Annotated in this window: 40 protein-coding genes; 25 read left to right on the top strand and 15 right to left on the bottom strand. The window is 57.8% G+C overall.

Annotated features, from left to right (window positions below; all coding sequences use genetic code 11):
* Positions 1 to 310: 310 nt before the first annotated feature.
* The 6 genes from gyrA to rpsA all read left to right on the top strand — a co-directional run bounded on the left by gyrA (position 311) and on the right by rpsA (position 10,391).
* Positions 311 to 3,076: a DNA gyrase subunit A gene (gene gyrA / locus E8E78_RS20825; RefSeq protein ID WP_059395298.1), complete on the top strand. Its 2,766-nt coding sequence runs from the start codon at positions 311 to 313 to the stop codon at positions 3,074 to 3,076.
* A 247-nt stretch (positions 3,077 to 3,323) separates the two neighbouring features.
* Positions 3,324 to 4,409 carry a 3-phosphoserine/phosphohydroxythreonine transaminase gene (serC, locus tag E8E78_RS20820; protein ID WP_041168115.1) on the top strand — a complete coding sequence of 362 codons (1,086 nt, stop codon included), beginning with the start codon at positions 3,324 to 3,326 and terminating at the stop codon, positions 4,407 to 4,409.
* Complete coding sequence (gene pheA / locus E8E78_RS20815; protein WP_016501012.1) at positions 4,409 to 5,503, top strand: prephenate dehydratase; 1,095 nt, start codon at positions 4,409 to 4,411, stop codon at positions 5,501 to 5,503. Before serC ends, pheA begins: the two co-directional genes overlap by 1 nt.
* A 151-nt stretch (positions 5,504 to 5,654) precedes the next feature.
* Positions 5,655 to 7,907, top strand: coding sequence for a bifunctional prephenate dehydrogenase/3-phosphoshikimate 1-carboxyvinyltransferase (locus E8E78_RS20810; RefSeq protein ID WP_016501011.1), 2,253 nt, complete (start codon positions 5,655 to 5,657; stop codon positions 7,905 to 7,907).
* Entirely contained in the window at positions 7,904 to 8,590 is a 687-nt protein-coding gene (cmk, locus tag E8E78_RS20805; protein ID WP_016501010.1) for a (d)CMP kinase, read from the top strand. The genes E8E78_RS20810 and cmk overlap by 4 nt, the downstream gene beginning before the upstream one ends.
* A 124-nt stretch (positions 8,591 to 8,714) precedes the next feature.
* On the top strand, positions 8,715 to 10,391 hold the full coding sequence (gene rpsA / locus E8E78_RS20800; RefSeq protein WP_003252673.1) for a 30S ribosomal protein S1: 1,677 nt from the start codon (positions 8,715 to 8,717) through the stop codon (positions 10,389 to 10,391).
* Between the two features lie 58 nt (positions 10,392 to 10,449).
* On the opposite strand, the gene E8E78_RS20795 is transcribed toward rpsA, so the two are convergent.
* Positions 10,450 to 10,905: a transposase gene (locus E8E78_RS20795; RefSeq protein ID WP_280314968.1), complete on the bottom strand. Its 456-nt coding sequence runs from the start codon at positions 10,903 to 10,905 to the stop codon at positions 10,450 to 10,452.
* A 392-nt stretch (positions 10,906 to 11,297) separates the two neighbouring features.
* Here E8E78_RS20795 and ihfB point away from each other — a divergent pair, with 392 nt between their 5' ends.
* The 8 genes from ihfB to E8E78_RS20755 all read left to right on the top strand — a co-directional run bounded on the left by ihfB (position 11,298) and on the right by E8E78_RS20755 (position 23,491).
* The gene (ihfB, locus tag E8E78_RS20790) at positions 11,298 to 11,594 is read left to right on the top strand and encodes an integration host factor subunit beta (RefSeq protein WP_003252675.1); all 297 of its coding nucleotides are present in this window, start codon (positions 11,298 to 11,300) and stop codon (positions 11,592 to 11,594) included.
* A gap of 19 nt (positions 11,595 to 11,613) precedes the next feature.
* The gene (locus E8E78_RS20785) at positions 11,614 to 11,877 is read left to right on the top strand and encodes a lipopolysaccharide assembly protein LapA domain-containing protein (protein ID WP_059395294.1); all 264 of its coding nucleotides are present in this window, start codon (positions 11,614 to 11,616) and stop codon (positions 11,875 to 11,877) included.
* Positions 11,878 to 11,979: 102 nt separating this feature from the next.
* A complete protein-coding gene (locus E8E78_RS20780; RefSeq protein WP_280314966.1) occupies positions 11,980 to 13,413 on the top strand; it encodes an MBL fold metallo-hydrolase in 1,434 nt (477 codons plus the stop codon).
* Between the two features lie 327 nt (positions 13,414 to 13,740).
* Positions 13,741 to 15,183 (top strand): mannose-1-phosphate guanylyltransferase/mannose-6-phosphate isomerase, encoded by a 1,443-nt coding sequence (locus E8E78_RS20775; protein ID WP_197897897.1) that lies wholly within the window; start codon positions 13,741 to 13,743, stop codon positions 15,181 to 15,183.
* 130 nt (positions 15,184 to 15,313) lie between these two features.
* A complete protein-coding gene (locus tag E8E78_RS20770; RefSeq protein ID WP_280315025.1) occupies positions 15,314 to 16,675 on the top strand; it encodes a phosphomannomutase in 1,362 nt (453 codons plus the stop codon).
* A gap of 2 nt (positions 16,676 to 16,677) precedes the next feature.
* On the top strand, positions 16,678 to 17,472 hold the full coding sequence (locus tag E8E78_RS20765; RefSeq protein WP_197897898.1) for an ABC transporter permease: 795 nt from the start codon (positions 16,678 to 16,680) through the stop codon (positions 17,470 to 17,472).
* Positions 17,469 to 18,686, top strand: coding sequence for an ABC transporter ATP-binding protein (locus tag E8E78_RS20760; RefSeq protein WP_280314961.1), 1,218 nt, complete (start codon positions 17,469 to 17,471; stop codon positions 18,684 to 18,686). The genes E8E78_RS20765 and E8E78_RS20760 overlap by 4 nt, the downstream gene beginning before the upstream one ends.
* Positions 18,683 to 23,491, top strand: a complete 4,809-nt coding sequence (locus tag E8E78_RS20755) for a glycosyltransferase (protein ID WP_280314959.1) — start codon at positions 18,683 to 18,685, stop codon at positions 23,489 to 23,491. Before E8E78_RS20760 ends, E8E78_RS20755 begins: the two co-directional genes overlap by 4 nt.
* A gap of 304 nt (positions 23,492 to 23,795) precedes the next feature.
* On the opposite strand, the gene rfbC is transcribed toward E8E78_RS20755, so the two are convergent.
* The 13 genes from rfbC to E8E78_RS20690 form a co-directional block, all read right to left on the bottom strand.
* Positions 23,796 to 24,344 (bottom strand): dTDP-4-dehydrorhamnose 3,5-epimerase, encoded by a 549-nt coding sequence (gene rfbC, locus E8E78_RS20750; protein ID WP_280314958.1) that lies wholly within the window; start codon positions 24,342 to 24,344, stop codon positions 23,796 to 23,798.
* A complete protein-coding gene (gene rfbA, locus E8E78_RS20745; protein WP_280314957.1) occupies positions 24,344 to 25,225 on the bottom strand; it encodes a glucose-1-phosphate thymidylyltransferase RfbA in 882 nt (293 codons plus the stop codon). The genes rfbC and rfbA overlap by 1 nt, the downstream gene beginning before the upstream one ends.
* An 11-nt stretch (positions 25,226 to 25,236) precedes the next feature.
* On the bottom strand, positions 25,237 to 26,139 hold the full coding sequence (gene rfbD, locus E8E78_RS20740; protein ID WP_280314956.1) for a dTDP-4-dehydrorhamnose reductase: 903 nt from the start codon (positions 26,137 to 26,139) through the stop codon (positions 25,237 to 25,239).
* Positions 26,136 to 27,236: a dTDP-glucose 4,6-dehydratase gene (gene rfbB, locus E8E78_RS20735; protein WP_280314955.1), complete on the bottom strand. Its 1,101-nt coding sequence runs from the start codon at positions 27,234 to 27,236 to the stop codon at positions 26,136 to 26,138. Before rfbB ends, rfbD begins: the two co-directional genes overlap by 4 nt.
* 29 nt (positions 27,237 to 27,265) lie before the next feature.
* Positions 27,266 to 28,453, bottom strand: a complete 1,188-nt coding sequence (locus tag E8E78_RS20730; protein ID WP_280314954.1) for a hypothetical protein — start codon at positions 28,451 to 28,453, stop codon at positions 27,266 to 27,268.
* 123 nt (positions 28,454 to 28,576) lie between these two features.
* A complete protein-coding gene (locus tag E8E78_RS20725) occupies positions 28,577 to 29,713 on the bottom strand; it encodes a polysaccharide pyruvyl transferase family protein (RefSeq protein WP_280314952.1) in 1,137 nt (378 codons plus the stop codon).
* Positions 29,714 to 29,823: 110 nt separating this feature from the next.
* A complete protein-coding gene (locus E8E78_RS20720; RefSeq protein WP_280314949.1) occupies positions 29,824 to 31,110 on the bottom strand; it encodes a glycosyltransferase family 4 protein in 1,287 nt (428 codons plus the stop codon).
* Positions 31,111 to 31,115: 5 nt separating this feature from the next.
* Positions 31,116 to 32,900 (bottom strand): glycosyltransferase, encoded by a 1,785-nt coding sequence (locus E8E78_RS20715; protein ID WP_280314946.1) that lies wholly within the window; start codon positions 32,898 to 32,900, stop codon positions 31,116 to 31,118.
* Between the two features lie 23 nt (positions 32,901 to 32,923).
* A complete protein-coding gene (gene galE / locus E8E78_RS20710; protein ID WP_280314944.1) occupies positions 32,924 to 33,967 on the bottom strand; it encodes a UDP-glucose 4-epimerase GalE in 1,044 nt (347 codons plus the stop codon).
* A 45-nt stretch (positions 33,968 to 34,012) separates the two neighbouring features.
* Complete coding sequence (locus E8E78_RS20705) at positions 34,013 to 36,421, bottom strand: glycosyltransferase (RefSeq protein ID WP_280314942.1); 2,409 nt, start codon at positions 36,419 to 36,421, stop codon at positions 34,013 to 34,015.
* Complete coding sequence (locus E8E78_RS20700; protein WP_280314941.1) at positions 36,421 to 38,970, bottom strand: glycosyltransferase family 2 protein; 2,550 nt, start codon at positions 38,968 to 38,970, stop codon at positions 36,421 to 36,423. The genes E8E78_RS20705 and E8E78_RS20700 overlap by 1 nt, the downstream gene beginning before the upstream one ends.
* 144 nt (positions 38,971 to 39,114) lie before the next feature.
* The gene (locus tag E8E78_RS20695; RefSeq protein WP_280314939.1) at positions 39,115 to 40,554 is read right to left on the bottom strand and encodes a DUF4214 domain-containing protein; all 1,440 of its coding nucleotides are present in this window, start codon (positions 40,552 to 40,554) and stop codon (positions 39,115 to 39,117) included.
* Between the two features lie 17 nt (positions 40,555 to 40,571).
* Complete coding sequence (locus E8E78_RS20690; protein WP_197897912.1) at positions 40,572 to 41,453, bottom strand: hypothetical protein; 882 nt, start codon at positions 41,451 to 41,453, stop codon at positions 40,572 to 40,574.
* Between the two features lie 533 nt (positions 41,454 to 41,986).
* Here E8E78_RS20690 and E8E78_RS20685 point away from each other — a divergent pair.
* From E8E78_RS20685 to E8E78_RS20640, 10 genes are all read left to right on the top strand, one after another.
* Entirely contained in the window at positions 41,987 to 43,783 is a 1,797-nt protein-coding gene (locus tag E8E78_RS20685; protein ID WP_280315021.1) for a type I secretion system permease/ATPase, read from the top strand.
* Positions 43,784 to 43,795: 12 nt separating this feature from the next.
* A complete protein-coding gene (locus E8E78_RS20680) occupies positions 43,796 to 45,121 on the top strand; it encodes an HlyD family type I secretion periplasmic adaptor subunit (RefSeq protein WP_280314938.1) in 1,326 nt (441 codons plus the stop codon).
* Positions 45,118 to 46,533 carry a TolC family outer membrane protein gene (locus E8E78_RS20675; RefSeq protein ID WP_197864750.1) on the top strand — a complete coding sequence of 472 codons (1,416 nt, stop codon included), beginning with the start codon at positions 45,118 to 45,120 and terminating at the stop codon, positions 46,531 to 46,533. Before E8E78_RS20680 ends, E8E78_RS20675 begins: the two co-directional genes overlap by 4 nt.
* 439 nt (positions 46,534 to 46,972) lie before the next feature.
* Positions 46,973 to 48,004, top strand: coding sequence for a GDP-mannose 4,6-dehydratase (gene gmd, locus E8E78_RS20670; protein ID WP_232893698.1), 1,032 nt, complete (start codon positions 46,973 to 46,975; stop codon positions 48,002 to 48,004).
* Positions 48,004 to 48,900, top strand: a complete 897-nt coding sequence (locus E8E78_RS20665) for a GDP-mannose 4,6-dehydratase (RefSeq protein WP_280314934.1) — start codon at positions 48,004 to 48,006, stop codon at positions 48,898 to 48,900. Before gmd ends, E8E78_RS20665 begins: the two co-directional genes overlap by 1 nt.
* Positions 48,897 to 50,039 (top strand): glycosyltransferase family 1 protein, encoded by a 1,143-nt coding sequence (locus tag E8E78_RS20660; RefSeq protein ID WP_059395266.1) that lies wholly within the window; start codon positions 48,897 to 48,899, stop codon positions 50,037 to 50,039. The genes E8E78_RS20665 and E8E78_RS20660 overlap by 4 nt, the downstream gene beginning before the upstream one ends.
* On the top strand, positions 50,036 to 51,145 hold the full coding sequence (locus E8E78_RS20655; protein WP_280314933.1) for a glycosyltransferase family 4 protein: 1,110 nt from the start codon (positions 50,036 to 50,038) through the stop codon (positions 51,143 to 51,145). The genes E8E78_RS20660 and E8E78_RS20655 overlap by 4 nt, the downstream gene beginning before the upstream one ends.
* Before the next feature lie 78 nt (positions 51,146 to 51,223).
* Positions 51,224 to 52,195 (top strand): SDR family oxidoreductase, encoded by a 972-nt coding sequence (locus E8E78_RS20650; RefSeq protein ID WP_197864747.1) that lies wholly within the window; start codon positions 51,224 to 51,226, stop codon positions 52,193 to 52,195.
* A complete protein-coding gene (locus tag E8E78_RS20645; RefSeq protein WP_197863282.1) occupies positions 52,192 to 53,196 on the top strand; it encodes a glycosyltransferase family 4 protein in 1,005 nt (334 codons plus the stop codon). The genes E8E78_RS20650 and E8E78_RS20645 overlap by 4 nt, the downstream gene beginning before the upstream one ends.
* A 105-nt stretch (positions 53,197 to 53,301) precedes the next feature.
* Entirely contained in the window at positions 53,302 to 55,320 is a 2,019-nt protein-coding gene (locus E8E78_RS20640) for a nucleoside-diphosphate sugar epimerase/dehydratase (RefSeq protein ID WP_059395262.1), read from the top strand.
* Positions 55,321 to 55,422: 102 nt separating this feature from the next.
* Here the strand turns inward: E8E78_RS20640 and E8E78_RS20635 are convergent, their stop codons facing one another.
* Complete coding sequence (locus E8E78_RS20635; protein ID WP_059395261.1) at positions 55,423 to 56,262, bottom strand: lipopolysaccharide kinase InaA family protein; 840 nt, start codon at positions 56,260 to 56,262, stop codon at positions 55,423 to 55,425.
* Between the two features lie 291 nt (positions 56,263 to 56,553).
* Between E8E78_RS20635 and pgi the strand changes: the two genes are divergently transcribed.
* A partial coding sequence (pgi, locus tag E8E78_RS20630; protein ID WP_280314929.1) for a glucose-6-phosphate isomerase occupies positions 56,554 to 57,671 on the top strand: 1,118 nt, incomplete at its 3' end.

Here is a 57,671-nt window from a genome sequence, read left to right as displayed (position 1 = left end):
CGCAAAGCGGCCCCGGGATGTCGGCGAAGAAGCAAAAATTGCCGGGGCTGCTGCGCAGCCCTTTCGCGACACAAGGCCGCTCCCACAATGACCGTGTACTGCCGTTCAGATCTCCCCACCGCCCCCGCCTTTGTGATAACATCCGGCAGTTTCCAAGACCGCCCATCACGGCGGCCTTCATTGCGCAGATCCATGGCACAACTCATTGATTTGTCGTAAGTCGTCGCACGCTTGTACGCTGCGGCGGCGAGCTTCGTTCGGCCCTTGATGGAGCTGCGAAGTTTCACCAGAAAAAGGAATCAGGCTTCTCATGGGCGAACTGGCCAAAGAAATCCTCCCGGTCAATATCGAAGACGAACTGAGACAGTCTTACCTCGACTACGCGATGAGCGTGATTGTCGGGCGAGCGCTGCCCGATGCGCGTGACGGCTTGAAGCCCGTGCATCGTCGCGTTCTCTATGCGATGAGCGAACTGGGCAACGACTGGAACAAGCCGTACAAGAAATCCGCCCGTGTGGTCGGTGACGTGATCGGTAAGTACCACCCGCACGGCGACACTGCGGTCTACGACACCATCGTGCGTATGGCCCAGCCGTTCTCGCTGCGCTACCTGCTGGTCGACGGCCAGGGCAACTTCGGTTCGGTGGACGGCGACAACGCCGCAGCCATGCGATACACCGAAGTGCGCATGACCAAGCTGGCGCACGAGCTGCTGGCCGACCTGCACAAGGAAACCGTCGACTGGGTGCCCAACTACGACGGCACCGAGCAGATCCCGGCAGTCATGCCGACCCGTATTCCCAACCTGCTGGTCAACGGTTCCAGCGGTATCGCCGTGGGCATGGCGACCAACATTCCGCCACACAACCTCGGTGAAGTCATCGACGGCTGCCTGGCGCTGATCGACAATCCAGAAGTCACCATCGATGAACTGATGCAGTTCATCCCTGGGCCAGACTTCCCGACTGCCGGCATCATCAACGGTCGCCAAGGCATCATCGAGGCCTATCGTACCGGTCGTGGCCGCATCTACATGCGCGCCCGCTCCGAAATCGAAGACATCGACAAGGTGGGCGGCCGTCAGCAGATCGTCGTCACCGAGCTGCCGTACCAGCTGAACAAAGCGCGCTTGATCGAAAAGATCGCCGAGCTGGTCAAAGAGAAGAAGATCGAAGGCATCACCGAGCTGCGCGACGAGTCCGACAAGGACGGCATGCGCATCGTCATCGAGCTGCGTCGCGGCGAGGTGCCGGAGGTGGTGCTTAACAACCTCTACCAGCAAACCCAGCTGCAGAGCGTGTTTGGCATCAACGTGGTCGCCCTGATCGACGGTCGTCCGCGCTTGCTCAACCTCAAGGACCTGCTCGAAGCGTTCGTCCGTCACCGCCGTGAAGTGGTGACCCGCCGCACCGTATTCGAGTTGCGCAAGGCCCGTGAGCGTGGCCACATCCTTGAAGGCCAGGCGGTTGCGCTGTCCAACATCGACCCGGTCATCGCCCTGATCAAGGCTTCGCCGACCCCGTCCGAGGCCAAGGAAGCCCTGGTTTCCACGCCGTGGGAATCCAGTGCCGTGCAGGTCATGGTCGAGCGCGCCGGCGCCGATTCCTGCCGCCCTGAAGACCTGCCTGAGCAGTACGGCCTGCATGAGGGCAAGTACTTCTTGTCGCCGGAGCAGGCCCAGGCCATTCTCGACCTGCGCCTGCACCGCCTGACCGGCCTGGAGCACGAGAAGCTGCTGGCCGAGTACCAGGAAATCCTCGAGCAGATCGGCGAGCTGATCCGCATCCTCAGCAGCGCCGAGCGCCTGATGGAAGTGATCCGCGAAGAGCTGGAAGCCATCCGTGCCGAGTACGGCGATGTGCGCCGTACCGAAATCCTGAATGCCAGCCACGACCTCAACTACGGCGACATGATCCCGGAAGAAGAGCGCGTGGTTACCATCTCCCACGGTGGTTATGCCAAGACCCAGCCGTTGTCCGCTTACCAGGCCCAGCGCCGTGGCGGCAAAGGGAAGTCGGCAACCGGCGTGAAGGACGAGGACTACATCGAGCACCTGTTGGTTGCCAACAGCCATGCCACCCTGTTGCTGTTCTCCAGCAAGGGCAAGGTGTACTGGAAGAAGACCTACGAAATCCCCGAAGCGTCCCGCGCTGCCCGTGGTCGCCCGCTGGTCAACCTGCTGCCGCTGGAGGAGGGGGAGCGCATCACCGCCATGCTGCAGATCGACCTCGAAGCGCTGCAGCAGAACGCCGACCTCGACGAAGAACTGGAAGACGCTGATGACACCGTGCTCGAGGGTGAGCTGGTAGAGGCCGAGGAAGTCGACGAAGAAGACGGCGACACCGCAGAATGGGTGGCAGAGCCGACTGGCGCATACATCTTCATGGCCACCGCCTCCGGTACCGTCAAGAAGACCCCGCTGGTGCAATTCGCCCGTCCGCGCTCCAACGGCCTGATCGCCTTGAAGCTGAAAGAAGGCGACACCCTGATTGCGGCGGCCATCACCGACGGCGCCAAAGAAGTCATGATGTTCTCCGACGCCGGCAAGGTCATCCGCTTTGCCGAAAGCGTCGTGCGTGAAATGGGCCGTACGGCCCGCGGTGTGCGCGGCATGAAACTGGGCAAAGGCCAGCAGATCATTTCGATGCTGATCCCGGAGTCCGGCGCGCAGATCCTCACTGCCTCCGAGCGTGGCTTCGGCAAGCGCACCCCGTTGTCCAAGTTCCCGCGTCGCGGCCGTGGTGGCCAGGGCGTGATCGCCATGGGGACCAAGGGGCGCAACGGTCTGCTGGTCGGTGCTATCCAGGTGCAGGAAGGCGAGGAGATCATGCTGATTTCCGACCAGGGCACGCTGGTGCGTACCCGGGTTGGCGAGGTGTCCAGCCTGAGCCGTAACACCCAGGGTGTTACGCTGATCAAGCTGGCGGCTGACGAAACGCTGGTGGGCCTGGAGCGTATCCAGGAGCCGTCCGAGGACGAACTCGATGATGTGATCGAGACGGACGAGGAGGGCGTCGAGGCTGAAGCGCCAGACAATGAAGACGCTGCGGGTGCCGAAGAGGCCCCGCAGGAGTAAGCAAGCGTAAACCCGAACGGGGCGACCAAGGTCGCCCCGTTTGACTGATTACAGCAGGCAACACCTGGCCCTGTAGGAGCAGCCTTGTGCTGCGAATGGGGCGCGAAGCGGCCCCTGGGTTTCAGTGATGGCACATGAATAGCCGGGGCCGCTTTGCGCCCCATTCGCAGCACAAGGCTGCTCCTACAAAGAGCAGCGAGCAGCATGTAATAACGAATTTGTTCTATTTGGCAGAGCGAGAGTGGATGTGAGCAAACGAGCCTTTAACTTCTGCGCAGGCCCTGCCGCGCTTCCTGATGCTGTCTTGCAGCGCGCCCAGGCCGAGATGCTGGACTGGCGCGGCAAGGGCTTGTCGGTGATGGAAATGAGCCATCGCAGCGACGACTACGTGGCCATCGCCGAAAAGGCCGAGCAGGACCTGCGTGACCTGCTGTCCGTCCCCTCCAACTACAAGGTGCTGTTCCTGCAGGGCGGCGCCAGCCAGCAGTTCGCCGAGATTCCGCTGAACCTGCTGCCGGAAAGCGGCACTGCCGACTACATCGAAACCGGTATCTGGTCGAAAAAGGCCATCGAGGAAGCGCGCCGCTTCGGCAACATCAACGTCGCCGCCAGTGCCAAGCCCTACGACTACCTGAATATCCCGGGCCAGAACGACTGGAACCTGACCAAGAACGCTGCCTACGTGCACTATGCGTCCAACGAGACCATCGGTGGCCTGCAGTTTGACTGGGTGCCGCAGACTGGCGATGTGCCGCTGGTGGTCGACATGTCCTCCGACATTCTCTCGCGCCCCATCGACGTGTCGCAGTTCGGCCTGATCTACGCCGGCGCGCAGAAAAACATCGGCCCAAGCGGCCTGGTGGTGGTCATCGTGCGCGAAGATCTGCTGGGCCATGCCCGCAGCAGCTGCCCGACCATGCTCGACTACAAGGTTTCGGCTGACAACGGCTCGATGTACAACACCCCGGCCACTTACTCCTGGTACCTGTCGGGCCTGGTCTTCGAGTGGCTGAAAGAGCAGGGTGGCGTCGACGCCATGGAGCAGCGCAACCGCGCCAAGAAAGAGCGCCTGTACGGCTTCATCGACAAGAGCGATTTCTACACCAACCCGATCAGCGTCAACGCCCGTTCGTGGATGAACGTGCCGTTCCGCCTGGCTGACGAGCGCCTGGACAAGGCCTTCCTCGCCGGCGCCGATGCCCGCGGCCTGCTCAACCTCAAGGGCCACCGTTCGGTGGGCGGCATGCGCGCTTCCATCTACAACGCCCTGGGCCTTGAGGCTGTAGAAGCCTTGGTGGGCTACATGGCCGAATTCGAGAAGGAGCACGGCTGATGTCCGAACAGGAACTCAAGGCGCTGCGTGTACGCATCGACAGCCTCGACGAGAAGATTCTCGAGCTGATCAGCGACCGTGCCCGTTGCGCTGAAGAAGTCGCCCGGGTCAAGACCGCCTCGCTGAAAGAAGGCGAGAAGCCGGTGTTCTACCGCCCTGAGCGCGAAGCTGCTGTGCTCAAGCGCGTCATGGAACGCAACAAGGGCCCGCTGGGCAACGAAGAAATGGCGCGGTTGTTCCGCGAAATCATGTCGTCGTGCCTGGCCCTTGAAGAGCCGCTGAAAATCGCCTACCTCGGCCCTGAGGGTACCTTTACCCAGGCTGCCGCCATGAAGCACTTCGGCCACGCGGTGATCAGCCGGCCGATGGCGGCAATCGATGAAGTGTTCCGCGAAGTGGCGGCCGGTGCCGTCAACTTTGGCGTGGTGCCGGTGGAAAACTCCACCGAAGGCGCTGTCAGTCACACCCTGGATAGCTTCCTTGAGCACGACATGGTCATTTGCGGCGAAGTCGAGCTGCGAATCCACCATCACCTGCTGGTAGGTGAGAGCACCAAGACCGACAGCATCACGCGCATCTACTCCCACGCCCAGTCGCTGGCCCAGTGCCGCAAGTGGCTGGACGCGCACTACCCGAACGTGGAGCGCGTGGCGGTTTCGAGCAATGCCGAGGCGGCCAAGCGAGTCAAGGGCGAGTGGAACTCGGCGGCGATTGCCGGCGACATGGCGGCCAACCTGTATGGTTTGACCCGCCTGGCAGAAAAGATCGAAGACCGCCCGGACAACTCCACGCGCTTCCTGATGATCGGCAGCCAGGAAGTGCCGCCGACCGGCGACGACAAGACCTCGATCATTGTCTCGATGAGCAACAAGCCAGGTGCCTTGCACGAGTTGCTGGTGCCGTTCCACCAGAACGGCATCGACCTGACCCGCATCGAGACCCGCCCGTCGCGCAGTGGCAAGTGGACCTACGTGTTCTTCATCGACTTCGTTGGCCACCACCGCGACCCGCTGATCAAGGCGGTGCTCGAGCAGATCAGCCAGGAGGCTGTGGCGCTGAAGGTGCTGGGCTCTTATCCGAAGGCGGTGCTTTGATTCAAGGCCCTTGGGGCTGCAAAGCAGCCCTTCGCGGCACAAGGCCGCTCCTACAGGGTCCTTGTAGGAGCGGCCTTGTGCCGCGAAGGGTCGCGAAGCGGCCCCGTAGGGTCCAGCAGGCTGTCCCGATTTCAGAACAGGGTTCGCACCAGTGGTAAAAGCAGCAAAAACCAAACCTGAGCCGATCATCAACCGCCTGGTCGTGGTCGGCCTCGGCCTGATCGGTGGCTCGTTCGCCAAGGGCCTGCGTGAAAGCGGCCTGTGCCGCGAAGTGGTCGGTGTCGACCTGGACGCCCCTTCGCGCAAGCAAGCCGTGGCCCTGGGCGTGGTCGACCGCTGCGAAGAAGACCTTGCCGCAGCCTGTGTCGGTGCCGATGTCATCCAGTTGGCCGTGCCGATCCTGGCCATGGAAAAAGTCCTGGCCCTGCTGGCCCGGCTCGATCTGGGCGATGCGATCATTACCGATGTCGGCAGTGCCAAGGGCAACGTCGTCCGTGAGGCGCGCTCTGTTTTTGTCAACGAGAGCGGTCAGCGCCTGCCGCGCTTCGTCCCCGGCCACCCGATCGCGGGTTCCGAGCAGAGCGGGGTAGAGGCCTCCAACGCCACCCTGTTCCGTCGGCACAAGGTGATCCTCACGCCGCTGGCCGAAACCGACCCGGCCGCGCTGGCCCTGGTCGACCGCCTTTGGCGTGCGCTGGGTGCCGATGTGGAGCACATGTCGGTCGAGCGTCATGACGAGGTGCTGGCAGCCACCAGCCACTTGCCGCACCTGCTGGCCTTTGGCTTGGTCGATTCGCTGGCCAAGCGCAATGAAAACCTCGAGATCTTCCGGTACGCTGCGGGAGGCTTCCGCGATTTCACAAGAATCGCCGGCAGCGACCCGACCATGTGGCACGACATCTTCCTCGCCAACCGCGACGCTGTCCTGCGCACACTCGATACATATCGCAGCGATCTCGACGCCTTGCGCGACGCGATTGCAGAAGGGGACGGGCACCAGTTGCTGGGTGTATTCACCCGTGCGCGTGTTGCCCGCGAGCATTTCAGTAAAATCCTGGCCCGCCGGGCCTATGTGGACGCTATGAACGCCAACGATCTGATTTTCCTGGCCCAACCGGGTGGCCGCCTGAACGGGCGGATCCGCGTACCGGGCGACAAGTCGATTTCCCACCGCTCGATCATGCTCGGCTCGCTGGCCGAAGGCACCACCGAAGTCGAAGGCTTCCTCGAAGGTGAGGACGCACTGGCGACCCTGCAGGCATTCCGCGACATGGGTGTGGTCATCGAAGGCCCCAATCATGGTCGCGTGACCATTCATGGTGTTGGCCTGCACGGCCTCAAGCCGCCGCCCGGGCCGCTGTACGTGGGCAACTCGGGTACCTCGATGCGCCTGCTGTCGGGCCTGCTGGCCGGCCAGTCGTTCGACGTGACCATGACCGGCGACGCTTCGCTGTCCAAGCGCCCGATGAACCGTGTGGCCAACCCGCTGCGTGAAATGGGTGCCGTGGTCGAAACCGGCCCGGAAGGCCGTCCGCCGCTGACCATTCGCGGTGGCCACAAGCTCAAAGGGCTGACCTACACGCTGCCGATGGCCAGCGCCCAGGTCAAATCCTGCCTGCTGCTGGCCGGCCTGTACGCTGAAGGCAAGACCACCGTTACCGAGCCTGCGCCTACCCGTGACCACACCGAACGCATGCTGCGCGGCTTTGGCTATGCGGTCGAGTCGAACGGCCCGGTGGCCTCGCTGCAGTCCGGCGGCAAGCTGACCGCTACCCGCATTGAAGTGCCGGCCGACATTTCCTCGGCAGCCTTCTTCCTGGTGGCGGCCTCCATTGCCGAAGGTTCCGAGCTGGTGCTGGAACACGTTGGCATCAACCCGACCCGCACCGGTGTAATCGACATCCTGCGCTTGATGGGTGGCGACATCACCCTGGAAAACCAGCGTGAAGTTGGCGGCGAGCCAGTGGCCGACCTGCGCGTGCGCGGTGCCAGGCTGAAAGGTATCGACATCCCTGAAGAGCTCGTGCCGCTGGCCATCGACGAATTCCCGGTACTGTTCGTGGCTGCCGCCTGCGCCGAAGGGCGGACCGTGCTGCGTGGCGCCGAAGAGCTGCGGGTGAAAGAGTCCGACCGTATCCAGGTGATGGCCGATGGCCTGATCACCCTGGGCATCAAGTGCGAACCAACCCCGGACGGCATCATCATCGACGGCGGCCAGCTGGGCGGTGGCGAAGTGCATGGCCACGGTGACCACCGTATCGCCATGGCCTTCAGCGTCGCCTCGCTGCGCGCCAGCGCGCCAATTCGCATCCACGACTGTGCCAACGTCGCCACCTCGTTCCCCAACTTCCTGGCGCTGTGCGCCGAAGTGGGTATCCGCGTGGCGGAAGAGGGCAAGTCGTGAATTCGCTGGCACCGGTCATCACCATCGACGGGCCGAGCGGCTCGGGCAAGGGCACGGTCGCCGGCCTGCTGGCCCGCGAGCTGGGCTGGAAGCTGCTGGACTCCGGCGCGCTGTACCGCTTGCTGGCGTTCAACGCCAGCAATCATGGCGTCGACCTCACCAACGAAGAGCTGCTGACCCGGCTTGCCGCCCATCTGGATGTGCAGTTCATCGCTGCCCAGCCCGGTAAGCTGCAACAGATCATCCTTGAGGGTGAGGATGTCAGCAATGTCATCCGCACCGAAACCGTCGGCGCCGGCGCGTCGATGGTGGCCTCGTTGCCGGCGGTGCGTGATGCTCTGCTGGTGCGTCAGCGCGAATTTCGCGATGTGCCGGGGTTGATCGCCGACGGCCGCGACATGGGTACCGTGGTATTCCCTGACGCGCCGTTGAAGGTGTTTCTGACCGCCAGCGCAGAAGAGCGCGCACGTCGCCGTTACCTGCAGTTGAAGGGCAAGGGTGAAGATGTTAGTCTGTCGAGTCTGCTGGATGAGATTCGTGCGCGTGATGAGCGCGACACCCAACGTGCAGTGGCCCCGCTGAAGCCAGCGGCCGATGCCATTCAGTTGGACTCTACCGAGTTGTCCATCGAGCAGGTGTTGCAACGTATCAGAAGCGAGATCGCCCTGCGCGACCTCGCCTGATCGCCAGGAAAGCAGGCAGGGGCACCAGTCAACGTCCTGCCGGCTTTCCTTTACTTAAAACGAACCCACATTGTCTGGAATGTGGTTATGGGCGTTTGTTTCGCCCGAATCTACAGGAATTAAAATGAGCGAAAGCTTTGCAGAACTCTTTGAAGAAAGCCTGAAAACCCTCAATCTTCAGCCGGGTGCCATCATCACCGGTATCGTTGTCGACATCGACGGCGACTGGGTTACCGTACACGCTGGCCTGAAGTCCGAGGGCGTCATCCCGCTCGAGCAGTTCTACAACGAAGCTGGCGAGCTGACCATCAAGGTCGGTGACGAAGTTCACGTTGCGCTGGACGCGGTCGAAGACGGCTTTGGCGAAACCAAACTGTCCCGTGAAAAAGCCAAGCGCGCCGAGTGCTGGATTGTTCTGGAAGCAGCTTTCGCCGCCGAAGAAGTGGTCAAGGGCGTTATCAACGGTAAGGTTAAAGGCGGCTTCACTGTCGACGTTAACGGCATCCGTGCGTTCCTGCCGGGCTCCCTGGTTGATGTCCGCCCTGTGCGCGACACCACCCACCTCGAAGGCAAAGAGCTGGAATTCAAGGTCATCAAGCTGGACCAGAAGCGCAACAACGTTGTTGTTTCGCGTCGCAGCGTGCTGGAAGCCGAGAACAGCGCCGAGCGCGAAGCCCTGCTGGAAACCCTGCAGGAAGGCCAACAAGTCAAAGGTATCGTCAAGAACCTCACCGACTACGGCGCATTCGTGGACCTGGGCGGTATCGACGGCCTGCTGCACATCACCGACATGGCCTGGAAGCGCATCAAGCACCCTTCGGAAATCGTTAACGTTGGCGACGAAGTCGACGTACGCGTTCTGAAGTTCGACCGCGAGCGCAACCGCGTTTCGCTGGGTCTGAAGCAGATGGGCGAAGATCCGTGGGTAGCTATCACTGCCCGTTACCCAGAAGGTACTCGCGTACAAGCTCGCGTTACCAACCTGACCGACTACGGCTGCTTCGCTGAGCTGGAAGAAGGCGTTGAAGGTCTGGTACACGTTTCCGAAATGGACTGGACCAACAAGAACATCCACCCGTCGAAAGTCGTTCAGGTTGGCGACGAAGTGGAAGTCATGGTTCTGGACATCGACGAAGAGCGTCGTCGTATCTCCCTGGGCATCAAGCAGTGCAAGTCCAACCCATGGGAAGACTTCTCCGGCCAGTTCAACAAGGGTGACAAGATCACCGGTACCATCAAGTCGATCACCGACTTCGGTATCTTCATCGGTCTGGACGGCGGCATCGACGGCCTGGTTCACCTGTCCGACATCTCCTGGAACGAAACCGGCGAAGAAGCCGTACGTCGTTTCAAGAAGGGCGACGAGCTGGAAACCGTCATCCTGTCGGTCGACCCAGAGCGCGAGCGCATCTCCCTGGGCATCAAGCAGCTGGAAGACGATCCGTTCTCCAACTTCGTTGCTGTCAATGACAAGGGCGCTATCGTCAAGGGCATCGTGAAAGAAGTTGACGCCAAAGGCGCCATCGTCACCCTGGCCGACGACATCGAAGCCACTCTGAAAGCTTCCGAAATCAGCCGTGACCGCGTTGAAGACGCGCGTAACGTTCTGAAGGAAGGCGAAGAGATCGAAGCCAAGATCATCAGCGTTGACCGCAAGTCCCGCGTTATCAGCCTGTCGATCAAATCGAAAGACGACGCTGAAGAGCGTGAAGCCATCCAGAGCCTGAAAAACGCTCCGGAAGCGGCTGCCGACACCACCATGGCTGCGCTGCTGCGCGAAGCAATGGCCAAGCAGAACTGAGTTCTGTTTGATCGGTAAAAAAGGGCGACCCTCGGGTCGCCCTTTTTTTATGCTCGCATCATATCCAGATGCAATCCCAGTGAGAGTAATCGCGTGCACGTACCGCCAGGCCTGCGCGGATGGGATTGGCGATGATGTAGCCAGCTATGGTTTTTACATCGTTTTCCTTCCGTAGTGCCCGGTCGTGAAATCCGGGTTGCCAGATGCGATGTCGTTCAGCTCCGGCTCGATAAAGAGCGTTACTACTCCGTGACTTGAAGGTGCGCATCAGCTGGTCCAGGCGTGTTGGTCCCAGTTCAACAAGCCAATGAAGGTGATCGGGCATCAAGACCCAAGCTAGTGTTCGACATTGTCCTTCCTGCTCGCTTAGTCGAAGCTGCTGAATAGCTGCTCGGGCCAGAAATAGTTGGGCGAAATGTGGTATGCGCTTGCGAGTGACAGTTGTCAGCAGGTAAAGCCTGCCTGGTTCTGAATAGCGCCCTCGACGTAATCGGTGATTGCCTTGACGGTCCATGTCGATTTCCTTCTGATCGAGCGTTCAACCGTAGACGAAACGGTTGTTCAGGGCGGTGTAGGACTATTTCCAAATCTGACGAATCGATATTTGTACCGGCGTGCGCTGTCCTGTAGGAGCGGCCTTGTGCCGCGAAAGGGCTGCGAAGCAGCCCCGCGAGGACACCTGTGCCGCAGGCATCGCCGGGGCCGCGGTGCGGCCCTTTCGCGGCGCAAGGCCGCTCCTACATGTGTTGAGTGAGCCTCAATCTGCAAGTGGCGGCTAGACCATTCTTGTAAAACTTCAATCTTGAATTTTTTTATTAAGTCAAGATCCACCCTGTTCAAATCCCTCCCAGCGTGCTACAAACTGGTTAAGCAATGATCTAGCTGCTTGATAACGAAGGGAAAAATATGACGAAGTCGGAGCTGATCGAACGTATTGTCACCCATCAGGGGCTGCTCTCGTCCAAGGATGTGGAGCTGGCCATCAAGACCATGCTTGAGCAGATGTCACAATGCCTCGCCACTGGCGATCGCATCGAGATCCGCGGTTTTGGCAGCTTCTCGCTGCATTATCGCGCCCCGCGCGTGGGCCGTAACCCGAAGACCGGCCAGTCGGTCAGCCTCGAGGGCAAGTTTGTGCCGCACTTCAAACCTGGCAAAGAGCTGCGAGACCGGGTCAACGAAGAAGACGAGGCTGAAGCCTGATCAATCAAGGAGCATTCTGATGCGTAACCTCAAGCGCGCCCTGGCGGCGGTGTTCGTGCTGCTGTTGGCGGCTGTGGTGCTGTTCTTCGTGCTGGAGAACCAGCAAGCCGTGTCGTTGGTCCTGTTCGGTTGGGCTGCGCCGGAAATGCCGGTTGCTGTGCTGGTATTGGCCGCCCTGGTTATTGGCCTGGCAGTAGGGCCGTTGCTGGGTGCCTACGGCGTGCAACGCAGCAAGCGCAAGATCAGAGAGTCTGCCCGTCAGGCGGCACTCAGCAGCAACTAAGGAAACTTCCTACGCCTGCTGAGGAAAGTATCACCTATGCACGCATCGGCCTTCATGGAGTAATAGCCCACTTCATTATCGGCCCCGGCGAGTGTGCGCAGCATGGAATATCCCAGCCTTTCCCATCACGGTGCTACCCGCGGCGTCACCGGGTCTTGTCATCAGTTGCACCTTGGTCCGTCCGCCAGTGTGCTGATCGATTGCGGGCTTGAGCAGGGGGGCGAAGCTGCGCCGGGTGCGCAAAGCGCTGCGCTCGGCTTCGATATCCAGGGCATCCAGGCCCTGGTTATTACCCATGTTCATCTCGACCACGTTGGTCGCATTCCTGCACTGCTGGCTGCCGGCTATCGCGGCCCCATCCTTTGCAGTGAGCCCTCTGCGCGGCTGCTGCCCCTTGTACTGGAAGATGCCTACAAGCTGAGCATCAGCAGCGAGCCTGCGCAGGTGGCGCGGTACATCGATTTCATCCGTGACCTGATCGTGCCGCTGCCTTTCGAGCAGTGGCACGCGGTGCTTGAGCGCCCTGGCCTGGTTTGTCGTATTCGCCTGCAGCGCGCCGGGCATCTGCTGGGTTCGGCTTACGTCGAGTGCGACATGCAGCATGGGCAGGCCAATAGCCGCTATGTGTTTTCCGGCGACCTGGGTGCGTGTGGCAACCCATTGCTGCGCCCGGTGCAGCCGCCGGAGCGAGCTGATGTGCTCGTGCTGGAAAGTACCTATGGCGACCGCCTGCATGCCCATGCCGGCGACCGTAGGCAGCGGCTGGAAGCCGCCATCGATCGCGCCCTGGCTGACAAAGGCACCATCCTCATCCCGGCTTTTAGCTTGGGGCGCACCCAGGAGCTGTTGTACGAGCTCGAAGACATCCTTCATCGCAAGGCGTTGTTGGGCGGCGCTGGCCCCGGGCCTGATGGCGACCCGCTCGACTGGTCGCAATTGCCTATCATCCTCGACTCGCCCCTGGCTCAGCGCATCACCAGCGTATACCGGGAGCTGCACGACTACTGGAATGCCGAAGCAAGGGCGCGGCTTGCCGAAGGGCGGGACCCGCTGGATTTCAGCCAGTTGATCAGCGTGGATACCCATGCCCGGCATCAGCAGGTGGTCAATTACCTCAAAAGCACCGGGCGACCGGCGATCGTGATAGCTGGCAATGGCATGTGCTCGGGTGGGCGCATCGTCAATTACCTCAAGGCCATGCTCGGGGATGCGCGGCATGAGGTGATGTTCGTCGGCTATCAGGCCAAGGGTACGCCGGGGGCGGTGATACAGGCCAGTGAAGGGGCAGAAGGGTTTGTGCAGATTGATCTGGATGGGCAGATGTACGAAATCCGGGCGAAGGTAGTCACGGTGGGTGGGTTTTCGGGGCATGCCGATCAGGCGGGGTTGGTCGGTTTTGTCAATGCAATGTCGCGCGTGCCGGGTCGGGTTGTGCTGGTGCACGGCGAGCAGCGTGCGAAGCTGGTTTTGCAGCAAGTTCTCAGGGCCAGCCACAAAACGCATAACCCATGCTTTGAGGTAATTATTCCTGAATAAAGCGGGTTGGCCATTGAACGTTCACGCGTGTAGTTGTCTCAAACCTGCCATTTGAGTTTCGCAGCCCGTTGGTGCGGTTGCTAAAACGGCGGTTGAACAGCCGACTGAAGATGCGCCCCCTGGCGCTCCTCGGGGGACAAGCTACATGAAAAAAACTCTGGTATTCTACGAGCCTCAGCTCGGGTCTGGAGCCTGGATGGCCAGGAATTGTCTCGCTGGGCGCGTATATTTATTGCTGCTGCACCCGACCGCAGCGGCTGTCAGATATTAAGATACATGTAGGTTTCCTGAGGTTTGAAACTTCAAGTGGCCGTTAAGGACTCGAATATGGAATTGATCCCGGTAATTCTATCCGGTGGCGTTGGTAGCCGTCTGTGGCCAGTATCACGTGAGGCTCACCCCAAGCCGTTCATGACCCTGCCAGACGGTCAGAACCTCATCCAGAAGACTTTCCTGCGAGCCGCCGAGCTGAACGGTGTGGTTGAAATTCTCACGGTCACCAACCGCGAATTGCTGTTCAAGACCGAGGATGAATATCGCACCATCAACAAGCATAACCTCAGCCAGGGTTACATTCTCGAACCCTTCGGCCGCAATACCGCCGCAGCCGTGGCCGCTGCGGCATTGCAGCTTCTGCAGTCCCACGGTCCTCAAGCGCACATGCTCGTGCTGGCGGCCGATCATCTGATCCAGAACGAAGCGGCTTTTTCCGAAGCAGTCAGCAAGGCCGTTCAGCTGGCAGGCGAGGGTTGGCTGGTCACATTCGGCATTAAACCCCAATACCCTGAAACCGGCTTTGGCTACATCGAGGCTGCGGCTGGCGGCGTGCTCGAGGGTGGGCTCAGAGTCGAGCGTTTCGTCGAAAAACCCGACGCCAAAACCGCTGAGGCCTATGTCGCTGCTGGCAACTATTTCTGGAACGCCGGCATGTTCTGCTTCCAGGTTGGCACTGTGATCGAACAGTTCAAGGCTTACGCCCCTGATGTGCTTGAAGCTGTCGAGCGCACCCTGGAAGCCTCACGCCGCTCTACCTCCAAAGGCTATAGCTGCCTGGCTCTGGATGCAGAGTGCTTCGCCAGCGTGCCGGACATCTCCATCGACTACGCCTTGATGGAACGCTCGAGTAAAGTGGCGACCATTCCGTGCGATATCGGGTGGAGCGATATTGGCTCGTGGAATGCTGTCAGCGAACTGACCCCGCCGGATGAGCATGGCAACCGCTTCGAAGGCGAAGTCATGGCTTATGGGGCGAGCAACAACTATGTCAGCACCGAAGACCGCCTGGCTGCGCTGGTAGGTGTTCAGGACTTGTTGGTGGTAGACACGCCGGATGCACTGCTGATTGCTCATAAAGACCACGCTCAGGACGTGAAACATATCGTCAAGCGCTTGAAGAACGATGGTCACACCGCCCATTTACTGCATCAAACAGTGCACCGCCCTTGGGGTACTTACACCACCTTGGAAGATGGCGAGCGCTTCAAGATCAAACGCATTGTGGTCAAGCCCAAGGCGTCGCTGTCCCTGCAGATGCATCACCACCGCAGTGAGCACTGGATTGTGGTGAGCGGTATGGCAGTGGTGGTCAATGATGATCAGGAGCTGATGCTCAACACGAACGAATCCACGTTCATTCGGGCTGGTCACAAGCACCGTTTGCAGAACCCGGGTGTAATCGACCTGGTGCTGATCGAAGTTCAAAGCGGCGACTACCTGGGCGAAGACGATATCGTTCGCTTCGAGGATAACTACGGTCGTTGCGACGCCTGATCCAGCCTCTCAAGTCGACCCCGTGGGCCTGATCCAGGCGCGGGGTCGATTTCGCTCGGCACGCCTGTCGCCGACTTTCCCCTTTTTCGAATGGTGTTCGCTCAAGCGCCGCCGTATACAAGTGAGATGTATGTACCCACCCATTCAGACCCGCTGCTTCAAAGCCTATGACATTCGCGGCCAAGTGCCGGCTGATCTCAATGAGGATATTGCCTATCGTATTGGTCGTGCCTTGGTGGCTGAGCTGGGTGGGCGAAGCTACGTGGTAGGTCGTGACATGCGCTTGGAAAGCCCGACTCTTTCCCAAGCATTGATGAAGGGCCTTACTGAAGGCGGCGCCGACGTTATCAATATTGGCCTTTGTGGCACCGAGGAAGTGTACTTCGCTACCAGCCACTATCAGGCCGACGGTGGCATCATGGTAACCGCCAGCCATAATCCCAAAGGCTATAACGGCATGAAACTGGTGCGCGAGCAGTCGCGACCTATCAGTGGTGACACGGGCCTCAAGGATATTCGCCAGCGGGTGGAATCCGGTGACTTGGGGACTGCAGCCCCGGCCGCAGGCAGTGTTCGCCTGGCGTTCGACAAAAGCGCTTACATCGACCACCTGCTGACCTATGTGGACTTGGCTACCCTCAAGCCATTGAAGGTGCTGGCAGATCCGGGTAATGGTGCTGTTGGCCCGGTGCTGGAGCTGTTGAAGGCGCGCCTGCCACTGAAGCTCACTGTTATCAATGGGGAACCAGACGGCAACTTCCCTAATGGCATCCCCAACCCGTTGCTACCGGAAAACCGTGACCTTACACGCCAAGCTGTCTTGAATACCGGTGCAGACATGGGTATTGCCTTCGATGGTGATTTCGATCGCTGCTTCTTCTTCGACAATCAGGGGCGTTTCATCGAGGGTTACTATGTTGTTGGCCTGTTGGCTGAAATGCTGCTGGCCAAGCACCCAGGCAGCAAAATCATTCACGACCCGCGCCTGACCTGGAACACCATCAAACAGGTCGAAGAAGCTGGGGGAGTGGCAATCCAGAGCAAGACCGGCCATGCCTTCATCAAAGAACGTATGCGCGCCGAAGATGCGGTATATGGCGGCGAAATGAGCGCCCACCATTACTTCCGTGACTTTGCCTACTGCGACAGCGGTAACATCCCTTGGCTCCTGGTCGCTCAGTTGATGAGCGTAACGGGCAAAAGCCTCGGGCAACTGGTGGACGAACGTATTGCAGCGTTCCCGTGCAGTGGCGAAATCAACTACGAAGTGGAGGATGTTAAAGGCACTATCGAGAAGATTCTTGCTCACTACTTGCCGCAAAACCCCAGCGTCGACCGCACCGACGGTATCAGCGTAGAGTTCGCTGACTGGCGTTTCAGCCTGCGTGGGTCCAACACCGAGCCATTGCTCCGCCTCAATGTCGAGAGCCGAGGCGATCAGGCTTTGGTTGAGCGCCAGGTTGCACAAATCGCCGGCTTAATCAGAGGTTAATTATGTTTGGCATGATCAAAGGTGTGTGGAGCTACCGAGGCTTCATTATCTCTTCAATCAAGAACGAATTCATTTCACGCTTTGCACGAAGCAAGCTGGGCGGGTTGTGGATGATTATTCATCCCCTGGCCCAGGTCGCCATCTATGCGCTGATCCTGTCCAACGTACTGGCCGCCAAGCTGCCAGGCATTGACAATAAATACGCTTATGCCTTGTACCTGATGGCCGGCATTCTGGCCTGGAACCTGTTTGCCGAGATCGTCAGTCGGTGCCTGACGCTATTTATCGAGCAGGGCAATATCATGAAGAAGATGCGCTTTCCGCGTATTACGCTACCGGTTATCGTGGTGGGCTCGTGTTTGCTGAACAATGTCTTGTTGTTCGCAGCCGTGATGCTGGTTTTTTCATTGCTTGGCCACTATCCGACGCTGCAGATACTTTGGCTAATCCCGTTGGTGATGATCGTCGTCGCATTAAGCGTTGGCATTGGCCTGGTATTGGGTATTCTCAATGTGTTTCTGCGGGATGTCGGTCAGGTAGTGCCCATCGTGCTGCAGGTGTTGTTCTGGTTTACCCCAATTGTTTACATGGTCAATGTAATACCTGAACACCTTCGGGCCACCCTTAGTTTTAACCCCATGTATCCCATTGTTACTGCCTATCACGACGTGCTTCTGTACGCTAAAGCGCCAGATTTGAGTCAGGCGGTTGTCATGATCGGGATTTCCTTTGGTCTGTTGTTGCTTGGCCTGTTCCTGTTCCGTCGGTCTGTGCCTGAAATGGTGGATGTACTATGAGCCTTTTGAGTGTCAGTGATGTGGGCAAAGCCTACAAAACGTACCGTTCGGAACTGCAACGAATCGCCCACTGGTTCTTTTTGCCCACGAAGGCAAGCAGTGAGCACTGGGTGTTGAAACATATCAACTTTGCAATTGAACCCGGCGAAGCCATCGGCATTATCGGGCAAAATGGCGCCGGCAAGTCCACCTTGCTGAAGATGATCACCGGGACGTTGCAGCCGACCCAGGGTCGAGTGCAGGTCAATGGCCGAATCGCAGCCATTCTGGAGCTGGGCATGGGGTTCAATCCAGAGCTCAGTGGCCGCCAGAACGTGTACCACGCTGCGGGTCTGATGGGTTTCGATGTACAGCAGATCAATGATGTCATTGATGACATTGAAGCCTTTGCCGAGATTGGCGAGTACTTTGATGAGGCCGTGCGTACCTATTCCAGCGGTATGCAAATGCGCGTCGCATTTGCCGTGGCGACTGCGTTCCGGCCAGAAATCCTCATCGTCGATGAGGCGCTGTCGGTAGGGGACAGCTATTTCCAGCACAAGAGTTTTGAACGCATCCGTGAGTTCCAGCGGCTGGGAACATCGCTTTTGATCGTGTCGCATGATCGTGGGGCCATCCAATCGCTGTGCAGCCGGGCCTTGCTTCTGGAAAACGGCTCCATCATCAAGGATGGGCCACCAGAGCAGGTCATGGATTATTACAATGCCCTGATTGCCGAGAAAGAAAACAGCACCGTGCAAGTCAAGCAACTGGCTGATGGCACCGTGCAGACGCAGTCGGGCAGCGGCGAGGCAACTATCGGTACCGTTGCTTTGTACGACATGCAAGGCACGTCTGTCGAGTTCGTGGCGGTGGGTGACAAAGTGACCCTGAGCGTGCAAGTAGAGGTGCACGCGCCGATCCCTGAGCTTGTAGTCGGCTACGTGATCAAGGACCGTTTGGGCCAACATGTTTTCGGTACCAATACCCACCACTTGGGCAAAGCCCTGAAGGCGCTTGAAACCGGTGAAAAACTGGAATATCGCTTCGACTTCGAGATGAATCTGGGGCCTGGTTCCTATTCTGTAGCGGTTGCCTTGCATGCCAATGAGGTGCACATCGGCAGCAATTACGAATGGCGAGACCTGGCGTTGGTGTTCAACGTGGTCAATACCTCAAAGCCCCAATTTGTCGGCATGGCGTGGGTCCCAACAGCTGTGGAGTGCATCCGGTGAAAAAACCTTTCTATCGCGCTTTCGAGGACCGCTACCGTGGCTCCACGAAATTGATCACCGAGCGGCTGCAGGTGTATTTGCCGTTCCTTCATCCGCTGTTGGCACTGGATGACGAGCATCGTGCGATTGACTTGGGCTGTGGCCGTGGCGAGTGGTTGGGTGTACTGGCCAGGCAGGGCTTCAATGCGGTTGGCGTAGACCTGGATGACGGCATGCTGGAGCAATGCCGGATCGAGGGTTATGCCGTTGAAAATGCCGACGCCGTTGCCAAGCTTAGATCGTTGGCCGACGCCAGCCAGGTGCTGGTGTCTGGGTTCCACATTGCCGAACATGTCCCCTTCCCGGTTTTGCAAGAGCTGGTAGGGCAGGCGCTTAGAGTACTCAAGCCCGGCGGGCTGCTGATACTGGAAACCCCCAACGCCGAAAACCTTATGGTGGGGACCAATAGCTTTTACCTCGACCCCAGCCATGAAAAACCTATCCCCAACCTGCTACTGAGCTTTTTGGCGGAATACGAAGGCTTTGGTCGCAGCAAACTCTTGCGGTTGCAAGAGCTCTCACCACTACCCGCACACGAGGACATGCGCCTGCTGAATGTGCTCAGCGGTGTAAGCCCAGACTACGCCGTAATTGCCCAGAAAGATGCCCCGGAGCCGACACTTTTGGCCTTCGCCAGCGCCTTCGATGCTGAGTATGGGGTGACCCTTGAGGGCTTGGCTGAGCGCTATGAAGAGAGGCTGGCTAGCAACTTCCAGCAAGTGGGCGAAAGCGTCGAATGCTGCAATTCGGCATTGGTGCAAGTTAACCTGGACCTGGGTCAGCACCAGGCAGGGCTTGCGGATTTGAGCCAGGAAGTCGAGCGTCATCGCGCCGAACTGGAGAGCCTCAAGCAAGTGGTGAACGGCCTGAACCACCATCTGGCCGATACCCAGCAACGGCTGGCTCTTGCTGATGAGCGTATGGCGGCGACGCAAGCCTGGATCGATCAGCAGCAGGCCAAATCGCTGGTAGCCATCGTCAAACGCACAGCCAGGCCGCTAGCCGTCAGGATGATTCGGTCGGTACTCGGCAACCAGGTGCTGCGACACAATGCCAACCAGTTGCTGCGCAAGTTCCCCAAGCTGCACCATCAGTTGAAACTGTTCGCTCAGAACCGCGGGCTTATTGGTGGCGGTGCGTTCGCATCGGCGGGCATGGGCCACGTCGGTTTTCAGGCGGTAGATTACTCGAGGGTAAGTTTTGCCGTATATCCCAAAGCACCGCTACTGCCTGAAGGCTATTACCTAAAGGACGAGGCTGTCGCACCGGCGTTTGATGCCGTACGGATCACGGGGCATATCGAAGGCCATTACAGCCTCGCTATCGTCAACCGCGGCTTGGGTGTGGCATTGTTCGACATGTTGGAGGGCAAGCTCGCGTTCCAGCCCTACCATGGCAAGGCGTACGACAATGTCATCGAGATACCAGCCTTCCAGCAGCGGCTGACAAATGCAGTAGGCCAACCGTTGGATGAAGCGTTGGAAGGGGAAGTGCTGTCGATCGTTCATCACTACCCCATGATCAAGGACCTGAAGGGCGCTGGCATGCGCCTGGTCATATTCTTCTGGGAAGAAACCGCAATCCCGTATGAGACCATCAGCTTCATAAACGAAAACTTCGATGCTGTTATCGTGGCCGCTTCTTTCGTAAAGAAAGTGCTGCACGATTCTGGCTGTGAAGTACCGGTGTTCATCTGCCCTGTGGGGGTAGATCACATCATTACCAATGAAGTGGCACCGATTACCGATATTCGTCCTGCTGCCGGGCAGCGGTTCCGCTTTTTGCATGTATCGTCGATGTTTGAGCGCAAAGGCCCCGATGTGCTGCTTGAAGCCTTTGCCGAGGCTTTCTCCAGCGCCGACAACGTCGAGCTGTACATCAAGACGTTCCCCAACCCGCACAACCGCGTACATGAATTGATCGCCAACCTCTCGGCCGATCGGCAAGACATGCCATCGATCGTGGTTGACGAAAGCCCTATGGACGACCAAGGCATTATCGCGTTATATCGTTCCGCCCAGACGCTGGTGCTGCCAACGCGTGGCGAAGGCTTCAACTTACCAGCGGCCGAAGCGCTGGCAATGGGATTGCCAGTAATCGTCACCGGCTTTGGTGCGCATGTTGATTTCTGCACGCTTGGCACTGCCGAGCTGCTGCCGTTCTTGTTTGCCAAGTCGGGCAGCCACCTGGGTGCGGCCAATTCATGCTGGGTCGAACCGGACAAGCATACCTTGGCCCTCAAGATGGGCGAACTGCGCGGCAAAATCGTGGAAGGCGACGATGCACTCGAGCAGCGCCGGCGCCAAGGCATTGAACTGGTTCGCAGCATCTACACTTGGGAGCAGAGTGCGCAGGCGGTCTTGGCCAGTGCTAACTGGCTCAAACACGAAATGCCGGCGGCCGCCGCCAGTAAGACCAAACTGGTGGTGGTTTCTCCTTGGGCAACCAAATGCGGCATTGCTGAATACACTCAGGCATTGCTCAGCGAGTTCAAGCAGGACGATTACGACGTTCGCATCTACTGCGATGAGCGCACAGACACAACCTCCGATGCCTATCAGCCTGCCTGGAGGCTTTCCGACGCCAAATCGGTGTGCAGGGTGTTGGCCAACGAGGGCTGTGCCGATGCTGATGTTGTTTTGGTGCAGCATCAGCCGAGCCTTTTCGCCCTCAATGATGAAGTTTGCGAGCGACTGGCGCAGTTGCACGATCAGGGCAAGGTTGTGGTGCTTGAACTGCACTCTACGCAGCCGTTGATTACCGACCACCGCCTTTCCGACAGGGCCGTACGTTCGCTGCGCAAGCTTGACCGCATCATCGTCCACAAGCCTGAAGACCTGAATAACCTATTGGTGCTGGGCCTGGCCGCCAACGTCATGATGATGGCGCACGGTGTTATCTCGCCGCTCACTGACGTGCAGCCGGCGGATGTCCGCGATGAGTTGGGTATCGCTCAGGATGACCTGGTCATTTCGTGTTTCGGCTTCATTCTTGCCCACAAGGGTATCGACACGCTGATCGAGACCATCCTGCCGTTGGCGCAAGAAACAGGCCGCAATGTTCACATGCTCGGTTTGCACTCCATCCTCGATGCGCGCAGCGAACAGACACTGGACGCTTACCGGGCCAGGGCGGTTGAGCTTGGTGTGGATGACAAGATCACCTGGGTTACCGATTTCCGCCCCATCAAGGAGTGCCTGCGCTTGATGAGCGCAGCGGATTACGTGATCTTCCCGTACAAGGAAACACAAGAAAGCGCCAGCGGTGCGGTAACGATCGGCATTACCACCCTCAAGCCGGTGCTGGTGAGCCCGATCCATATCTTCTCGGACATGGCTGAAGCCACCTTGCAGATGACCGGTAGCCACGCAGCGGACATCGTGGCGTCGATCGCCGAGCTTGAACGCAACCCGGACAAGGCTCAGGCGTTGGTGGCGCGACAGGAGCGATGGATTGACGACCGCAGTTGGGAGCGGGTTTCTGCCCGCCTGAGCGCTACCGTGCAGGCACTGTTGTTCGAAAACAACCACCTCGCCCCGATTGTGGAAAAGCACCGCCGACTCAGCCCGGGAATTAGCCCGGCAGCACCGAAGAAGTTGCTGGTGGATGTGTCCGAGCTGTACTTCCGCGATGCCAAGACTGGTATTCAGCGCGTTGTGAAGCGGGTAATCAATGAATTTCAGCGCGGTGAGGGTGTTGATTACCAGGTAATCCCTGTATTTGGCGTTACCGGCAAAGGGTATAGGGTTGCAAGTGGATATCCAGGTTCCAGTGCCTATGTGGCCAGCTTGAGCGAATGCCCGATTGAGTACTCGGCGGGGGATGTGTTCCTGGGGTTGGACCTGAGCGCACATTTGTTCCCCGAGTTTGACGGCGAGCTCGAGCGCATGCGCCGTGCAGGCGTGGGTATCCACTTTGTGGTTTATGACCTGATCCCGTTGTTGCACTCAAGGTTTGCCTACCCCGGTATTGATGGCGCCTTCAACAACTGGATGCGTTCTATCAGCCAATATGCCGATGGGGTTGTGGCGATCTCGGCTGCGGTGGCTGCTGACGTTAAAGTCTGGTTGCAGCAGCACGGTGGCGGGCGGGTGATGCCGTCCATCAGTCATTTCCACCTGGGGGCTGATATCGAAGACGTTCAAGGCCAAGGCAGCTCTACGCTGGAAGATGCGTTCATTGACCAATTGAAAGCGGTGCCCACGTTCCTGATGGTGGGTACGCTTGAGCCGCGCAAAGGCCATGCACAGACTTTGGCTGCGTTTGATGTGCTGTGGGCCCAGGGTGTAGAGGTGAACCTGGTGCTGGTTGGCAAGGAAGGCTGGGCCGTAGAGCAGTTGGTCCAGGACCTGCGTGCGCACCCACAATTGGGCAAGCGCTTGTTCTGGCTGCAAGGGTTGAGCGATGCCGACCTGACCGAACTCTACAGTGCCTGCTGTGCGTTGATCGCCGCCTCGGAGGCCGAAGGCTTTGGCTTGCCGTTGATTGAAGCCGCGCAGCACAAACTGCCCATCATTGCGCGGGATATCGCTGTGTTCCGCGAAGTGGCGGGGGAGTTTGCCTATTACTTCCAGGGCGTGTCCGCGGATGAGCTGGCTCACGCCATGAAGCAATGGCTGGAGCTGTTCGAGCAAGGAGCCCAGCCGCTGTCGGATGAGATGCCCTGGCTACATTGGAGTGAAAGTGCAGCTGAACTAAAACGCCTGGTGTTGGGTGTGACGGAAAATACTCAGCTGAAGCATAACGCCCCTGCTCAAGCGCACTGATTGCGTAAGCTGGGCCATACATGAACCCTGCAATGCGGCGCGGCCGCATTGCAGGGTTTTTGCTGTATGGGGGTAACTTGTAAGCGTTCCGTCAGCCCAGATCTCCGCCGCGCGGGCGGCGCTCGATTGCACCGGCGCAGCCATGCCCGGCGGGCGCTTACAAGCCCGAATTGCTTAACTGACCGGCATCGGGCGCAGGGAGTACCATTTGGGAATGGCAAACAAGGAAGGAGCAAAAAGCCCCGGTTAAAACATGTGTCCAGAGAGAAGGCTGCGTTACCGCAGCCCCTCCCCGCTAAAACCGTTACTCGAACAGTTCGGCGTCAGCCAATGCGACCCCAAGCTGGTCCTTGCCAGACAGGCTTGGTACGAAGTCGATAGGCCATTCGATGCCTACTGCCGGGTCATCCCAGGCAATGCAGCGCTCGCACTGCGGCGAGTAGAAGTCGGTGGTCTTGTAGAGGAACTCTGCGGTTTCACTCAACGTGACGAAACCGTGTGCGAACCCTGGCGGGATCCACAGCTGGTTCTTGTTCTCGGCCGACAACACCGCACCTACCCATTTACCGAAGGTAGGGGACGAGCGACGGATATCCACCGCAACATCGAAGACTTCGCCTTGCACCACACGCACCAGCTTGCCCTGAGCGTGAGGTGCCAGCTGATAGTGCAGGCCACGCAGCACGCCTTTTACCGAGCGCGAGTGGTTGTCTTGTACGAAGTCGGGCTGCAGGCCGGTCACTTCGCTGAAGACACGGGCGTTGAAGCTCTCGTAGAAGAAACCACGTTCGTCGCCAAAAACCTTGGGGGTAAACAGCACGACTTCGGGGATATCCAGCGGAATGGCTTGCATCAGAACACCTTCTCTTTCAGCAAGTTGTGCAGATACTTGCCATAACCGTTTTTCAGCAGTGGTTGAGCCAAGCGCTCGAGTTGCTCAGCGTTGATCCAGCCAGCGCGGTAGCAAATTTCCTCAGGGCAGGCGACTTTCAAGCCCTGACGGCGCTCCATGGTTGCGATGTACTGGCTTGCCTCTAGCAGACTGTCGTGCGTGCCGGTGTCCAGCCATGCATAACCCCGGCCCATGATTTCAACCTGCAACTGTTGTTGCTGCAGATAAAGATTGTTGAGGTCGGTGATTTCCAGCTCGCCGCGCGCAGATGGCTTCAAATCGCGGGCCAGGTCGACTACTTGGTTGTCATAGAAATACAGGCCGGTAACGGCATAGCTCGACTTGGGAACAGCCGGCTTTTCTTCCAGCGACAGTACGCGGCCGCTATCGTCAAACTCCGCTACGCCATAGCGTTCTGGGTCATGCACGTGATAAGCGAACACCGAAGCCCCGGCTTCACGCTTGTCTGCATTCAATAGCAGAGCCTGGAAGTCATGGCCGTAGAAAATATTGTCACCCAGTACCAGCGCAGATGGGTCGTTACCGATAAAGTCTGCGCCGATGGTGAATGCCTGGGCCAAGCCATCCGGGCTTGGTTGTACTGCGTAGGACAGGTTCAGGCCCCACTGGCTGCCATCGCCCAGCAGCTGTTCGAAGCGCGGGGTGTCTTGCGGGGTGGAGATGATCAGGATGTCCCGAATCCCTGCGAGCAGCAGGGTGCTCAGCGGGTAGTAGATCATCGGTTTGTCATACACCGGCAGCAGCTGCTTCGAAACCGAAAGTGTGGCCGGATGCAGTCGTGTACCCGAACCGCCAGCCAGAATAATTCCTTTACGAGCCATGAGAGTCCCTATTACTGGATTTCGTCCAGCATACGTTGCACGCCTTGCTCCCAAAGCGGCATTTTGAAATTGAACGTGTGTTCCAGCTTGCCCAGTGCCAAGCGCGAGTTGCGCGGACGTGGTGCAGGTACTGGATAAGCTTCGGTGCTGATTGCAGCAACCTGATCAGCTGTCACTTTCAGCGCTACGCCAGTGCGTTGAGCGTGCGCCAGCACGTACTGAGCAAAACCATGCCAAGTGGTTTCACCGGACGCAGCCAAGTGGTAAATCCCAGCCAGGTGACGGTTGTCTTGCCCATTGAAGATTTGCCGCAGGATGTGTGCGGTAACGTCGGCGATCAGGTCAGCGCCCGTTGGTGCGCCAAATTGGTCTGCTACCACGCTCAACGTCTCACGCTCCGCCGCCAGGCGCAGCATAGTCTTGGCAAAATTGTGCCCGCGCGCAGCATACACCCAGCTGGTGCGCAGCACCACGGCCTTGGCGCCGGTGGCGAGAATGCCATGCTCGCCTTCCAGCTTGGTGCGGCCGTATACCGAAAGGGGGCCGGTAGGCGCAGTTTCCTCCCTGCGCTGACTGCCGCTGCCGTCAAATACATAATCGGTGGAATAATGAATCAGCCAAGCGCCCAATGCTGCTGCTTCACGTGCTAATACAGCAGGAGCCTCGGCATTGATTGTGGCGGCCAATGCCTGATCGCTCTCAGCCTTATCCACTGCAGTGTAGGCAGCAGCGTTGACGATCACGTCCGGCGCCAGTTGCCGAACCGTGGCGGCCAAGCCGTCCAGGTTGGACAAGTCGCCACATAAGCCCTTGGCCCCTTGACGATCCAGCGCGATGACCTCACCCAGCGGCGCCAAGGCGCGCTGTAGCTCCCAGCCTACTTGCCCGTTTTTCCCCAACAGCAGGATTTTCACGCTTTATTTGCCCCATATTGCTGTGCCACCCAATCACGGTAGCTGCCGTCCATGACACCTTTTACCCATTCCTGATTGGCCAGGTACCAAGCGACTGTCTTGCGAATGCCCGTCTCGAAGGTTTCGGCAGGTTTCCAGCCGAGCTCCCGCTCGATCTTTCGTGCATCGATGGCATAACGGCGGTCATGGCCTGGGCGGTCGGTTACGTAGGCGATGAGTTCTGCGTATTGTTCGACAGGCTCGCCGGTCTTCTGGTTGATTACCTGGCGCGATGCCGCAGGTGCCATCTCGTCGAGAAGGCTGCAGAGTGTCCGCACAATGTCAATGTTGGCTTTTTCATTCCAGCCGCCAATATTGTACGTCTCGCCGAACGCACCGGCTTCCAGTACGCGACGGATGCCCGAGCAGTGATCTTCGACATACAGCCAGTCGCGGATTTGCTGGCCGTCGCCATAGACAGGCAGCGCCTTGCCGGCGAGTGCGTTGACGATCATCAGCGGGATCAATTTTTCCGGGAAGTGGAACGGCCCATAGTTGTTGGAGCAGTTGGTAGTGAGTACCGGCATGCCGTAGGTATGGAAATACGAGCGTACCAGATGGTCACTGGCTGCCTTGCTGGCGGAGTATGGGCTGTTCGGCGCGTACGGCGTGGTTTCGGTGAACGCCGGGTCGTTTGGCCCCAGTGTGCCGTAGACTTCGTCGGTAGAGACATGGAGGAAACGGAAGGCCTCCTTCTCTGCACCTTCCAAACTATTCCAATGCGCCCGGGCGGCTTCAAGCAAGCGGAACGTACCCATCACGTTGGTTTCGACAAACGCTTCGGGGCCGGTGATCGAGCGGTCTACATGGGATTCGGCCGCGAAGTGAACAACGGCGCGCGGGCGATGCTCTGCGAACAGCTTGGTCAGAAGCGCAGCATCGCAAATATTGCCTTGCACAAAGCGATGCTGAGGGTTGCCTTCCAGCGACTGCAGGTTGGCCAGGTTGCCTGCGTAGGTCAGGGCGTCGAGGTTGAGGACGGGTTCCTCATTGTGCGCACACCATTGCAGTACGAAATTTGAGCCGATGAAGCCGGCTCCGCCTGTTACTAGAATCATTATATATCTCTTGAAAAATACCGAAGTGGTTAGCGCTGGTGGCTCGATATAGTACGTATCCTGATTGGGACTTTGACCAGGTCTCTATCAAGCGTCAAGCGGCAATTCGGTTGCAGGTTGAATTTAGTAAAATATAGGTTGGCCTGATCAGCAACGGTACCAAAGTTTTCATCTGTGGATTGGCCGTCAATAATGGATGGATAGGCTCCGGATACTTGAGGGGTCTTACAGTTGCTCGGACCCTTCAGTGTCATTATCTTTACAGGCTCACTCCAATTAATGAGGTCTTTGGACCATGCGAAACTGAATTCCACGTCAATTCTGGGCGAGGGGTTATTGATTTTTCGTGTTTTTTCGAACGTTGATATGTAGCCTTGGCTAGCGGAATGCCAAAGCAAACTACGAATTTTATAAGGCAGTGTTGCCAAAGGAATGCAGGTGTGGCCTCCACTATTCCCTCCTGGCCCGTTGAAGAGAGGTTCATCGTAATAACGGCCACTCCATGCGCGCCAGGATTTAGAGTCTGCGAGGTTGTTTGTCCTTGCTAAGCAATTGCCGCCTCGCTGCTTTTTGAACGAGCTCGCATAAAATAGAGAGTAGAAATAGTTATCAATTTTTACGATGTTGGAGGTTGTGAGAAAACCAGCACTCCCTGCCTGTTCCCCTGAGAATTTCTCAGGGGAGTTGGCAATGATGTGGTTAGGTGGAGCGGCCATTGAGAAACTCTCCCCTCCATCTGAAGAGTGCGCAAGCACGATAGCACTCATCCAGCAGTCCTGGTTTGTGCTTCCTTTGAGCGTGCACTTGTTAAACCACTTTCCGTGATAGTCGGAGCTGCCGAGGCTGTAGATATCTTTTCCAGAGCCTATGCTATAAAAGGTCTGAAGCCAAATTCGAGCGTCGTAGCTCTCGGGAACAGAACTGAAGGCAGCAGCGAAGTTGGTGCGGCATTCAGGTTTGACGCTGTCCACTGTCGGCCCTTTCAAAGGTACATTTTTAAAGTGTGTGGCGTATAGCTGCACCTGCCCGTCCTCGGAACGGAATGCCCGAGCAGGGGAGTCGGGTATGTTTTCGTCAAAACAACGGTCATTTTTCCATTCAAAAACTGTTTCCGGACTGCCTGAACGGATCTCGATACTGATAGGCGCAGGGGCACATAAAGCGGTGAGAGGCGAGAGCAGTGCTATTGATAGAACTTTTTTTTGCGTAAAAAACATGTCCGAGCCTCTCCTTTGTATTGCGCTTACGCTCCATCCAATAGTGGGTTCAAAGTACATGCGCCGCTCGCCCTTTTAACGGTACGGGGCGAGCTAATGCATGAAAATACTGCCCAGGTTGCCTCAGATCAGAATATTACTTTGAGGTAAAGATACTCCATTGTCGGCGAAGAATTTTTGGTATTGGTCCGCTATTTTATGTCTGTTTTGATCGAATGCCTTACCGTCAAACTCGACTAAATGCGGGAGGTCTTTGAGTGTGATGCCGTCTTTGACATCATTCGCCATAACATATGGTATCATGCATTTTTCACAAAGTTCGCGGATTCGCGAATCGTGTGCAATGCAAAGGCCTGGAACGCCAGCCTGGATGGCGAGCATGACGCCATGAATCCGGGCCCCGACAATAAAGTCGAAGCGTCTCAGATACTCCATCCATGCAGGAATATTATAGAAGGATATGAAGTATTTGCGAATCCACTGGGCGAACTGATCATCGTTTAGGCTGATCTTCAAATAGTCCTTTAATTTGGATATGTATTCAGGGTTTACCAAGTCGAAGTCGTTACGAGACAAAGCTACGGCTTCATCAGTCGCTTGTACGATATACATGCCATTAGTGTCTTCCATCATGCGAACTAAGGAGGCTTCTAATACGCTTAGAGCTTTCCAGTTTGGGTGCCCAGCAGCGATGGCGACCTTACTGATCTTACGCTTGTAGCGTTCCTGTAGTTTAACACCGTGATCAGCAGACTTATTAATCAATAGTGAAGGGCAGCCTAGCGATACAGCTTTGTCACCGAAGCCATAGTGCGTGAGTACCCGTAGCGTGTAATCGCCACGTACAGTGATGTTTGGCTGATTTGACGCGGCGCGGGCGACCAACGCATCCAACCAAGCTAAGGTACCTTCTGGAAGTTCGGGTATGTCGTTATGGCCGACGCCACCTTGAGCTCCAAGGCCTATGGCGAGAAAGTTCGCCTTGAATTGTTTAAATACGTTGGCCATCCCTCCCATATTCATGTGAGGGCCCAGCTGGTTGGCACACGGCATGATGCCGGTCCCGCCGAGGGAATTTACAAATTCAGGGCTTGAGCTCCAGGATGCCGTCCTTGGTACGCTGCCAATGAGACGGTTAATGGCGTAATGGAAGGCCAGATTGCCAGTATTGTGGCCAACCTGGTTGTACAGCTCTTTCGTACCGAGGCTGTGAGATGCTGGCACCGATTCATTTAGGCCAAAAGTGAAAATGCTTGGCATGCTGGTCTCCATTGTCATTTTGTGCAGCGGAAAAATGCCTAGGTTTCCACTGCATTGCATCCGGATTTAGGCGAAACGACGAAGGTCGTTTCGCTGTCCGCTGTTGGCTCCTATGCGGTCGACAAGGCGCTGACAGGGATTTTCCGGCTTGTGCTAGGGCTGCTTGTGTCGATTTTAAGGTGCTCGACAGCGCACTCAGTGTAACTGATCGGCCTTTCAATGCCATTCTGCAGGGTGTCCCACAGCCCGTGCGAAGTCGCTGCTTCAACCAGCGTATCGGCCAAATCAATCGGGTTTCGCGCCTCAAAATGCAAGCCATTCACGCCATGGGTGACTTTTTCGGCCATGCCCCCGATATTTGCACAAATGACCGGCCGGCCGTGAATGAAAGCCTCCTGAATGACCATTGGTGAGTTTTCCCACCAGATTGAAGGGACGAGTACCCAGTCGATTTTCGCCAGTCTGCTCTTGAGTTGGGAAGCCTGATACGGCCCGGCCCAACGAACGCAGCCCTCAGCGATCAATGGATCCATCATTCCTCTGATCTTCTGCTGGAACTCATGCGACTGATGTTCCAGGTTCGCACCGTGAAATTCGACGACGAGGCTTTTTCTCTGCTTGGGCGTAAGTCTAGTAATAGCTTCAAGCAGAAGGTCTGCGCCTTTGAACTCGTTGATTTGTCCAAAAAAACCAAACCGATTGCGCTGTGATGCTGAAGGCCTAGATGGCAGCGGTTCAGCTTCTTCCTGCCCGTTTTCGATAACAGTAATTTTCTGTGGATCCATTCCCCAGGCGATGTACCGCTGGCGCAGAAACTCCGACGGCGAAACGAAGTGATCTACAAATTCGAAGTGCTCTTTAATGAACATCTCTCGCAGCCAGAATTGCTCTCGGCTAAACGCCGGTAGGCAGCGGTGGCAGTCATCAATAGAGGATTCGTAGCAAAGCTTCTTGCTACCGGCTTTGACCATTTGACCCTGTTGGTGACAGATGGCCATGTATTCGTGCAATGTAACTATAAGTTGCGCTTCTGGGAGTTCCTGTTTAATTATTCGGAAGTACTCCAGGCCGAGGTGGAAATAATGATGCGCAAAGATCTTAGTAGGTCGCAGCGCCGCGACCATTGCACGAAACCCGTGCCACACTGCGTGTGCATTGGCAGCCTTGATCAGGAAAGAGTTACCCAGTGACTGCTCCCAGAGGTATTCGTCTTCCCTGCGCAGGCTGAAGCTACCGGTTGGTCCATTGCCGCGGTCAATACGGCCTATAAACCAAGCTTTTTCAACATTTGGCTGAGTCTTAAAAGCTTTAAATAAGTTGTAGGCGGCAATCTCCCCTCCGCCCAAATTGAAATCAGGATGGCCGTGCGCCAGTACTAAGATGCGTTCTTTACTCATGGCGTTTACTCCGACGCGAACTTGTTCGTGATTTGTTCAATTTGCTTGCCCCATTTCTTGGTGTGGCGCCAAGCATTAAATCTAACAACCAGCGTCCTGTAGGAAACATCGCCGAGCAAAGTGAACGACTGTCGTTCTAGATGTGTGAGTACTACAGATGGCAGGTAGCCGATTTTCAGCCCTTCGGCATGGACTTTCAAACACAAATCGGAGTCCTCAAAGTCGCCGATCAAGTAGCCCTCATCAAGGCCTTCGATTTGTTCGTAGGTTTTTCGTTTGATAGCCACGCATGCGCCGGTAATGGCGGGCTTTTCAGTCAGTCCATCCTGGGGGTCGAGTGATGGATCCAGGCCGGCCAAGGGGTGCTTATTCAGCCACACACTCCAGCTTTGTGAAAAGATAAACTGCATACCGCAATGCTGGATACTTCCATCCGGGAACAAAAGCTTTGCGCCGATCATTCCGTATTCAGGGTTATCAGCGAGGCTCTGTGTGAGCTGTCCCGCCCAGCCGTTATGGCGGGGGAAGACGTCACTGTTCAACAAAATCAGCGTTTCTCCATGTGAGTGCTTTACGCCAAGGTTGTTGGCGCCGGAGAAACCTCGGTTACGGTGCCCCCAAATAATGGAAAAAGGAACTTGATATAGCTTGAATAATGACTCTGCTTCATTTACGAATGCATTGATCAATGCTGGGTCGTCAATGACGTAAATGATTTCGATATCTTTCTTAAAGGCCGGGTCTTTCGCGAAAGAACTTAATTGATGCTCAACAAAGTCCCAGCGACCGTACAAAGGGATGATGACGCTGGTTTTGATTGCGTCTTGCGGAAGTTTGCCGAAATGCCAAGTGGTCGCCGGGTGCTCATTTCTCTGATTTTCAAGATTTCTTTCGAAAATTAGCGAGTTGAGCACGTCCCCTTCCCAATTGTTGAGTCGAGAGTTGAAATCCTGGGCAGGGGTAGCTAGCGAGAAAGAAAATTTCGCGTAGTTGACAGGGTCGTCCGCAACGTTGGTCCAAGAGTTGAGCGCAATTAATGTACACTTGCCTGCGTCGTCCTCAATAACGCCGATCTGGTCGCCGCGTTCTTGGGGGAAAGGCCAGTCGGTCACAAAACCGCCATAGTTTATCTGCGACGAGAATTCATTGCTGAAAATTTTTGCGACATCATCCCTGTGGTAGCGCAGGCAGCTCGAAAGATCTTTTTTATTCCCTTTGGTATCGACGAGCCAAAGAGTTACACCAGGTTTGGCGATACTCCAGCCTGATAGCCCGCCCACTTTGCCAGGAATCGCACCACACAAATCGATATGAGCCTTCGACTTAGTAGATGCTGCCACTGTGAGATCGGAAATGGATAGAGAATACCCAGGAGTCTTCGTGATGGGTAATTTATAGGCGTAAAGTGTACCGTTAACACTGAATGTGAGGTAAAAATCGTCTTTGACAGGGAATGGAAGTTTGACTTCCAGGTGGTAGCCCGAGATTTTGAATTTGGAGTTTTTCTCCAGTGTCGCTTCTACGTCTGCTCGGGCGACATTGCTGGCTTTACACGGGAGCGCTTGGCTTGAAGTTGCGAGGCAGAATTGCACAGCTGGGTGCGTGCACCAGAGGTTTATGTACACATGACCGTCGTTCTGCTCGATTTCATCTAATTTAATGATGAATTTTTTCGAGTTGTCTTTGGACGCCAATGTGACCGGCTGCGACCGTATATCGTGAAGCACAATAGGTGTGCTAGTAGCGGGTAACGTTTTATTGGGCTCAGGTGCCACGGTTTTGGTATTCACTAATTTTTCCCTACGGTGAATATTTATGCAGTTTCGGCGGTCGCTTGGGTGGTATAACCAGCCGGATATTTCACCTGCCAGCGCCATGTATCCTGGATCATATCTTCTAGATTACGTGTTGCCACCCAGTTCAATTCGTGCCTTGCTTTGCTCGGGTCAGACCAGCTCTCCGCTACATCTCCCGCCCGACGAGGTGCAATGGAATACGGGATTAGCTGCCCTGTAACTCTTTCGAACGATTTGATTATGTCTAAGACGCTATATCCTGTACCTGTGCCAAGATTCCATGTGTGAAGGCCTTTGTGCTCGCAGATATAATGCAAAGCTTTCAGATGTCCCTCCACCAAGTCTACCACGTGGATATAGTCCCTAATCCCCGTTCCGTCGGGTGTCGGATGATCGTTACCGAAGACTTTCAGCTCTTCAAGGTTTCCGATCGCTACTTGGCTGATGTAGGGGAGAAGGTTATTCGGAATCCCTTGCGGATGCTCGCCCAAGTGGCCGCTTTCATGCGCGCCAATTGGGTTAAAGTAGCGAAGTAATGCAATGTTCCAGCGCGGGTCGGAGTCGCTGAAGTCTTTAAGCATATCTTCGATTATCAGCTTTGTGCGGCCGTAAGGATTGGTTGGCCTACTAACCTCATCCTGCTCACTGATAGGCATCTGTGAGGGCGTTCCGTACACGGTTGCCGACGAGCTGAATACAAAGTTGAACACGCCATGCTTTTTCATGGCTTGGAGTAGCGCGAGAGTACCAGCAACATTGTTCTCATAATACATTCCCGGCGCTCTGACGCTTTCCCCTACAGCCTTCAGCCCTGCGAAGTGAAAAACCGAGCTGATCTCAAGTTCACTGAACAGCTTGTCGAGCAGAGTGCTGTCTCCAATGTCGCCATGAACGAACTCTGGACGCTTACCGCAGATTTGCTCTACGTTATTCAACGCCGTAGCCAAGCTGTTGCTGAGGTTGTCGAGCACAACGACCTCATTGCCGTTTTCCAGCAATGCCAGCACCGCATGAGACCCGATGTACCCGGTGCCCCCAGTTACCAGTATTTTTTTGTTCATGATTCAGTCCTTTAAAATTATCCCTTTACTCTGCAAGCGCGCATTTTACTCTCCAGTCCGGGCGCGAGAATTCACGCTGCGGGGGGCGTTGGTCATCGAGGGCGGAAGGGCTAACCCGCCATATGGACCGCTCAGATGATCTGTGCTCAGCGCTGGGTGGTAGCGAACATCCTGATTGCCGCTTAAGGACCACCGCTCCATGAATCGCCTCTGCTCCCGTTCAGCTCGCGCCCGTTTCTCCGGCGTCTGGTCTTTCCCTCGACTGGCTGATTCTGCGTGAATTAACTGCGCAAAAGCAGTCCAGATCAGATGCATACCTTGCTGTTCGATCCGCAAGCAGAGATCTACATCATTGAACGCAACAGGAAACGCATGTTCATCAAGGCCCCCAACGTCATCAAAAACTGATTTACGTAGCAACAAGCATGCGGCGGTCACTGCGCTTTGCCTGCGAGTGATCTGATTCATTCCCAAGTAGCCTGCGTCACATTCCTCCAAATTGTTACCGGTATGTGCAGCCAGGCCATTGATTCCTACAACTACCCCCGCGTGTTGCACCATGCGATTCGGCCACAGCAGTTTCGCACCGACCCCACCTACGCCGGGGCGACATACCTGAGCAACCATCTCCTTAAGCCAGCCGCTCTCAATAATCTCGATATCGTTGTTCACCAAGCAAATCAGCTCACCTGATGCAGCGTTTACCGCGCGGTTATTGATAGTTGAATAGTTAAAGGGGAAAGGGTGCTTTAGAACGGTCACGCCGCGTGACTTGATGGCATCCAAGTAATCGAGCGTGTCAGTCTCACTAGACTGATTGTCGACTACTATGATCTCTAGGTGTGGATAGTCGGTATTGTTCAACAACCCCTCAATGCAAGCGCTTAGTAGCTTGTACTGATCGCGGGTAGGCACTATTAGGCTGACCAGCGGTAGTTTCTCTGGAAGCGCCCAGTGGGCTCTTAATAGTGCTGGGTAATTTTCCACACGGCTCACTGTTGTTCCAGAAGCTTGCGAATCGCATAGCCATTGCATCGCATTGAGCCGCTGTAACGATGGCTCTGCTTGTTCCGGGCTAGCTGGTGCATGGAATGCTCGGTGATACAGTACGCGTGGCAAGTGCGCGACTTTGATTCCGCTGTTCTCCGTAGCCAGCGCGATGCCTGCGGTGAGATCGTACCAGCCGACAGTCGTTCTGTCGGTGCGGCTGGATAGCAGTGCCAGTGCTTGCTCTACAATGCACGCACTGAAGATCGACCCTGGCGTAAATATGTCTGCACCGATGAATAGATCAATATCCCATACGGGTTTGAACCATGGTAGGCAGCGTTCCCCCTGACGGCCGTCACGATCGCAATCGGCAAATGCCCAGCCATTACCGCCGTCCAGTAAAACGCTCAGTTGTGGCAACGCCAGCGGAGCCAAGCGGTCACCAGCCATCAGCGGCAGGATGCGATCGCAGCCTGCTGCCAACAACTGATTTAAAGAAGATAAAAGGTCGTCCGCCGTGCATATGGCTATTTTATGCAAAGATGCGCGGTCCTCGCCCAGGCTAGCAAGACTGACTTGTTCGAGTGCTGCATTCTCTTCGCTGATTAATAACAAGCCAATCTTGCCTTGAAGTGCTGGGCGCTCCGTCCTCTCTAGGCGCTGGAATACTTCGTACCAGCGCGGGTAATGTTGCCAGCCAGCGCTCTTCGGCAGGCGCAGGGTGTGTTCTTTGGAGACTTCGGTCAGCAAGGTTACGACTTCGACATCGTGTGCCGGATCGAGTTTGCGGAGTAGCCCGTTCACACCCTCAGGCCAGCAACATAGCTGAATCGGGCTACCGGCCAGCGGTTGGCCTAGATCGTTTACGATCTCAAGTATGTGAATTTTACCATCGGCCAGCTCCCAAGGAAGATCGATGGACAGGCCATGATCGCTGGTGTCGCGGTAGGCAAGGGCCTGGTGATGCAAATCGCATAAGGCGGTGCAGATGATCCTGCCGTCTTCGCGGACTGTGACCTCGACATGTCGACTTGGTGTCCGAGGGTCCCACGCCCAACCACCAATGCGTAGGCCACCGGCGTGCCAGACCTGCGATGTAACAGCCGAAACCTCGTCGCTGAGCGCAGCTGGCAGTCGCACTTGGCCTGCCAGCTCAATATCTTGGTTAGCAATCCGCGCCGTGATGAGCCGCGCTTCGGCCAGCCAGGCTTTGCGGAGTTGTACAATGAAACCGTGGAATTGGTCCCCCGTTGGCGCTAAGGGCTCGAACTGATCTGCGCGTGCCAGCGCCACACAGGTGCCATCGACAAGTACTTCAACCACGGGGCGGAGCTCCGGTTCTGCGGTATCTAGCGCCCAGCCCTGTAGCACGTCACCCTGAAGGCCAATAATGCCTCCCGTGTAACGGTTGGTTGCAGCATGATGCTGGCCCGTCTGTGGCTGTTCCAAGAGGTTTTGACTCATCAGGCTTGGCTCAGTGTAAAAGGTAGGGAAGTCAGAGTACGCGCGCCAGCTTCAGCGGCGACGGCGCTGGGGAAGGCAAATAAAGCGGTGCCGAGTTCATCGGCCAATACTGGGCCGAGCCAGTCGGAACCTGGGCGGTCATCAAAGCTCAGCACACCGCCGCAGCCTGCAGCGAGGGCACGCTCGGCTAAACTGAACTCCTGCAAGTCCGGCAGACAGTGAGCCGCTCCAGTTGCTTGCAGCGCTTTCAAGCCAGGGCTGTCATCCTTGGCTAGTAGCACCAGGGGCAACTGTTTACTTACAATTTGCCTGGCGAGATTAAGCCACCGCTGCGCAATAGCGGGCCGATTGAGATTGTCGCCAATCAACAAAACCTGCGGTATATCGACTGTCTTAGGCTCGCGTCCGCGAGAGGCAGGCGATTGCAAGTTAGCTTCAGGTAAAGCTTTTTCGTAAGCAGAGTTCAGCGCATGCCAGGGTAGTTGCACAATTGATGCTTCGCGGGCGAAGCGTGCCCAGTCGTAACTCGCGTTCTGAGTCAGCAGATGGTCATCACGGCAGGTGATGCGATAAGGCCTGTCCAATTCGCCCGGTAGGTCGCACAAGGCGATAGGGCACCGGGCCAGTTGTTCGTAAGCGACATCGGTTATTGGAAGCAGACGTAATGCTTCGAGCAACTGCTCTAGCTCGCACGGGATGGCGAAGTCCAGGCGCAGAGGCAGAGGAGTAAGTTGCGCTTGCAGCGTCACCCATGTTTGGTGGGACTCATGCCGCCATGCAAGATTGATAGCTTCTTCGCTGTGTGAGCCATCATGGACGTGTAAGGTCCTGGCGCCCAACGGCTGCAATGGCGATTCATGAGAGGCTACCGCCCTTTGCGCCGATAAGTCAGCTTCCGCACTGTTGTCGCTTGCGGGCGGGGGCCAGGATGCCTCTCGTGCAGCAGCGGAAAGGCTCGCCAGTTTGGCTAGGCGGGCACGCTGTAGCGCATCGCGAGCCGGTTTGATCGGGTCGCGCAGTGTGAAAACGTTATAGCGGGCCGAGGCGTCTGGGTAGCGTTTGCGTAGTAGTGCATTGTTCTGCGCGACGCGCAGGATTTTTTCGGCGCCGAATGATACGCCACCTTGGTGTGCCACGAACACGTTAGGCGCGCCCATGTGTCGCCAACCATGGGCTCGCGCCCGTAGGCACCAGTCGGTTTCTTCGCCATAACCACGGGCAAGATGCACTTCATCCAGATAGCCCACCTGGTCGAGCGCAGCACGCTTGATATATAGGCAAAAGCCGCAGCCGGTCTCGATTTCCATCGGTGGGCTGTCAACCTGGCGAGCCAGTTCGTCCAGCTCGGCCTGCGCCTGAGCGCTGGGCATGGCATGGCTGACCTGGCTTTTGGGAAAGCTCATCAGCTCCCCGTTATTGGTGAACGGAGTTACCGAAGCAATGCTTGCATCGCTGTAAGCCACTTGGCGAAGTCGGTCGAGCCAGGCCCCGTGCACGCGGGTATCAGCGTTCAACCAAACCACGTCTTTATTGGGGCTCAGGGCCATCGCGCGGTTCATGCTACGGATGAAACCAAGGTTCACCGGATTGTTAACCAAGGTAATCTTGCCTTTGCTGGCTAGAACCTTCAAAGCCTTGGCCAGCGCAGGTACCGGGGTTCGGTCTTCGATCACCACCAAGCGGTGAGCAGTGCGGTTGAGTTTGCGGGCCTCCAGTGCACTGTTGATACATTCCAGTGTTTCATTGAGGCCGTCATACACGGGAATTAGCACATCAACTGGCTGCTGCTGGCCCCCGCCCTTTACGCTGGGAGGTGGCTGGAAAACCGGCATCGCATACACTGGGCTGCCCAGTAGAGCGGTGCCATTGGCAAAGTGCAGGTGCACCTGTGGGGTAGGGCTTGGCACGCTCACCCGCAGGCCGCCGTGAGTGCCCGGCAGGCCGGCAGCGCTGAGCAGCGGGTGTACAGCGCCGGCCACGGCATTCAACTTCACGCCGTTGACATCAATCACCAGCGCCGCAGGGGCTTGCAGGTTGGCCATGTCCACAGCCCAACCCTGGATCTCCCTTAGCTCTGGTAGATAGCGCACCACACCCACGGTGCGCGGGGCATCGGCTTGCCCGGCAAGCAATTTGAGTACCTGCGCCAGCTCTTTCCCACTGTGGATTTCCGGCAGGTGGGCGAAGATCATGCGGCGCAGTTCGGCCGGTGTTGCCGTCTTGGCACGGGCTTCCCACAGCATCAGGCGCAAGCCAAGGTCGTTGGGTTGGGCTTTCCAAGCATTGGTCAGGTAGCGGGTGGCAAATTCGAAGTGGTTTTGCGCCAGCAGGCTGCGCCCGACCAGGGCATGAACGTCAGCCCGATTGGGAAGTGCCTTGGCGGCATTGGCAAAAAATAAAAACGCCAGCTCTGGCCTCTGCGGCAGGGCCGCGATGCCTTTCCATACCAGTGCCTCCGGCCGATATTCCGCGATTTGCAGTGCGCGCTCGAGCGCGGCGGCCGCCAGCTCGGGCTCGTTGGCTTGGCGGTGGCGATGGAAAACGTCCAAGAGCGTTTCTCGCCCATGGTCAAGGATTCTGGACATAAGCTTGGCTTGGCTACAAGAAATAAAAAGAGGGGCGACCCGAAAGTCGCCCCTTTGGCATATGCCTAGCCCTAAGGCCAGACATATGCAGCGCTACAGCAGGGCTAGTTAAACTTGGCCGTGCAGTACAACAACGTTGTCGTTGTGAGCAACGGCTTCGTCGGAACCAACGATTGCTAGGGCAATGTCTGCTTGCGAAGCACCAGCTTCCAGCTGAGCAGCCCAGTGCGCCTTGCCGGCGTCATCAGCAGTACGGTCCAGAGCGGACTGGTACAGCGAATCGATGAAGTCGGAGTTGGCTTTCGACGCCGCTTCGGCAGAGCCTACGATCGCCTGGGCGATGTCGGCACGGCTAGCGCCGTTGAACAGCTGGGATACCCAGTCTTGCAGGCCAGCTTCGTCAGCTTCGCGACCCAGGGCAGCTTCGTACAGGTTTTCAACGAAGGTACCGTTCGACGCATCCAGTGCCTGAGCTTCGGCCGAAACCGAGATGGCAGCAGCTACGTCAGCCAGGCTACCGCCGTTGGCCAGCAGCTCGGTCCAGACGCTGGAGCCGGCATCGTCAGCAGCACCGCGACCCAGCAGGGCCTGGTACAGGTCGTTAACGTCATTGGCGTTGTTAACACCCGCGAACTCGGACGAATCCAGCAGGGCGTTGGCAACGTCGGTCAGCGAACCACCGTTGTTGACATAACCAGTGAAGAACTTGGCGCCTTCCTGGTCTACGTCGCGGTCCAGGATGCCTTGGTACAGGCGCAGGGCAGCAGCTTCTGCGTCGTTGTGGGCCAGGGCAACAGTTTCAACTTCTTCACCGTTGACGAAGGTCAGGAACTCAGCGTCGGTGATCGAAGCGGTCTGGTTACCGGTCAGGTTGACGTTGAAGTTGTTGCCGACTGCGAAGGCATAGTCATCGCGCGAGCCGTCCAGCTGGACAACGTCGTAGCCAGCACCAGCGTTGACGATGTCAGCGTGGTTGCTACCGCTCAGGATGATGGTGTCATCGCCGGTACCGGTGGTGACGTTGTTGTTGCCAGCGCCAGCGATAACGGTGTTGTTGCCGTTGCCAGTAACGATGGTGTCGTTGCCGTCGCCAGCATCGATCAGGGTGTTCTGGTCGCCTTTGACGGTGATGACGTCGTCACCGTTGCCGGTGGTAACTACCAGTTCGATAGCCGAGGTGTCGACTGCAGCCAGGGCAGCGAAGGCCTGAGCGTCGGCAGCAGGGGCAGCTTGACCTTGCAGGTTCACGACCAGGTTGGCATCGCTCTGCAGGTTGTAGACGGTTGCGCCAGCAGCTTCGGCAGCGGCCAGGTCAACAACGACGGTGTCGCCCTTAACGCCTTCTACGGTGCCTTGAACGATGCTTGCAGCGCCGGATTCTGGCAGCTGAACGGTGGTGCCGGTGATGCCAGCAACTGCAACGGTCTCTACGTTATCCAGGTTCAGCAGGCTGTTGATAGCCTCGATGGTGGAGTCGGAGAGGTTGGCGCTTTCGGCGGTCAGGGTTGCCAGCAGATCGCTGCTCTGTACGGGATTATCGTATTGCATTGTGTATTCCTGTTACTTCAGGCCATCTGGCCCGCTGCAATAGTGTTCTGCTCAGTTGCAGAGTTTTCCCACGGAGACTTAAGGCGGGCAGCGTTCATCTTCGTAACGGGGGTCAAGGCGATATGCAGCGCCACCAACGGCTCGTTGCCGGTGGGGCCATGCATCATCTGATTGGCGACCAGGCGCTGTGGCTCGGCATTGCCGAACACCACCAGGCCTGTCATTTCATAGTGTTTGCGCAATGGCCCTACCAGGCTAAAGCCTACGCACAGTAGCGGCAGGCCTTGAGCGCGAGCACCGACAAAAGTGCCGGTGGAGACATTGCGGCAGGGGCCGGAGCCGGCCACCATGCAGGTATAGAGCAGATCGACGCCGACAGGCTTTTCAGCCCAGTCGACGGCAAAAGATTCGATGAAGTCGTCAGTGCCCGGGAGGCCGACCCAGCCCTCGCTGGACATCACTTCACCCGCCTTTTTCAGGTGCGCTGTAAGCGTAATGGGCAGGGGTTTGGAGCTGGCCGCAATAGCCTGAGCGGGCTCTGCGGTGGCGACCACGGCGTAGGTGCGCATGATGGCGGGGGATGTGTCGATGCGGTCAATGCGCAGGTCGACGGGTTCGATCACTTCGTCGAACATATGGTATTCGGTGATCAATATGGTGGTAACACCACCCTTCACCCGCGCCACAATGGTGTCGCCCAATTTGGTCAGCATATTCTTGCTGACACCCTCGGCGGGGAAGAAATCGATGGAGCCTTTGCCCAGTGGCGCTTGCTGCAAGGCAATGCACACGGGCTTGTCAGCAGGAGGCTGCGAGGCGTAGCGGAAGATATACATGCCCGGCTCGAGCAGCGTAACCCGAGAGCTGATTTTCAGGCCGTCAAGGGTCTGCGAAGGCATAGACATGGCGTTGTTAAGCTCCTTTTAAGCAAAAACACTGGTAGCTAACTTGCTCAAACCCGTGCGTGCACCAAACGGCCAGTGATGGCTCCCTGCGAGTGGCGAAGATGCCGTCCAAGGGAAATGTTGTCAACTACGAATTCTAAAAAAAATTTCATATCCGCTGGGAACTTAGCGATCAATCAAGAGATCGGCAGGGTCTTTTCGGGGTACCTGACTAGAGTGCAGGGGTAAAAAAAAATCACCTGAAAGGAGCGGGAAATCAATGGATTGCGAAGGATTACGAGCGATGTGCGCGCATGGTGCGTTTTTTTTGACATCCGTTCAACGGCTTTTTTTGCGTGGGTAGCCGTTTGTCGTCTCGTATCTAGACGCCCAGGTGCGGGAAAAACTGAGTGGGTTTTCTCGCCAAAAATTTCATGATCCAAGCAATTGGTCGCGGAACGAGCCAGCTTCCGGACAATCTGACACGCAGCAGCCTTGATGTGGGTGTTACACTGCCCGCCGCTTTCGCCTACCTCAGTATGGATACCATGAGTTCACAATCCGAAAATAATCTGCAAGCTGCCCTCAAAGCTTGTAAAAGCAGCTTCCTTTCGGTCGGTTTCTTCAGCTTCTTCGTCAATGCGCTGATGCTGGTGCCTACCTTCTTCATGATCCAGGTCTCGGGACGCGTTGTGCCATCAGGCAGCACATCGACGCTTCTCATGTTAACGCTGATCCTGACGGTGCTGATTGTGACCATGGGTATGCTGGAGTGGGTACGCTCCCGGATCATGGTTCGTATCAGCAATCGATTAGATGTGCTTCTCAGTCGTGACGTGTATCGTGCCAGCTTCAAGCGCGCGCTTAATAGTGGCGGCTCTGACGCTACGGCGCAGTCGTTGAATGACCTCACCTCGTTGCGCCAGTTCTTTACCGGGCCAGGCCTTTTCGCGTTCTTCGATGCCCCTTGGTTTCCTATCTATACAATCGTCATGTTCCTGTTCCATCCGTGGTTCGGGTGGATGACGCTTGCCTGCGGCGCAGTGTTGGCAGTGCTGGCGGTTGTGAATCATCGGGTGACCGGGCAGGCCTTGGCCGCGGCCAATAAGGAAAACGTAGCATCTAATGTGGTCACCACGAAAACGCTGCGTAATGCTGAAGTTATCGAGTCGATGGGCATGCTGGAAACGCTGATGGCGCGTTGGGCCAAGCGTCAGCGCAACATCATGATGCTGCAGTCGGATGCAAGTGATAAGGGGGGGGCAGTAAGCTCCACCTCTAAAACATTCCGCACTTGGTCTCAGTCAATCATGCTGGCTATTGGTGCATATCTTGTGGTTACCCACGAAATCAATCCCGGCCTATTGATGGCGGGTTCTTTGTTGCTGGGCCGAGCGCTTGCCCCGATCGACCAGATGATCGGTAGCTGGAAGGGCTTTGTCGCGGCCAAGGTTCAGTATGACCGCCTGAACAAAGTCATGGACGATCTCAACAAAGAACCGCAGCGCATGCCGTTGCCCGCCCCGGAAGGTCACATTCAGGTCGAAAACCTGATAGTCGCCCCGCCTGGCGCCAAAGCCCCGGTGCTCCGTAGTATCAGTTTCGTAGCCCCCGCCGGCTCCATCGTCGGTATCGTCGGCCCAAGCGCAGCTGGTAAGTCCACCTTGGTGCGTGCATTGATGGGCATCTGGCCGCCGCAGCACGGTGTTGTACGCCTTGATGGCGCTGATATATCCACTTGGGACAAGCAAGCCCTCGGCCCCTATGTTGGCTACCTGCCGCAGGACATCGAACTGTTCGAGGGCAGCATCAGCGAGAATATCGCGCGTTTCGACAAGGTCGACCCTGAAAAGGTGGTGCAGGCCGCGCAAATGGCGGGTGTGCATGAAATGATCCTGATGCTGCCCGACGGCTACGACACTGTCATAGGCAGCGATGGCGTGAACCTGTCGGGCGGCCAGCGTCAGCGCATTGGGCTGGCGCGTGCCATCTACGGCAACCCACGCCTTATCGTGCTCGACGAGCCGAACTCCAATCTCGACGATGTGGGCGAACGTGCGCTGGGCGTAGCCCTGCAAAAGCTCAAGGAAACCGGCGCGACTGTGTTCATTGTCTCGCACCGTCCCAACATCCTCACTCGGCTAGACCGCATCTTGGTCATGGCCGGTGGCTCCATTTCGCTGTATGGCGAGCGCGACCGCGTTATTGCCGAGCTGGCTGCCCAGCAAGCCAAGCTTCAGCGCGGCAGCCAGGCGGCAAGCCCGCAGGCGCCTGCTACCCCGGCAGCTGCACCCTCTGCGCCCGCGGCAGTTGCGCCTGCCGCCACCACCAGCACTGGCGCCTGAAAGGATTTCTAGATGAGCAGTAAAGCAATCACTACGTTCGACCACAACTTCGACGACCTGCCTACGTCGGATCGCGGCATCCGCCGCATCGGGCTGACCGTTGTCTTTGTCACCTTCGGCATTTTCGGCACCTGGGCGGCTTTCGCGCCTTTGAGCAACGCCGTGCACGGCACCGGCGTGGTTACGGTGCAGAACTACCGCAAGACCGTTCAGCACCTGGAGGGCGGCATCGTCAAAGAGCTGCATGCCCGCGATGGCGACCTGGTGAAGAAGGGCGATCCGCTGATTGTGCTGGATGAGTCGCAGCTCAGCGCCGAGTATGAGTCCACCCGAAACCAGCTGATTGTTGCCCGTTATAAAGAAGCACGCCTGCGCGCCGAGCGTGACGGCTTGGATTCGATCCCGTCGGTGATAATGGAAGGTACCGATTCTGACCGCGCGCAAGAAGCGCTGGCCGGTGAGCAGCAGGTGTTCAAGGCCCGCCACGATTCGTTGCTGGGCGAAATCTCGGTCAACCGTGAGCGGATCCAGCAAATGCAGCAGCAGATCGCCGGTCTGAACGACATGATCCGCACCAAAGCAGGCCTGAACAAGTCGTACTCTGGCGAAATCAAACAGTTGAAGGAGTTGTTGGCCGAAGGCTTTGTCGACAACCAGCGTTTGCTGGAGCAGGAGCGCAAGCTCGACATGCTGAAGACTGAAGTGGCCGACCACCAGTCGAGCATTACCAAGACCAAACTGCAGATCGGCGAGACCGAACTGCAGATCGTCCAGTTGAAGAAGAAGTTCGATGCCGACGTGGCCAAGGAGCTGTCAGACGTTCAGGCTCAGGTGTTCGACCTGCAGGAAAAAGAAGCAGCGTTGCGTGACCGCTTGTCACGGGTGGTGATCCGCGCGCCGGAAAGCGGCATGGTGCTGGACATGAAAGTGCACACCATCGGGGGCGTGGTCAGTGCAGCTACCCCTTTGCTGGATATCGTGCCAGCTCAGTCGGAGCTTGTGGTTGAAGCCAAGGTGGCCCCTCGGGACATCGACCGGTTGGAGCTGGGCAAGACTGCGGACGTCCGCTTCTCTGCGTTCAACCAGGCCACCACGCCGGTCATCGAAGGTAAGTTGACGCGGATCTCGGCCGACAGCCTGGTCGATGAGCGCTCGGGCGATCAGTACTATCTGGTCCGCGTCAAAGTCACCGAAGACGGCATGAAAAAGCTCGGCAACCGCAAGCTTCAACCCGGCATGCCAGCCGAAGTCCTCATCAACGCAGGCGACCGCACCATGCTGCAGTACCTGTTGAAACCGGCGCGCAACATGTTCGCTGAATCGCTGATCGAGGAATGATTGTGCTGCGTTTGCTACCGGGAGTAATGATGTGCATGGTCGCCTGGCAGGCGGTGGCCGTGGAAGGGAAGGGTGCTGCAGGTGAGCAGCCGAAAGGTGTTTCGGCGTCCACCTATGCGTTGGACCTGTCGGGGCTGTACCGTGAGGCGCGCCTGGAAGACCCGCGGGTCCTCGCCGCCTACGCGCGTGCGCGCTCTGCCAGCGAGCAGCAGCGGGCGGCACTCGGCGGCTTGCTGCCACAGGTGTCGGCCAATGCCAACTCTAGCCGTATCCTGCGCAAGAATGAGGCTGAGCGCGACCTCTACAACACTGAAACCTACTCGCTCAGCCTCACCCAGTACCTGTACAACAAGCCGGCCTGGGAGCGGTACCAGAAATCCAAGAGCGTGAAAGACCAGAAAGGTCACGAAGCCGAAGACACGCTGGCCGAGGCCACGGTCGACCTTGCCAAGCGCTACTTCGTGGCCCTGGCCGCCGACGACGAGCTGGCGCTGGTGGAGGCTGAGCGCCGGGCCACCCAGAAAAACCTCGATCGCGTCAGCAGCATGTTCGATCGGCAAATGGCCAAGATCACCGACAAGCTCGACATGCAGGCGCGGGTGGACTTCTTGCTTGCGCAAGAAGTGGAAGCACGCAACCAGGTGCAGGTGAGCCGAGAGGCCCTGGCCGAGATCGTCGGTCGGCCAATTACCGAGCCGCTCAGCCGCGTACGCAACGACGTGGCATTGCAGGCTCCGACCCGGCCCTTGCAGAACTGGGTAACCCAGGCGGTTGAAACCAACCCGTTGCTGAAGTCGTATCAAAGCGGGGCGGAGGCGGCCAATGCGGCGGTGCGCGAGGGTAAGGGCGAGCACTATCCGCAGCTGTCGTTGAGCTTGAGTGCGCAACAGAACGACCAGGGCTACGACAACACCCAGGCGCCGCGCAGCGACAGCTATGTGGCTTCGCTGGGGTTGAAAATCCCGATCTACAGCGGTGGTTCTACCTCCGCTCGGGTGCGTGGGCTTTACGATGATCAACTGGCAGCCGAGGAGCAACTGGAAGGTGTGCGGCGTCAGGTGGTCAAGGAAACCACTACCGCTTATCTGACTGCACAGGCTGCGGTCGAGAAGATTCGCGCTAACCGTAATGCACTGTCATCGGCTCAGCAGTCCAGCGTTGCCGCGCAGAAGGCGTTTACCTTCGGTGTGGTCAATGCCGTGGACGTGCTCACAGCCGTGCAGAACGAATTCAAGGCGCGCCGCGATCTGTTGAAGACACAGTACGACTTCATCACCAACCTGTTCCTGCTCAACCGTTGGGCGGGGGAGTTGACGCAGGAAAGTGTGGATAACGTCAATGTGTGGCTAAGCCCCGTGCCGGAAACCAGCTTGCCGGGTGGCGAGGTTGCGCGGGCGGATGCACGCAGCTGATCGGGCTGCGGGTGTTCGTCTTGGGTATGAAGGTGGGGCAAATATCGAGCGCCGCCCGCGCGGCGCATCGCGAGCTGCGCTCGCTCCTACGTTTGTTTCGGGCCAATCATTCCTGTGCCATTTGCACGCGAACGCCTTGGCGAACCCCAACAACCGTCCGGTTCGGAATCTTCCTACACGCTTTGTAGTGGCGGCTTCGGGCCTTGGCACTTATTCTCCCTTCCTTGGTGCCAAACCGTTCGGCGGCGTCTGTCCTGCTTTGGGCGGTTCCGGGCGCCCCGGCAGCTGCCAGCTCGCGCCACGCCTGTACTTTGTAAGTCGAGTAGTGCGTACGACCTATGTATACTTCGGCATGGAACCGAAAATGCGTGGCTGGAACTGCCCGCGTCACACCTATTAACACATGCCCGCACGGCACTATCGGAGTTGGTTAAGTCGCATGAAAGCAATCGTTACTGGGATCACTGGTCAAGACGGCGCCTACCTGGCGGAACTGCTGCTGGAGAAGGGCTACACAGTCTACGGCACCTATCGTCGTACCAGCTCGGTTAACTTCTGGCGCATCGAGGAGCTGGGGATTCACACCAATCCCAACTTGCACCTGGTCGAGTATGACCTCACCGACCTGTCTGCCAGCATCCGCCTGCTGCAAACCACCGAAGCTACCGAGGTTTACAACCTCGCTGCGCAAAGCTTCGTCGGTGTGTCGTTCGAGCAGCCGTTGACCACCGCCGAAATCACGGGCCTGGGTGCAGTCAACCTGCTGGAAGCCATCCGTATCGTCAACCCGAAGGCCCGCTTCTATCAGGCGTCCACCTCCGAGATGTTCGGCAAGGTGCAAGAAATTCCACAGGTCGAAACTACCCCGTTCTACCCGCGCAGCCCCTATGGTGTGGCCAAGCTCTACGCCCACTGGATGACCATCAACTACCGCGAGTCCTACAACCTCTTCGCGACCAGCGGTATTTTGTTCAACCACGAGTCGCCACTGCGCGGCCGTGAGTTCGTGACCCGCAAAATCACCGACTCCGTCGCCAAGATCAAGCTGGGCCTGCTCGACAAGCTCGAGCTGGGCAACCTTGATGCCAAGCGTGACTGGGGCTTTGCCAAAGAGTACGTAGAAGGCATGTGGCGCATGCTGCAAGCGGACGAACCAGACACCTTCGTACTGGCCACCAACCGTACCGAAACCGTACGCGACTTCGTTACCATGGCATTCAAAGCTGCCGGTATCGAAATCAACTGGAGCGGTAAGGACGAGGCAGAGCAGGGCACCTGCGCCGCCTCTGGCAAAGTGCTGGTTGCCATCAATCCAAAATTCTACCGCCCGGCCGAAGTGGAGTTGCTGATCGGCAACCCGGCCAAAGCCAAGGACGTTCTGGGCTGGGAGCCGAAAACCAGCCTGGAAGAGCTGTGCCGCATGATGGTCGAAGCCGACCTGCGTCGTAACGAAAAAGGGTTCTCGTTCTGATGCAAATGGCCAGTAAACGCGCGCTGATTACAGGTATTCACGGGTTCACCGGCCGTTACATGGCGGCCGAATTGCGGGCCAGTGGCTATGAAGTTTTCGGGACTGGGAGCCAGCCTTTGCAGGCCCCCGACTATCGTCAGGCCGATCTGACCGATGGGCCGGGTCTGCGCGCGTTGCTGGCCGAACTGCAGCCGGATGTAGTTGTGCATCTGGCTGCCATTGCTTTTGTCGGGCATGGTGCCGCCGACGCGTTCTACCAGGTGAACCTGATAGGCACGCGCAACCTGCTCGAAGCCATCGCGGCCTGTGGCAAAACGCCTGAGTGCGTGTTGATCGCCAGCAGTGCCAACGTGTATGGCAACATTTCCGAAGGGATGCTGGACGAGCAGGCCTTGCCTGCGCCGGCCAATGATTACGCGGTCAGCAAGCTCGCCATGGAATACATGGCCCGGCTGTGGGTTGACCGGTTGCCGATCGTCATCACGCGTCCTTTCAATTACACCGGTGTTGGGCAGGCAGACAACTTCCTGCTGCCGAAAATCGTTTCGCATTTCCGTCGCAAGGCTGACACCATCGAACTGGGCAACCTCGACGTATGGCGCGATTTCAGCGACGTACGCGCGGTCGTTCAGGCCTATCGCGGCTTGATAGAGGCACGGCCGCTGGGGCAGACAGTCAACGTTAGCTCCGGGCAAACGCATTCGTTGCGCGAGGTCATCGCCAAGTGTTCGGCCATTACCGGGCATCAGCTGGACGTGCAAGTTAACCCGGCCTTTGTCCGCGCCAACGAGGTGAAAACCTTGTGTGGCAACAATGGCAAGCTGCGTGAGCTTGTGCCGGGTTGGCAAACGCCTTCGCTGGACGAAACCCTGGGTTGGATGCTTGCTGATCAATGAAGCTCATCCTTTCAGTCGAATCGGTTCGCTTCCCGTTGACCGGTATCGGGCGCTATACCTATGAACTGGCGTCACGGCTGCAGCATGCCGACGAAATCAGCGACTTGCGGCTATTCGCCGGGCGCAGGTTCGTACCCGAATTGCTCAAGCCTTCGGACCAGTCCGACGCTGTGCATGGCCTTAAGCGTTTTGTGCAGAAAAACGCCCTGGCGGTGGAAGCTTACCGGCGCTTGATGCCTTTGCTGCGCAAGCGCGCGTTGCGCGGCCACGAAGATTTCATCTACCACAGCACCAATTTCTACCTGCCGCCGTTCGCAGGGCCCAGGGTGGCGACCTTCCACGATCTGTCACCCTTTACCTGGGCCCATTGCCATACGCCACAGCTGGCCCGTTACCTGCAAAAAGAGCTGACGCTAACCCTCGAGCGTGCTGATGCCCTGATTACGGTTTCGCACCATACTCGCAAGGAGCTGGCGGAGTACTTCGGCTGGCCACTGGAGCGCATTCATGCGGTACCGTTGGCCAGCTCTGCGCAGTTCCACCCTCGCACACCCCAGGCATTACGCGAAACCCTCGCACGCCATGGCCTGGAGCCAGGCGGTTATAGCCTGTTCGTCGGTACCATCGAGCCGCGCAAGAACATCGAGAACCTGCTCAATGCCTACGGCCGATTGCCGCTTGCGTTGCGCCAGCGTTGGCCCTTGATCCTCAGCGGTTACCATGGCTGGCGCAGCGAGGCGATCCACAGCCGTATTGCCCAGGCGCAGCAGGAAGGCTGGGCGCGCTACCTCGGTTTCGTTGCCAGTGAAGACTTGCCGCTGCTGTTTGCCGGCGCTCGGCTGTTCACCTTCCCGTCGCACTATGAAGGGTTCGGTCTGCCAGTGCTCGAGGCCATGAGCTCGGGGGTACCGGTGGTATGTTCCAACAGCTCGTCGCTGCCAGAGGTAGCGGGTTCGGCGGCGTTGATGTGTGCGCCTGATGATGTAGAAGGCCTGACCGGGTTGCTGCACCAGGGCCTCGAGGATGAAGCGTGGCGGTCTGCTGCAGTGCAGCAAGGGCTGTTGCATGCCAGTGGCTTTTCGTGGGAACGCTGCGCACAGGCCACCGTCGAGGTTTATAAGTCGGTCAGGGCGCGATGATCAAGGTTCTGCATTTTTTCAAAACGTATTACCCCGACTCCATGGGGGGCATCGAGCAGGTCATTTTCCAGATCGCGGAAGGCACTCGGGCTCTTGGTGTTCAGTCAGAGGTGCTTTACCTCAGCCCGCGAGGTGCGGCACGCAATGAGCCTGTAGGCAGCCACCTGACGCACCGCTCCAAGCTGGACTTGCATGTGGCCTCAACGGGGTTCTCGCTGTCGGCAATGAAGGATTTTGCCGAACTGGCCGGCCAGGCTGACATCGTGCACTACCACTTCCCTTGGCCCTACATGGACCTGGTGCATTTTCTGGCGCGGCTTAACAAGCCCACGGTCGTCAGTTACCACTCCGATATCATCAAACAAAAATGGCTGCTCAAGCTGTATCAGCCTTTGATGAACCGTTTTCTTTCCAGTGTTGACCGTATTGTCGTTTCCTCGCCCAACTATGCTGCGCACAGCCCAGTGCTGACACACTTCAAGGACAAGCTTGCAGTCATCCCCTTCGGCCTTGACCGCGCCACCTATCCCCGGGCAACCACAGAAAAGCTGGCTTACTGGCGTGCGCGTCTGGGCGAACGGTTCTTCCTGTTTGTAGGTGCACTGCGCTATTACAAGGGGCTGGATTACCTGCTGCAGGCTGCAGCCATAAACCGCTTGCCGGTGGTGATCCTGGGCGGGGGCTTCCTTGAGGGGCAGCTCAAGCAGCAGGCAGCGGAGCTTGGGCTTGCCAATGTACATTTTCTGGGCGGCTTGGCAGATGACGATAAAGCGGCGTTGCTGGAGTTGTGTTACGCATTTGCCTTCCCCTCTCACCTGCGCTCCGAATCGTTCGGTATTTCGCTACTGGAAGCAGCAATGTATGGCAAGCCGCTGATTTCCTGTGAAATGGGTTCGGGTACCACGTTCATCAACCTGGCGGACCAGACCGGGTTGGTGGTGCCGCCGCGTGATGCCCGTGCACTGTCGCAAGCCATGCAGCGTCTGTGGGACGACCCTGCCATGGCACAGGCAATGGGTGCTAATGCATTGCGACGTTACGAGGAAGTATTTACCGCATCTGCCATGGCCGGTGCTTATGCCGATCTCTACCGTAGCCTGTTATAGCAACGGCTGTTGCGCCGCGAAAGGGAGCCTGAGCGGCCCCGATACAGGTAACACCTGTTTGAACCGAGATCGAACTTCATGGAAAGACGCACAATACTTGTCACAGGCGCCAATGGGTTCGTCGGCAGCGCACTGTGCAGCCGATTGGCTACCATGGCCAACTTTGCCACCCGGGCGGCTTTGCGCGGTACTGGCCATGCGCCTGTAGCCGGTGTGCAGGCCGTTACGGTTGCTGACCTGAATGCTGCCACCCCTTGGGGGCCAGCGCTGGCCGGTGTCGATTTGGTGGTGCATGCCGCAGCCCGCGTGCACGTCATGAAGGAAGACGCCGCTGATAGCTTGGCCGAGTTCCGCCGGGTAAACGTCGATGGCACCCTCAATCTGGCGCGGCAGGCCGCTGCAGCAGGGGTGCGTCGGTTTATCTTCATCAGCTCTATCAAGGTCAACGGCGAAGCAAGCCAGCCCGGCGTGCCGCTACGCGCCGATGATGTGCCTGCACCTAAGGACGCTTACGGCTTGTCCAAGTACGAAGCAGAGCAAGGGTTGCGCCAATTGGCTGCGAGCACGGCCATGGAGGTTGTGATAATACGCCCCGTACTGGTCTATGGCCCCGGGGTCAAAGCTAACTTCCAGAGCATGATGCGCTGGGTGCAGCTCGGGGTGCCCTTGCCATTCGGCGCAGTGGATAACCGCCGTAGCCTGGTGTCGCTGGCCAATCTTGTCGACCTTGTGGTGACCTGCCTCGACCATCCGGCGGCTGCCAACCAGACGTTTCTGGCCAGTGATGGCGACGACGTTTCGCTGGCCCGGCTTTTGGGTGCGCTGGGCCGCGCGCTGGGTCGGCCGGCGCGGCTGCTACCGGTGCCATCGGGTGTGCTGCGTGGCGCTGCGCTGCTGCTTGGTCGGCGCGATCTCGCCCAGCGTCTGCTCGGCTCGCTGCAAGTGGACATTGAAAAAAACCGGCGGTTGCTCGGCTGGCGACCTCCTCATACCTTGGAACAAGGGCTCAACATGACCGCTCAATCTTTCCTCCGGGCCCATCGCCGATGATTGGGTTGATAATGGTTGCAGGCGTTTTGGCGTGGCTGATGACAGCGATGTTGCGGCGCTATGCATTGTCCCGCAGTTTGTTGGACATCCCCAATGAACGTAGCTCGCATACCTTGGCGACACCTCGTGGTGGCGGCTTGTCGTTCGTGATCACCTTTCTCGTAGCGCTGTCAGTTCTGGGTGGGTGGGGTTACGTTACGCCATCGGTGCTCGTCAGTCTGCTGGGTGCGGGGGGGCTGGTAGCGCTGGTCGGCTTCATGGACGACCATGGCCACATCGCCGCGCGTTGGCGCTTGCTGGGGCATTTCATTGCGGCTGGCTGGGGGCTTTTCTGGATCGGCGGCTTGCCACCGATTACGATTTTTGGCGTGCCGTTGTCTGCAGCCTGGCTCAGTATCATCATCGGGCTGCTGTACTTGGTGTGGTTGCTCAATCTGTACAATTTCATGGACGGCATCGATGGTATCGCCAGCATCGAGGCTATTTGCGTATGCCTTGGGGGCAGCCTGCTGTACTGGCTGACCGGTCATGCCCAAGAGGCCGTGTTGCCAATGTTGCTGGCGGCCACGGTGGCCGGCTTCCTGGTTTGGAACTTTCCTCCTGCACGCATCTTCATGGGCGATGCCGGCAGTGGTTTCCTGGGTATTGTCCTGGGCCTGCTGGCATTAATGGCAGGCTGGATAAACCCGCTATTATTCTGGGGGTGGTTAATACTTTTGGGGGTGTTCGTGGTGGACGCCACGTTCACCCTCGCACGCCGCCTGCTGCGGGGCGACAAGGTTTACCAGGCGCACCGCAGCCATGCCTACCAGTATGCCTCGCGTCGCTACGCCGGCCACCGCCCGGTCAGCCTGGCAGTGGCGGCCATCAACCTTGGCTGGCTGTTGCCTGTGGCCAGCGCGGTGGTGCTGTTGAAACTCGATGGTGCGCTGGGAACGATGGTGGCGTACGCGCCTCTTGTATTGTTGGCGCTGATCTACCAGGCAGGGAAAAAGGAATAGGATGGTCGAACAAGGAAGGCGTCGTATCGCGCTGCTGAACCTTCGGTTCTGCTCAGAAGCGCTCTGGTCAGTCAATCGAAGCCCCGATGCGCAGAGGATAGCTGGATGAGCGACGCAAAAAATCAAAAAGTGCGTGAGTACCTTGTCAACTTGTCCCGGCGGGAAAAACGCCTGGTACAAGTGTGCACCGACATTGTGCTCATCTGGTTTGCGTTGTGGCTGTCTTTTATCGTGCGCCTGGGCATCGATGAAATGTACAACCCTATTGTCGAGCATGGCTGGCTGTTCCTCGCCGCCCCGGTGGTTGCCATTCCGTTGTTTATCCGCTTTGGCATGTATCGGGCGGTCATGCGCTATTTCGGCAATGATGCGCTGGTGACCATAATCAAGGCTGTGACACTGTCGTCACTGATTCTGGCGGTGGTGGTGTACTGGTACAGCAACCATCAAGTTGTCGTGCCGCGGTCGATCATTTTCAACTACTGGTGGTTGAGCATGGTCATCATCGGGGGCCTGCGCCTGATCATGCGCCAGTACTTCCTGGGGGACTGGTTTACCGGGTCTCATCAGATACCATTCGCCAACCGCGACGACGGCCTGATCAAGGTCGCCATTTATGGTGCAGGTACCGCGGGCAACCAGCTGTTGGCAGCCCTGCGTATGGGCCGGGTCATGCGCCCCGTGGCCTTCATCGACGATGACAGTGATCTTGCCAGCCGTGTGATTTCAGGCTTGCAGGTGTACAAACCCAAGCACCTCGACCAGCTGATCAAAGAAACCGGCGCCCAGGAAATTCTCTTGGCGCTACCATCAGCTTCGCGAGCCCGGCGCAGGGACATCCTCGCCTTGCTCGAACCCTACCCCCTGCACGTCCGCAGCGTGCCCGCCTTCGCCGACCTGGCCAGTGGTCGGGTGAAGGTGGATGACATTCAGGATGTGGACATCGCCGACCTGTTGGGGCGGGACCCGGTACCCGCCCAGGAAGGGCTGCTCGAGCGCTGCATCTACAAGCAAACCGTGCTGGTTACCGGGGCCGGAGGTTCCATAGGCTCCGAACTGTGCCGCCAGATCATCGGGCTGGGGCCAACCACCTTACTGTTGTACGATCACAGTGAATTCAACCTCTACAGCATCTTGAGCGAGCTGGAACAGCGCATTGCGCGCGAGTCGCTGTCGGTGCGGCTGTTGCCGATTCTGGGTTCGGTACGCAATCAGCAGCACCTGGTCGATGTGATGGCTACCTGGCGCGTCGACACGGTGTACCACGCTGCAGCCTACAAGCATGTGCCCATGGTCGAGCACAACATCGCCGAAGGTATCCTCAACAATGTGTACGGCACGCTGTGCACCGCCCAGGCAGCGTTGCAGACCGGCGTGGCCAACTTCGTGCTCATTTCCACCGACAAGGCCGTGCGGCCAACCAATGTCATGGGCAGCACCAAGCGCTTGTCCGAGCTTATCTTGCAGGCGCTGAGCCGTGAGGCGGCACCGGTGATGTATGGCGACGACAGCAAGATTGCCCGGGTGAACAAGACCCGCTTCACCATGGTGCGCTTCGGCAACGTTCTGGGCTCGTCCGGATCGGTGATTCCGCTGTTTCATGAGCAGATCAAGGCCGGTGGGCCGTTGACGGTCACTCACCCGAAAATCACCCGTTACTTCATGACCATCCCCGAAGCCGCCCAACTGGTGGTGCAGGCCGGTGCCATGGGGCAGGGCGGCGATGTCTTCGTGCTGGATATGGGTGAGCCTGTACGTATTGTCGAGCTGGCCGAGAAAATGATCCACCTCTCGGGGCTGAGTGTGCGCAGCCAGGGCAACCCGCAGGGCGACATTGCCATCGACTTCACCGGGCTGCGCCCCGGCGAGAAGCTTTACGAAGAGTTGCTTATCGGCGATGACGTATCACCTACAGCCCACCCGATGATCATGGTCGCTAACGAAGACTTCCTGGCGTGGGAGTTGCTGCGTGAGCGGCTGACCCAGTTGCTGGCTGCGGTTGCCGAGGATGACTTCACCCGTGTGCGTCAGTTGTTGCGAGAACTGGTCAGCGGTTACTCGCCCCAGGGTGAAATCGTGGATTGGGTGTATCTGCAGCGGCGCCAGGGCCCATTGGAGCGATAACGCAGTCTGGCTTGCCGGCGATGGGCCGCATAACGGCCCTGATCCATTAGCCGAAGGGCTCCAGAGCAAGCCAGCTGCCATACCTCAAACTGGCTCCAGGCTTTACCATCGGCTTTCCAGCACGCCGTTGCTGAAGATGTCACGCCGCGCCACGCGCCCCACCTCCTGGTGCTTGGCCAATGCATAAATGCGGTCAAAACCCGCGCGACCCACGTTCGGGAAGTACCTGGCCAGCGCCTGCTCCACCACGCTGTCATAGTCCGCTTCGGTGATGTACCGATAAATCTCCCGGAAGTAGATAAACCCAAACTGGAAGCCCAAGGTTTCATCCGGGTAGTCCGTGTGGCCGAAGAAGCAGTTTTCCAGGTCGATGGCGCGAGCTTTGCCCTGCTCGGGCAGCATGACATTGGCAACCCACAGGTCCATATGCGTAACGCCTCGGCGTTGCAAGGCATGCAACAGCTCGAAGGTTGCCTCGAGTACGGCGCTCACTGTTTCGGGTGCCGCGCGGGTTCTGCTTAATCCGTCGACGTGATCGTGCAGCAACTCGGTAATGAGGAAAAAATCCTGCATCAGCCCAAGCTTGGAGCTTGTGTATCCATAACCGATCAGCCCCGGAACGCGGGCGCCTCGCTTGGCCGCTTCACGCGTATTGATCAGCTCTTCGATGGGCCAGTCGTACATCCCGTTGCGCTTCGGGTTACCGCGCTTCATACGCCACTTTTTTTTCAGTGAGTCGAGCTTTTCGCGTTTGGCGAAAAGCTTGCTGGCGCTACACGGCAGCGGCGCACTCACGCGTTTTGCGGTTGGCGTAAGTGCTACCAGCTGCTCGATGGCTTGTTGGGTATGGTGGGGAAGGGCGGTTTGAAAATGCAGGGTGGCATCGCGATAACGCACAACATGGGGATATTCGTTTTGCCAAATCTGGGGATCACCAACCACGCCATGTCCTTATGAAATCAAAGTGCCACTATTATTTAATGGATCCAATGATACAGTTCTCTGTGCTTTTTCGTACACTTTTTTACAATTTGGACGACGGGCGAAAGATAGCTGCAACGAAGGCTCTCCCGTGGCTGGTGCAGGCTATCAGTGGCACATACAATGCGAGGTTGCTTTACATGGGCACGCAGGAATCAAGCAGCCTTTCAGATTGGGCGCGACGGTTGCTGCTACCCAGGCTCCGCAGTGGGGCTATTCAAGGAATGAAGTACCTGAAGGAAACGAGTGGCAATGTCGTATTATCGTAACCCCCATGATGTAACGCACTTACCAGCTTGGCAGGCGCTGAAAGAGCATCGTGAAGCCATGCAAGGCTTCAGCATGCGCGAAGCGTTCGCCGCCGATGCCCAACGCTTCGACCAGTTCTCCCTGAGCTGCTGCGGCCTGTTCCTCGACTACTCGAAAAACCTGATCACCGAACAAAGCCGCGACCTGCTGGTGAACCTGGCCAATGAAGTGGGCCTGCAAGACGCCATCAAGTCGATGTTCAGCGGCGAAATCATCAACGCCTCCGAAGGCCGCCCGGTGCTGCACACTGCCCTGCGCCGGCCCGTGGGCGACAAGCTCAGCGTCAACGGCGTGAACGTCATGCCGGAAGTACACAAGGTACTCAATCAGATCACCGAACTGGTCGGGCGCATCCACGACGGCCTGTGGCGCGGCTACAGCGAAAAGCCCATCACCGACGTGGTCAACATCGGCATCGGTGGCTCGTTCCTTGGCCCCGAGCTGGTTTCCGAGGCGCTGCTGCCGTACGCCCAGCGTGGCGTCCGCTGCCACTACCTGGCTAACATCGATGGCAGCGAGTTCCACGAGCTGTCGGCCAACCTGCGCGCCGAAACCACCCTGTTCATCGTCTCGTCGAAGTCGTTCAACACACTCGAGACCCTGAAAAACGCCATGGCCGCGCGCACCTGGTACCTGGCCCAGGGCGGCTCGGAAGCCGAGCTGTACCGCCACTTCATCGCGGTTTCCAGCAACAAGGCCGCCGCCGTGGCCTTTGGTATTCGCGAAGAGAACATCTTCCCGATGTGGGACTGGGTGGGTGGGCGCTATTCGCTGTGGTCGGCCATCGGCCTGCCAATCGCCCTGGCCATCGGCACAGCCAACTTCAAGGAACTGCTGTCCGGTGCCCATACCATGGACCAGCACTTCCAGACCGCGCCGTTCGACAAGAACATGCCGGTGCTGCTGGCCCTGCTGGGCGTGTGGTATGGCAACTTCTGGGGCGCGAACAGCCACGCGATCCTGCCGTACGACCACTACCTGCGCAACATCACCAAGCACCTGCAGCAGCTGGACATGGAGTCCAACGGCAAGAGCGTGCTACAGGACGGCACCCCGGTGAA

The sequence above is a fragment of the Pseudomonas sp. BN505 genome (assembly GCF_029873175.1).
GTDB classification, from domain to species: Bacteria; Pseudomonadota; Gammaproteobacteria; order Pseudomonadales; family Pseudomonadaceae; genus Aquipseudomonas; species Aquipseudomonas putida.
Note: the sequence above shows the minus strand (reverse complement) of the source record. Positions and strands in the feature narration are given on the sequence as shown.

Excerpts from the sequence above, each read along its gene's own strand:
- E8E78_RS20795 (WP_280314968.1), bottom strand. The coding sequence starts at position 10,905 with ATGGACCGTCAAGGCAATCACCGATTACGTCGAGGGCGCTATTCAGAA.
- E8E78_RS20730 (WP_280314954.1), bottom strand. The coding sequence starts at position 28,453 with ATGTTTTTTACGCAAAAAAAAGTTCTATCAATAGCACTGCTCTCGCCT.
- E8E78_RS20690 (WP_197897912.1), bottom strand. The coding sequence starts at position 41,453 with ATGCCTTCGCAGACCCTTGACGGCCTGAAAATCAGCTCTCGGGTTACG.
- E8E78_RS20650 (WP_197864747.1), top strand. The coding sequence starts at position 51,224 with ATGGAAAGACGCACAATACTTGTCACAGGCGCCAATGGGTTCGTCGGC.
- E8E78_RS20695 (WP_280314939.1), bottom strand. The coding sequence starts at position 40,554 with ATGCAATACGATAATCCCGTACAGAGCAGCGATCTGCTGGCAACCCTG.
- rpsA (WP_003252673.1), top strand. The coding sequence starts at position 8,715 with ATGAGCGAAAGCTTTGCAGAACTCTTTGAAGAAAGCCTGAAAACCCTC.
- ihfB (WP_003252675.1), top strand. The coding sequence starts at position 11,298 with ATGACGAAGTCGGAGCTGATCGAACGTATTGTCACCCATCAGGGGCTG.
- E8E78_RS20720 (WP_280314949.1), bottom strand. The coding sequence starts at position 31,110 with ATGAGTAAAGAACGCATCTTAGTACTGGCGCACGGCCATCCTGATTTC.
- E8E78_RS20785 (WP_059395294.1), top strand. The coding sequence starts at position 11,614 with ATGCGTAACCTCAAGCGCGCCCTGGCGGCGGTGTTCGTGCTGCTGTTG.
- E8E78_RS20775 (WP_197897897.1), top strand. The coding sequence starts at position 13,741 with ATGGAATTGATCCCGGTAATTCTATCCGGTGGCGTTGGTAGCCGTCTG.
- E8E78_RS20640 (WP_059395262.1), top strand. The coding sequence starts at position 53,302 with ATGAGCGACGCAAAAAATCAAAAAGTGCGTGAGTACCTTGTCAACTTG.
- E8E78_RS20665 (WP_280314934.1), top strand. The coding sequence starts at position 48,004 with ATGCAAATGGCCAGTAAACGCGCGCTGATTACAGGTATTCACGGGTTC.
- rfbB (WP_280314955.1), bottom strand. The coding sequence starts at position 27,236 with ATGATTCTAGTAACAGGCGGAGCCGGCTTCATCGGCTCAAATTTCGTA.
- E8E78_RS20685 (WP_280315021.1), top strand. The coding sequence starts at position 41,987 with ATGAGTTCACAATCCGAAAATAATCTGCAAGCTGCCCTCAAAGCTTGT.
- E8E78_RS20680 (WP_280314938.1), top strand. The coding sequence starts at position 43,796 with ATGAGCAGTAAAGCAATCACTACGTTCGACCACAACTTCGACGACCTG.
- rfbC (WP_280314958.1), bottom strand. The coding sequence starts at position 24,344 with ATGCAAGCCATTCCGCTGGATATCCCCGAAGTCGTGCTGTTTACCCCC.
- galE (WP_280314944.1), bottom strand. The coding sequence starts at position 33,967 with ATGAACAAAAAAATACTGGTAACTGGGGGCACCGGGTACATCGGGTCT.
- E8E78_RS20705 (WP_280314942.1), bottom strand. The coding sequence starts at position 36,421 with ATGAGTCAAAACCTCTTGGAACAGCCACAGACGGGCCAGCATCATGCT.
- E8E78_RS20655 (WP_280314933.1), top strand. The coding sequence starts at position 50,036 with ATGATCAAGGTTCTGCATTTTTTCAAAACGTATTACCCCGACTCCATG.
- E8E78_RS20660 (WP_059395266.1), top strand. The coding sequence starts at position 48,897 with ATGAAGCTCATCCTTTCAGTCGAATCGGTTCGCTTCCCGTTGACCGGT.
- E8E78_RS20765 (WP_197897898.1), top strand. The coding sequence starts at position 16,678 with ATGTTTGGCATGATCAAAGGTGTGTGGAGCTACCGAGGCTTCATTATC.
- E8E78_RS20725 (WP_280314952.1), bottom strand. The coding sequence starts at position 29,713 with ATGCCAAGCATTTTCACTTTTGGCCTAAATGAATCGGTGCCAGCATCT.
- rfbA (WP_280314957.1), bottom strand. The coding sequence starts at position 25,225 with ATGGCTCGTAAAGGAATTATTCTGGCTGGCGGTTCGGGTACACGACTG.
- E8E78_RS20760 (WP_280314961.1), top strand. The coding sequence starts at position 17,469 with ATGAGCCTTTTGAGTGTCAGTGATGTGGGCAAAGCCTACAAAACGTAC.
- gyrA (WP_059395298.1), top strand. The coding sequence starts at position 311 with ATGGGCGAACTGGCCAAAGAAATCCTCCCGGTCAATATCGAAGACGAA.
- pheA (WP_016501012.1), top strand. The coding sequence starts at position 4,409 with ATGTCCGAACAGGAACTCAAGGCGCTGCGTGTACGCATCGACAGCCTC.
- E8E78_RS20780 (WP_280314966.1), top strand. The coding sequence starts at position 11,980 with ATGGAATATCCCAGCCTTTCCCATCACGGTGCTACCCGCGGCGTCACC.
- E8E78_RS20770 (WP_280315025.1), top strand. The coding sequence starts at position 15,314 with ATGTACCCACCCATTCAGACCCGCTGCTTCAAAGCCTATGACATTCGC.
- gmd (WP_232893698.1), top strand. The coding sequence starts at position 46,973 with ATGAAAGCAATCGTTACTGGGATCACTGGTCAAGACGGCGCCTACCTG.
- E8E78_RS20645 (WP_197863282.1), top strand. The coding sequence starts at position 52,192 with ATGATTGGGTTGATAATGGTTGCAGGCGTTTTGGCGTGGCTGATGACA.
- E8E78_RS20675 (WP_197864750.1), top strand. The coding sequence starts at position 45,118 with ATGATTGTGCTGCGTTTGCTACCGGGAGTAATGATGTGCATGGTCGCC.